Genomic DNA, 56,678 nt, shown 5'->3' on the forward strand with positions numbered 1-56,678 from the left:
GGCCGCTCGCTGCTGGGCTTTGACGTGGTCGTCCTGCTGGCCAGCCTGTCCTACCTGAACCTGGAGCGGATGATGTACACCCTGCTGGCCAGCTACGTGTTCTCGCGCATCGTCGACTTCGTCTTGGAAGGCGCGTACGCCGCCAAGGGGGTCCTGGTCGTCTCCGATGCGGCCGAGCCCATCGCCAACCAGATCATGAGCGAGCTGGAGCGCGGGGCCACCTACCTCAAGGCGGAAGGCGGCTTTGCCCGCGACCAAAAGCGCGTGGTTTACGCCGTGGTCGCCACCACCGAGATCGCCGCGGTCAAACGGATCATCAACGACATCGACCCGCAGGCGTTCATCACCATTTTGGACGTGCACGAGGCCCTGGGCGAAGGCTTCACCTACAAGCGCAAACCCAAGCGGCTGTTTTTCAGCTGACCGGTCACTCCGCCTGCGCCTGGGCCACGGGGCCTGACCGTCCCCCTGACGCCGCCAAGTCTCGGTCCGACCAGAAGGTGAGTAAGACAAATTACCCCTAGTCGCGTTCCACAAAGCAACGCCCAGACACGCAAACGCCCCAGCACCGCGATTCGAAGTACGAATCGTGATGCTGGGACGCTTGCGTTTTGGGCTAAAACCGCTTTGTGACTCAGCCTCTTTTGGTTACTCGTTGTCGGCCGTCAGCTCGTCCAGGCGGTCCTGCATGTCGGCGTCGTCCGGCGCCAGCTTTAGGTAGCGCGTCAAGGCCGCCTTCAGCTCGGCCGTGGCACCGGTGGACTGGAAGAAGTCGATGATGTCGCGCAGGAAGGCCGGCGAGTCCTGCAGCGCGTTGAAGGCCAGCAGGTAGTTCTCCCGGGCCTTGGCGACCTCATCGAGGCGGTCGTAGCTCTTGGCGAGGTTCCAGTAGATCTGCGGGTCGACCTCGTCGGACTTGTCCAGCGCCGCCAAGAAGGCCACGTTTTCCTCGTCCTTGTGCTGCGCCAGAAGCAGGTTGCTCCAAGACAGCGCGACGGCCTGGTTCTCCGGGTCGATCGCCCGCGCCTTTTTCAGATAGGTCTCGGCGAGGTCAAACGCCTCTTCCTTGATTGCCAGGCTGGCGCCGAGGGCAAACAGTTCGGCGTTCGTCGCGTCCTGCGCGATGCCTTTTTGCACGGTGGTCAGCGCCGCCGCATCGTCGCCGGCCTGCTGCTGGGCTAAGGCCAGCGGCAGATAGGCGTTCGCGTAGGTGGGATCGCCGTCGATCAGGCCGCTCAGCGTGGTGATGGCGTCCTGGGGCTGATCCAGCTGGCGATACAGGCTGCCCAGTTGCAGCTGGCTGGCCTGATCCAAGGCGGCCTGGCCGACGTCTTCGTAGACGGCCACCGCGTCCTCGTACTGCCCCAGATGCGCCAGGGTGGCCGCGTAACGCGCTTTAACGTTGACGTGGGCCAACTCGTCGACGCCGCTGTTAATGAGCTGTGCGTACGCGAGACTGGCCTGATCGTCGCGGCCCCAGGCGAAGTACAACTCGCCGAGGGCAAACGTGACCACCGGCTCATCCGGCACCAGGCGCTGCGCTTCCAGCAGCTTTTGCTCGGCGACCTCGTACAGGCCCTGCGTCTGATACACGTCGGCCTCCGCAAGCAGCGCCTGCGGGTAAGCATCCGAGTCCGGCTGCACCTTCGCCAGGAGGTTCAGCGCCTCATCGGTGTCACCGTCGCCCACGGCAATGTCCGCCAGCGCGGTCTTAAGCTCGTCTTCGTCCGGGTACTTGCCCATCAGCTCCTGGTAGAGCCGCTTGGCCTGCCCCGTGAAGCCGAGGGCGTACAGCTCCCCGGCAAGGTTGAATTTTGTCTCATCATCATCGTGTTTCAATACGGATTGGAAGAGGTTGCGTGACTCTTCCATGTGCCCCTGTTCAAGGGCTGCGAGCATCTGCTCAGAATAGCTCATGACTACCTCCTGAAAAAACGGGCTCGAACAATTGTGTCCGAACCCGTTTTGATAAACCTATCATTGCTCCAAGGAGACTACTTAACAGCGTCCTTGAGTGCCTTACCAGGCTTGAATGCAGGTACTTTTGATGCAGGGATCTTGATCTCTGCGCCAGTTTGCGGGTTGCGGCCCTTACGAGCAGCGCGTTCGCGCACTTCGAAGTTACCAAAGCCGATCAGTTGAACCTTCTCGCCTTTAGCCAGGGAAGCCTGGATAGAGCTAAATACTGCATCTACAGCTGCCGTTGCATCCTTCTTTGTCAAGCCGGTTGAAGTAGCAACATTTTCGATCAATTCTGCTTTGTTTGCCATGATCTATTCACCTCCGTATAGATTTGGGTAATTCACCCAAATTTACCCAAACTTGGTTTCCAAGAATGAGGAAACAATGATAAACCGGTATCACTATTTCAAGTTTCAAGATAACACACAAACCCCGTCGTAGCAAGGTTTTTTGGCATCTCAGCCAATAAATCATCGCCCGTATGAAAAATCAGGCATGAAAAACGGCGACCGGCTCGAACCCCACTATTTCCGCTTTCTTGCGATCAAATGGATCGGCGTGCCGTCAAAGTCGAACGTTTTCCGCAGCTGATTAATGAGAAAACGCTCATAAGAAAAGTGAAGCAGGTCCGGATCGTTGACAAACACCACGAATGTCGGCGGTTTAACGGCCACTTGGGTCATGTAGTAGATCCGCAGGCGCTTCCCGTTGATCGTCGGCGTCGGCGTCACCGCCAGGGCGTCCAGCAGGACATCGTTGAGTACAGCGCTCTGAATCCGGCGATTCTGGTTTTCTGAAACCAGCTGGATCATGCCGGGCAGGTTCGTCAGGCGTTGGTGCGTCTTGGCTGAGACGAAAACGATGGGGGCGTAGTCCAGGTACTGGAACTCGTCGCGGACGTGCTGCTCAAATTCCTGCATCGTGTGGTTATCCTTCTCCGTCAGCGTGTCCCACTTGTTGACGACGATGATGATCCCCCGGCCGGCCTCGTGCGCATACCCGGCCACCTTTTTATCCTGCTCGCGGATTCCAGACTCGGCATCCAGCACCACCAGGACCACGTCGGAGCGGTCGATGGCTCGCAGCGCCCGCATCACGGCGTACTTCTCCGTGCTTTCGTAGACCTTGCCGCGCTTGCGGATCCCGGCTGTGTCGATCATGGTGAACTCCTGCCCATCATGCTCGAACTTGGTGTCGATCGCGTCACGCGTCGTGCCCTCGATGGGGCTGACAATCACGCGCTCTTCACCCAGGATCGCATTGACCAGCGAGGACTTGCCAACGTTGGGCCGGCCGATAAAGGAGAACTTGATCGAGTCGTCCTCCACGTCGCTGCCCGCGTCCGGGAACGCGGCAAAGACGGCGTCAAGCACGTCGCCCAGCCCCATCCCGTGACTGCCTGAGATGGGATACGGCTCCCCAAACCCTAAGCTATAAAAATCGTAAATGTCGTTGCGCCGCTCAGGGTTATCGACCTTGTTGACGGCCAGCACGACCGGCTTGTCCGCCTTGTAGAGGATCTGCGCGACCCGTTCGTCAGCGTCCGTCACCCCGGCTTCGACACTGGTCAGAAACAGGATCACATCCGCCTCATCAATGGCGATTTCCGCCTGGTCAGAGATCTGCTGCAAAAACGGCTCGTCGCCGATGTCGATCCCGCCGGTGTCGATCAAGGCAAACTCTTTGTTGAGCCATTCGGCCTTGCCGTAGATGCGATCCCGGGTGACCCCGGGGGTGTCCTCGACGATTGAGACGCGCTCGCCGATCATCCGGTTAAAGATGGTCGACTTGCCGACGTTTGGCCGGCCAACAATTGCTAATGTGGGGAGTACCATATTTTATCTTCCCTTTCTCACTGGGCCCCTTCAGGAAATGGGGTCCGCTCGTTGAACGCAGTGGTGGTGCAGAAATATTGGGGCGGATGCGGGCAAGGTGCGAGACCTGGCGATCTTAGGCCGATGATTAGCCTAGGCGGTGGCTTTGCCTGCGCAGCAGGTGAAGCCGCAGCCGTAGCTAATCACTCGGCCGTTGCCAGGTCAAGCCCGATTAAGCAAGGTGCACGGCCCCCTTCGCACCTTGCTTTGCACCTTGCAATAAAAAACCGAGGCATCGCTGCCCCGGCCTGACACTTGAAATGCTTATTTGTTGTCGTCGTCCGTGTTGCTCAGGTTCTTCAGCGCGTCGCCGAGCAGTTCGCTCATGGAGAAACCAGAGTCATCCTGCTGGTATTCTGCCGGGATCTGAGTGTGCTCACTGCGGCCGCCGCGCCGGCCACCACGGTCGCCGCCACGCGAACCACCGCGGTTGTTGTTACCGCCGTTGTTGCTGCGGGGCCGGTCTTCGTGCTCGCCTTCAGGGGCTTCAGTCAGCGCCTTGATGGACAAAGCCAGACGGTGCTGGTCTGGGTCAACGGAAAGGACCTTGACCTGGATCTCTTGGCCTTCGCTCAGCACTTCCTGAGGAGTCGCAATGTGTTCATGCGAGATCTGGGAAATGTGAACCAAGCCTTCAACACCAGGGAAGACCTCAACAAACGCACCGAAGCTGGTCAGACGCTTGACGGTCCCAGTCAGCACAGAGCCGGCTGGTGCCTTTGATTCAATGTCGTCCCATGGCTGCGGGAGCGTTGCCTTGATGGACAGGCTGATGCGGTTGCGATCAGGATCAACGGCCAAAACCTTGACCTTGATGTCTTGCCCAACCTTCAGGACGTCGCTTGGCTTGTCAACGTGATCGAAACTGATTTCGGACACGTGGACCAGACCATCAACACCGCCAAGGTCAACGAACGCACCGAAGTTGGTGAGCCGGGCAACCTTGCCTTCAACCGTGTCGCCAGGCTGGATCTTCGCAAAAATCTCCTTGCGGGCTTCGGCCTTGCCGGCTTCAACGATTGCACGGTGAGAAAGGATCAAGCGGTTTTCGCTCGGCTCGATCTCGATGATTTTGAATTCCAGTTCCTGACCCTTGTACTGGGACAGGTCTTCAACGAAGTGGTCGGAAACCATGCTTGCTGGGACGAACCCACGCACGCCAGCGTTAACGACCAGGCCGCCCTTAACAACGGAAGTGACTGGCGCGGTGATGGTCTCACCGGCGTCGGCCTTGGCTTGGATGTCTTTCCAAACCTTCTGTGCTTCAAGGCGACGCTTGGAAAGCAGGTACTGCCCGTTTTCCTTGTCCTTACCGATCGTGGAGATCACGACCAGGTCGATCTTATCGCCGACTTTGGCAACCGAGTTGATGTCATCGATTGGCTGAGTGGATAACTCTTTAAGAGGAACGACACCCTCAACGCCGGTGCCCTCGATCCCTACAACCAGTTGCTTGTCTTCGACTGCTAATACTTCACCTTTTACGGTGTCACCGATGTGAACAGTTTCAACGCTCTTCAGCGCGTCCGCCATCGTTTCGGTGTTTTCGCTTGATTCATTCTTTTCACTCATGCCAAAAAATCCTCCTATACGACTGTCATACTTAGTCTATTGTACCCGATGTCGCCTAAAATACCAACATTTAGTTTTGCGCTTTTGACCGTTTTTTGTTGACAAGGTCAATAATGGTCTGAACCTCTTCGTCAATGGTCATATTGCTTGAGTCGATCTCGATCGCATCAGGCGCTTTCCGCAGCGGTGACACGGCCCGCGTCGAGTCTTTCTGATCACGCGCCGCGATCTCTTGTTCCAAGGTCGCAACCGGCGTCATGATCCCCTTCTCGACGTTTTCCTTGTGCCGGCGCTGCGCTCTGGTGGCCACCGACGCGACCATGAAGATCTTCAGCTCCGCGTTCGGCAGAACGGTGGTCCCGATGTCGCGGCCGTCCATCACGATGTCGTGATCGGCCGCGATCTGGCGCTGGCGCCGCACCATTTCCGCCCGCACGGCCGGCAGTGCCGAGACCTGCGACACGTTGTTGGTGGTTTCCTCCTGGCGAATGGCCAAGGTCACGTCCTCACCGGCCATGAACACCAGCTGACCTGCGGGACTCGGCTTGAACGTGATGTCCAGGTCCTTGAGGTGGGCCATAATGGCGGCCTCATCCCCGTAGTCCAACCCCAGCCGCGCGGCCATCACCGTCGCCGTCCGGTACATCGCCCCGGTGTCACAATAGATAAAGCCCAACTTAGTCGCAACCAGCTTGGCGATGGTACTCTTGCCCGAACCAGCTGGGCCATCAATGGCGATCTGCATAAACTCAAACTCCCCCTCAAGGGCATACGCCCGTTACTGCCCACCATTATACAGAAAAAAAGAGCCGGGATCCTCCCGCCTCATTGAAAACTTATTTAACCCGGACAGATTGCCCCGGCGTCAGTGTGCCGCGGCCGTTCCACTGGTAGAACTGCGTCAGCGAAATGCCGTGGTTCAGCGCGATCCGGTAGGCGTTGTCGCCCTGCTTCACCACGTAAGAAGTCCCAGTGGTGCTGGAAGAAGCGCTGCTGGTCGAACTTGAGCTCGCCGCACTAGAAGAAGTGCTTGCGCTGCTGCTTTGACTGCTGCTGGTCTCAGCACTGCTTGAAGACGACTCGCTGCTGGTCGTGCTGCTTGCCGATTTGCTGCTTGAGGCCCGCTTCTTCTTGGGCTTGCTACTGCTGGTTGAGCTGGATTTCTTGCTGCTGGCCACCGTGATTTTATTGTCATTATTATTGCTTGAGTTATTCGAGATGGCGTTATAGGCAACCGGCACGATAATGAACAAGGCGATCAGCACCCACAGCACGTATTGAAGAACCTTGGTACCATGAGACTTCTTGCGCGTCGCGACCCGCGACAGGTTGCCTTCGTCGTCGCGATCATCCTCAAACTGCTTGTTCCACGGCTGATCCTGATCCGTGGTATCAGGCTTTTTGTGATCGGTTTTCTTATTCATTGGGACGGTCCTCCTTGCATACTACAGTCATTGTATCATAATTGCTCTCGCCGAATTTTAATTACTTGTTAAAAAGCTGGGCAAAAATTGCGCGCCAAGCGTCCGCCTGGCGGGGCCGCACCGGGGCCGCCGGCGCAAGCTGCGCCAGCACGGCCGACGTCACCGCCCCGCAGCAAAAAGCGGTGTGGGCCGCCCCGGTGGAGTCGAAGTGGCGAAGCAGCGCGGTGCGCTTGCACTCGCCGGTCGCGGCCAACGCGGCGATGGCCTGAAAGCTGGCCTGCTTCTCCCCGCGCCGCGCCGCCAGCTGCCGCTCGACCTGGGCCTGGCTGAAACCGGCCTGAATGTAGGCCTCGATCAGCGCCACCTGCGGATCGGTAAAGTCCTTGTATGCGCTGGGGTGCTTGAAGATCGTCAAGATCAGCTGCGCGTCGGGCAGGCTCGCTGCGAACTGGCTAGCCCGGTTCAAGTCCTCGGGCGCCAGCAGCACCAGCGTGGCCGAATTTTCGCCGTCGCGCCCCGCACGGCCGATCCCCTGGGAGTACGCCTCCAGCGATTCGGGCAGGTGCAGGTACAGCACGAGCCGCACGTCGGGCTTATCGATGCCCATGCCAAACGCGCTGGTCGCACAGATCACGGCCACTTGGTCGGCCATGAACTGGCGCTGGATCAGATCCCGCTGCAGCGCGTCGAGCCCGGCGTGGTAATACGCCGCCGCGACCCCCTGCGCCTGCAGCAGGCCGGCGTACCGCTCCGCCTCTTTTTTGCGGTCGAAGTACAGGATCTTCGGCCCCTGGATCTGCTGCACCAGGGCCAGGGCGCGGGCTTCCTTCTGCTTCGCGCCTGCGACCGTTTCAAACCCGAGAAACAGGTTCGGGCGGTCAACGCTGGTGATCAGCCGCTTGGGGTGCAGCAGGCGCAGGCCCGTGATGATGTCCTGCTGCACCTTCAGCGGCGCGGTGGCCGTCAGCGCCAGGGTCGCGCGCGGCTGCAGCGCCGCGCGAAACTCCCCCAGCCGCAGGTAGGCCGGCCGAAAATCCGGGCCCCACTGCGAAATGCAGTGGGCCTCGTCGACCACAAACAGGCTGACGGCCAGCGACCGCAGCTGGGCGATGACGTCGGGCCGGCCCAGCGTCTCCGGGGCGAGAAACAAGAAACGCTGCGCGGCCAGGCTGCCCAGCACCTGGCTGAACTCCGCCGGGGTCAACCGGCTGGACAAGGCGACCACCCGCTTTTCCCCGCTAGCCTGAAGCCGCGCCACCTGGTCCTCCATCAGCGCCAGCAGGGGCTCAACGACCACCACCAGGCCCGACACCAGCCGGCCAGGCAGCTGGTAGCAGAGCGTTTTGCCACTGCCGGTGGGAAGCACCCCCAGCACGTCTGTCCCTTCGAGCACGGCCTCAATGATGGCCTGCTGCCCGGGGCGAAACGCCTTGAACCCAAACTCCGTGCGTAACACCGCCTTCAGATCAGGCATGCGGCCACCTCCCTTGCAGATTCAGAATTTGAAACAAGCGTACATGAAAAAACTCGGCCCCGGGCAGTGCCGCCAGCAGCTTCTGGTAGTCCTGCTCTTGGCCATTAACGCCCGCAAAGGCCGCCAGGAGCGCCGGCGAATAAAGCGCGGCCACCGGCGGCTGCCATCCGAAGATCGTCGCTGCCAGCAAATGCTCGTTGACTGTGCTGGCCTTTAAGCGCAGCTGGCTGGCCACCTGCGCGCGCGTCTGGCCCTGCTCGATCAGCTGACAGGCGCGGTAGTTGCTAGGCGAAAGCAGCTGGACGCGGCCGCCCCAGAGGCTGGTCAGTGCCGGCCATTCCGGGTGCGCCGCGATCAGCGTCACCAATTGCGCAAGGTCATCGAGTTTCTGCAGCTGCCCTGCCAGATCAAGGGGCTGCGCCGACCCAACAAAGTCATGCCCGATCAGCCGGCTGGCCAACCGGTCCGCCGCGGGCGCCGGCAGCGCGGCAAACGCCGCGGTGAGCTCGCCGGGAAAATCGGCGCGCGCAGCCTGGCGGTACCACCGCCGAATGGCCTGCTGGACCCCCCAGTCGCGCACCGCCGGCCGGTAACGGGCCTCGTGGTAAGACGCCTCGGACACCGCCTGCACCGCCAGCAGGAACCGCTGCTCAAAGCCGGCCAGCCCCATCCACGGCTGGTAGTGAACCGGCAAGGGGACCTTGACGGCCGCGCGTGCTTGCGCCGCCGGGTCGGCGAGCACCAGGCCCTTGTCCGCTTGCCGCAGCGCGCCGGCCTGAATCAGCTGGGCGACCGCCGCTTGAAAATCCTCACGGGCCAGCGTAGGGTAAAGTTGCAGCCACTGGAGCTGACCGTGCTGAAGCGCGGCAAATAAAACGGACAAGGTTTTCTTGCCGTTTAGCAGCATGTAGACGGCCGTTTCCCGCCGCGGCTGATCATCAAATAATTGCACCACAAAATCTGTAAGCATCTTTTCCCTCGGAAGTGAGTCTATGAAACCAGTATACGCGCATGTCGACCAGGCTGCCTGCATCGCTTGCGGGCTCTGCCAGATGCTGGCCCCCAAGCTGTTTGATTACGACAGCGAAGGCATCGCCAGCTACACCCCGGATCACAACGCCGGCACCACGCCGGTCGACCCGGCAGACCTGATCGACCTCAAGATCGCCTTTCGCCGCTGCCCCACCGGCGCGATTCAGCACAGTGAGCACCCCTTTAACGAACAATAGATGCCCCCGTCTACCGCCGTGCCGGCTTTTATTGGTGCGACGCCGGTTGCCCCTTATGCGGGCTTGGAGTTTCATCACGCTGGGTCCGCCCTGCCCGCGGCCTCGGATACTGAAAAGGGATTAGTAAAGGAGTGTCATAATGAAAGTCATCACAGTTGAGGAACATTTTGAATCCGCCAAGGTCACGCAGGCCATGGCCGCCGCAGCCGGTCAGCAAAACCGGCCCAACGTCAGTCCAGAGATGGCGCACTACATGCAAACCACCTTGCCAACGCCCGCCATCATGCAGGACGTGGCCAAGGACCGGTTGGACTTTATGGACCGCTACGGCATTGACGTGCAAGTCTTGTCTTACGGGAATGCCCAGCCGCAAAACCTGGACCCCAAGGACGCCGTAGGACTGAGTCAGCTGGCCAACGATGAGCTGGCTAATGCCGTCCACACTGCGCCTGACCGCTTCGCCGGCCTGGCGACCCTGCCCGTCGGTGATCCCGCCGCTGCGGCCACGGAACTGCACCGCGCCGTCGAACAGCTCGGGCTCAAGGGCGTGCTGCTAAAAGGAAATTACGCTGGCAAGTTCTTTGATGACCCGTTCTTCTTCCCGATTTTTCAGGCTGCGGCCGACTTGGCCGTGCCGGTGTACTTCCACCCGTCATTCGTGCCGCCGGTCATCACGCAGCATTATTTTGAAAGCGACCACTGGTCCGAAGTCGTAGCGGGGATTTTTGGCAGTGCCGGCTATGGCTGGCACATGGATGTCGGCATTCAGGTCATGCGGATGATCCTGTCGGGGATTTTCGACAAGCTGCCGAACCTTAAGCTGGTCTCCGGTCACTGGGGCGAGCTGGTGCCGATGTTCTTGGAACGGCTGGACGACGAGCTGGACGCATACGCCGGTCTGAAGCGGCATTTTTCCGCCTACTATCGTGACAACGCCTATGTCACGCCCAGCGGCATTTTGAGTCAGCCGCAGCTCAACTTCCTGCTCGAGGAAGTCGGTGCCGAACACATTCTGTATTCGATCGACTACCCGTACAAGCAACCGGAAAGCGCCGGCACCTTCCTGACGGAGGCTAAACTTACGGCCAGCCAGCGTGAAGCCATCGCGCATGGCAACGCCGAGCAGTTATTCCACCTTTAACCGCTGACCCACTAAAAAAAGCCATCACCTCGCGGGATGATGGCTTTACTTTTGCCGTATTCACTACTGCAAGTGCGTGGCGCCCTGCCGTGCCCGCTGCTTTTCCAGCCACGGCATGAGGGCCTTGGCGATCGCGAAGAAGACCACCGACACGACCGCCCCCTTGATCAGGTTGAATGGCACGACCCCGATCAAAACGTACCGCACCGTGGACATCCCCAAATTGAAGTTCATCACGGCCAGGTACATCGGCATGATGGCCAGCCAGTTGAGCAGGCTCATGATGACGGTCAGGCTCAAGGTCCCCAGCGCGAGGCCGGACACCTCGCGGCCAAGGCCGCTCTTAGGCTTCATGGCCATCACGACCGGCAGCATGAACCCGACCGACGCAATGAACGCCGCCAGATCGCCGATGAGATTGACGATCCCGCCACCGGTCAAGACGAAGTGGAGCAGCGAGCGGACAAACGCGACCATGATGCCGCCTCCCGGACCGTAAAGCAACCCGCCAAGCAGCACGAGCAGGTCAGAGAGGTCAAGCTTCAGAAACGGAAACATCGGCAGGATCGGAAACGCCAAGTACATCATCAAGACGAACCCGACCGCCGAAAGCAACGCGATCCCAACTAAACGGTGAACCTTAGAACCAGACATGAATATCCCTCCATGTGGTTGCTTCAGAGAGGCTGCGCCAAGGCGCCAAAAAGGCCTATTTACCCCAGGGTAAATAGGCCTTAGCTTGAATGTGGATTCAAAATAAGCCCCATCTTCTTTATCTAGACTATACTATCGGTCTCGGAATCGCACCGAGTCGGCCGCGCACATGCGCGGGTCGCGGACTGTTACCGCCGGTCGGGAATTTCACCCTGCCCCTGAAGACGAACCAGTATTTAATTTTTAGTACTTACAAATTATAACCACAGGCGGGGCTGGCTGTCAACCTTTTTGTGCAAGCGCTTCAAGTGCCTGCAATTCCTCGCGTTTCAGCGGCCGGTAGTCCCCCGGCTGCAGCCCTGTCAACGTCAGCGGGCCGTACTGCTCCCGCGCGAGCTTGATCACGGGATAGCCGATGGTCTTGAACATCTTCTTGACCTGGTGGTTGATCCCCTGGTGAATGGTCAGCTGGATGATGGCGGTGTTTTTGGCCTTGTCCGCACTGATCTGCTTGAACCGCGCCGGCGCCAGCTTCTTGCGGTCGACGACCAGGCCATCCTTCAGCGGCATCAGCTTGTCGCGCGTAGGAATGCCTTGCACCTTGACCACGTACTTCTTTTCGACCTTGTAGGACGGGTGCATCAGCATATTGGCAAAATCGCCGTCGTTGGTCATGATGAGCAGCCCGGACGCGTCCCAGTCCAGTCGGCCGACCGGGTAAATGCGCTCCTTGACGTCCTCAAAAAAGTCCATGACGGTGCGCCGGCCCTTGTCGTCGGTGACGGCGGAGATCACGCCGCGGGGCTTGTAGAACAGGAAATACTTCTTCTGCTCCTCCTGGTTCAGCGGGACGCCGTCGACTTCGATCGCGTCCTGGGGGGTCACTTTGACCCCCATCGCCGAAACGACTGCCCCGTTCACGGTAACGTGCCCGGCGGCGATCAGCTCTTCCGCGTGGCGACGCGAGGCGATCCCCGCGTTGGCAATGGCCTTTTGCAGGCGTTCCTCAGTTGGTTTATTTGACATGGTGAATTCCTTCCTCTGACTTCTCGTCAGTGGTGACAGGTGGTTCCGGGGTTGGCGTTGGCGCATCAGCCGCTGACTGCGGCGCACCGGGAGCGCTATCCGCCAGCGTGTGGCGGAAATCGGTGAATAAATCGACCTCGGCCGGATCGGCGTGAGTCTCATCTAGCGGCGGCAGGTCATCTAGCGTGTGCAGGCCGAAGTAATCAAGGAAAAACGGCGTGGTCGCGTACAGGATCGGGCGGCCCGGCGCGTCCTTGCGCCCGGCTTCCTTGATCAGCTGGCGCGACGCCAGGGTGGTCAAAGCGCCGGCGCTTTGCACCCCCCGCACCTCGTCGATCTCCAGGCGCGTGATCGGCTGCTGGTACGCGATAATGGCCAGGACCTCAAGCGCCGCGTTGGACAGGCCCGCATGCGGGGGCCCAGCAAAGTACTGCTTCAGCGCCGCGGCGTATTCCGGCTTGGTCAGCAGAAAGTAGCGGTCGTCGGCGCTTTGCACCATCAACCCGCGGCTGCTGTCATCGGCGAGGCCTTGGGCAAAGATGGCCAGCTGCTGCCGCATGGCGGCCGGCGAGATATTCAGCAGCTGGGCGAAGTCGTTCAGGGCGACGCCGGCCTCGCCAGCGGTATACAAAATGGCCTCGATCACGGGCTGCATCAGGCGGCCTCCTTTTTCATCACGGTGATGGGCGCGAACGGACTGGATTGCTCGCAGATGATCTGGTCGGCCTTCATCAGCGTCAACAGCGCCAGGAAGGTCGTCACGACGCCGTCCACGGTCTGAACGGCGACCAGGGTCTCAAACCGGCAGGTCCCCACCTTGCTCAGCTGGGCCAAGACCTCGGTGATCCGCTTCTCGACTGAGATGGGTTCGCCCTCGATGTGCGCGATGGTTTGCTTGGTCGCCAGCTGCCGGGCCACCACGGCCGCCATGGCCTTGGTGATGTCGTGCAGCTTGACCGAGCCCGGCCGCATCGGCACCTGCACTTCGGCGCCGGGCAGCGATTCGGGCTTGGCGTAGGACTGCGAGCGCGCCGTTTCGCGCTCGCGCAGCTGCGCGGCCGCCTCCTGATAGACCTGGTAGGTCAGCAGCTGGGCGACCAGGCCCGCGCGCGGATCCGTGTAGTCGTCGGGCGCCGTCTCTGGGTCGGGCTCGGGCTGAGGCAGCAGCATCTTGCTTTTCATCGCCATCAGACTGGCGGCCATAACAAAATAATCACCAGCCACGTCCAGCCGGGCCGTCTGCATGTCATGCAGGTAAGCCAGGTATTGGCTAGTGATCTCAGCAATCGGAATGTCGTAGATGTCAACTTCATTGGTCCGAATCAGGTGCCAGAGCAGGTCAAGCGGTCCCGAGAAGTCATTCAGCACTAAGGTCAGTGCCATCGAGTGCCTCTTTTCTGGCCTTCTGGAACGACGCGATCAAGGACGCGTTGTCCATCGTGCCCATCAACTTTTTATCAGGATACTGCGCGCACAGGTCGCGCAGCACCGTAAATTTGGTCTCATCGCTGCGCACTGCCGGGGAAAGCGACAGGTGCCGCACCATCACGTAGTCCTGGCCCAGCTCCACGCCGACGACCCCTTCGAAATCTTCACCCGGGGCTTCGCGGTACAGAAACAAGGCGTGACTGTTGTCTGCCGTGTACAGGGTCAGTTCAGTTCGCAGATGATCAATGTCCTTCAGATCGGGAATAAAAGACAAGAACCCCATCGCGATCTTGGCATAATCATTCTTATACTTGGTTAGCATAATAGCCTCCACAGATTAACTCCACTCTGAGGGATACTTTACCATATCTTAAGGGTGGCGACAAATACCAACCGGCTCGCGGCTTTGTACTCAGCCGCGGGGATGAGTCTGGTGGTAGACTGTCATGATCTTCTTATTGGACAGGTGCGTGTAGATCTGGGTGGTCGAGATGTCGGCGTGCCCGAGCAGCTCCTGCACCACGCGCAGATCCGCGCCGTTTTCCAGCAGGTTCGTGGCAAAACTGTGCCGCAGGGTGTGCGGGGTGACGTCTTTCTCGATGCCAAGCGCCGCGATGTAGGCCTTGAGGTTCTTCCAAATGCCTTGGCGCGTCAGCTGGTGCCCGTGAAAGTTCACGAACACCACCGCCGGGTCGCCTTTTTTGACCAGGCGCGGGCGGCTGTCGTGCAGGTACTGGTTGACCCAGTCGACGGCTTGCGGCGACACCGGCACGATGCGCTGCTTGTCGCCCTTCCCGGTCACCGAAAGCAGGTTCAAGCTGAGGTGCATCTGATCCCGGCGCAGGTTGACCAGCTCCGAGACCCGCAGCCCAGTGGCGTACATCAGCTCAAAAATGGCGCGGTCGCGCAGGCCCAGGGGCTTGGTCACGTCCGGCGCCGCCATCAGCGCGTCGATCTCCGGGCCGCTCAGCGTGGCCGGCAGGTGCTGGGCGGGCTTAGGCGAATCCACCAGGGTCATCGGGTCGGCCTTGACGTGCTCTTCGCGCAGCAGGTACCGGTAGAATTTGCGCATGGCCGAGATCATCCGACTTTGCGAGGTCGCGGCCTTCACCGCCGCCTGGGTGGCCAAAAAGGCCTGGATCGACGCCAGGTCCTCGGGGTAGCCGTCGCCTTGCTGCGCATTGACCCAGGCGGTGAACTCGACCAGGTCCTGGCGGTAGCTGGCCTGAGTGGTTTTGGCCAGGCCGCGTTCAACGTCCAGGTAATGGACGAAGTCGCCAATCAAGTCCGCCCGTGCCTGCTCACTTTTGGTCGACACGGCGGGTCACCCCATTTTCTTCAACCACTAAGCGGGCCTTGAGCAGGTGGCCCAAAGCGCGCTTAAAGGCCCCCTTGCTGATGCCAAAGGCGATCTTGATCGCCTCTGGGTCGCTCTTGTCCGTGTAAGGGATCGACTTTGCGGGGTCGTGATCGATCACGGCGAGGATCATCGCCGCGTCGTCGCCGATCTCCTCAAACGCCCGCGGGCGCAGCGACAGGTTCAACGTGCCGTCGTCGCGCACCCCGATCACGCGGCCGTGAACGACCTGGCCCAGCCGCGGCTCCTGGTCGCGCTCGCTGGGATGGATGAAGCCCAGGTAGTAGTCATCCGTGATCACGTGCGTTCCCGACAGCCGCAGCGCGTAAACGGTCGCTGTGACGTCGGCGTTCATCATCGCAGGCTTGGCCTGGTTGGCCACTGCCTGGAACATGTTCATGTCGGCCAGCTTGGCCCAGAGGCGGTGCTGCTTGTCGATGTGCATCGAGACCATCAGGCGGTCGCCCTTGGCCGGCCAAAGCTTCGTCAGCTCCGGCAGGTCGTCCAAAGACAGGACCAGGTCCTTATCGGGCAGCCCAATATTAATGAAGACACCGAGGTCCTTGCGCACGTCGACCACGGTGCCGAACGCGTACCGGTCGTAGCCGACCTCAGGGAGCTTGGTGGTGAAGCGGTCCGCCCCGCCTTTGTTCTCGTACGCGAAGCCGTGCAGCACGTCGCCCACGGCCGGTTGGGTCGCAAACTCCGCGGCGTCAACGCTCATCGTCACGCCTTGGTACTGCACGAACACCTGGGTCTCGTTTTGGTCTGAGACTGTAGCGTCAACAATTTGCCCGTTAAAATTCATTTTATTCTCCTTTAATGCGTTGGCATTAGGTTAAACACGCTCAAGATCACATAGGTCATGCCACTGGCGATCACCGGGCCGGCTGCGATGCCCTTGAGGAACACCACGCCCAGGATCGTCCCGAACACCAGCGCGACGGTCATCTCCGGGTTGCCGGCAAGCAGGCCGACCCCTTTGGACGACAGCACCGCCACGAGCACGCCCATGGCAATAGCGATCCAGCCGGCCGGCGTCTTCATCACGTTCAGGAGGTCAGAAGCGGTGATGTCCCCGGTCGCGATCGGTACCATGATGGCCGCTGAGATGATCGTGACGCCCCAATTGATGCCCTGCGCTTGTACGGTTTTTAGCAGCGGATTCAAGAATGGGATCAGCTTGAGCAGCATCACGGCCCCGACGCCGATCATCAGGGCCTTGTTTTTCGAAAGTGCGGCGATGCCGAACACCGCGCCCAAAAATAGCCAGCTTTCCATGTTTACCTCCGGCGGTTCAGTCTAGATAACACTTTACACGCTTCGCTTAGAGATGTCACTAGTTGACATAACGATAACCAAAACTTTATTGAGGCCAACCGCGCCCCAGGAACAATGGTTGACCAAAAGGCGCTGCTACGTGCGTAAGCCGCGCCAATCGCCCCGACCGCCGCCAAATGGTTCGGCTAATCTGTTCTGCCGTGCCGCTCACGCCACCACTGAAGCAGCGCGGCGGCCCCCATTAAAATGAAACCCCAGGGCAAAAGCACGAACACCGCATCACCGCGTGCGGTCAAGGCTGCTCATCCCACTAGGTTAACGAACACTGCACACCCTACACAAAAAGGCCGCTCCCAGCAACGGGAACGGCCTAATTGGATTCAATGACGGAAAAGCTTACAGCGTGTTTGTTGCACCCTTGTAAACAATGCCGCGACGGGAATCAACGGTGACGATCTGACCATCAGTGATGGCCTTCAGGGCACCTTCAGCACCAACAACGACTGGGATCCCCATGGCGATGCCGACAACGGCCGCGTGAGAAGTCAAGCCGCCATTTTCAACGACCAGAGCGGCCGCCTTTTCGATGGCTGGCAGGTAGTCCTTGTCGGTCGTCTTAACGACCAGGACGTCACCCTTTTGCATCTTGGCTGCGGCTTCTTCAGCGGAAGTAGCCAGAACAGCCTTACCAACGGTGGCTTCGTCGCCAACACCAGAACCTTGGACCAGCTTGGAGCCGATCAGTTGGATCTTCATCACGTTGGTCGTGCCAGATTCGCCAACCGGCACACCGGCGGTGATCAGGATCAGGTCGCCTTCTTCAGCGAAGCCCAATTCCTGCGCCTTCTTGGTGGCCAAGTCGAACATCTCGTCAGTGTTGGCAGGCTTGTCAACAACGACTGGGAAGACGCCGCGGTTGATGGTCAAGCCGCGCTGAGTCTTCTCATCGAAGGTCAGGGCAAGAATGTCAGCATCTGGGCGGTACTTGGAGATCATGCGGGCGGTGTAGCCAGATTCGGTGGCCGCAACGATGGTCTTCACGCCAAGCTTCTTGGCGGTACGGGCAACGGCAACACCAACAGATTCGGTGACGGACGCATTGTCGTAGTCACGTTCTGGGTAGCCGCCTTCCTTGGTGATCTGCTCTTCGATGTAAGCGTCGATCTTCGCCATTGCGGCAACAGATTCAACAGGGTATTCACCGTTAGCGGATTCGCCAGAAAGCATGGTGGCATCGGTGCCGTCGAACACAGCGTTGGCCACGTCGTTAACTTCGGCACGGGTCGGACGTGGGTTCTCCTGCATGGAGTCCAGCATCTGGGTCGCAGTGATGACCGGCTTGCCGGCATCGTTGCACTTGCGGATCAGGGTCTTCTGAACGATCGGCACGTGTTCGAATGGGATCTCGACACCCATGTCACCACGCGCAACCATCAGGCCGTCGGAAACCTTCAGGATGTCATCGAAGTTGTCGATGCCTTCCTGAGATTCGATCTTCGGGTAGATCTGAACGTTCAGCGCGTTCTTCTCTTCGAGCAGTTCGCGAATGTCCATGACGTCCTGCGGCTTGCGGACGAAGGAAGCAGCAATGAAGTTGATCCCGTTGTCCAGGCCGAAGCGAATGTCATCGGCATCCTTTTGGGTGATCCCTGGCAGGTTGATCGAAACGCCAGGAGCGTTAACGCCTTTACGGCCGCCCAGCACACCATCGTTTTGAACGGTGCAGACCAGTTCGCGGTTCTTTTCGTCCTTTTCGGTGATCAGCATGTCGATCAAGCCATCGTCAAACAGCACGTGGCCACCAACATGGGTATCGTCGTAAAGACCGTCGTAGGTAACAGCGACTTTTTCTTTGGTCCCTTCGAGCGAAGCATCCATTGAAATGCGAACAACATCGCCGGTCTTGAACTCGATCTTCCCGTTCGGGGTACCCTGAACGGTCGTCCGAATCTCGGCACCCTTGGTGTCAAGCATGATCCCGACAGTCTTGCCGGTGATCTTTTCCGCTTCGTGGACCATGTTCATGCGGGCCAAGTGTTCTTCGTGGTCCCCATGAGAGAAGTTAAACCGGAATACATTAGCGCCAGACTGGATCAGCTTAACGATAAGGTCCGTTGTGTTGCTGGCCGGGCCGAGCGTGCTAACGATCTTGGTTTTTTTCATATGTAAAATCGCTCCTTTAGACATTTTTTAACCCGCCGTGATGGCGAAATTAACTAAGTTAGATACATCGAATACTGACTGCGTGAACAGCCTTCTAGTAAGCGAGGTCCTCAACGAGCTTGTGCAGCTCGAGCTGACTCTCGTGTTTGGAATTGAACAGGTCGGTCATCGCGTGGTTGACCAGCTTGTTGTTCTGGATCCCAACGGCCAGGCCGCCTTTGCCCTGCATCAGCAGTTCAACGGCGTAAGCCCCCATCTCGGAGGCCAAAACGCGGTCTTTGGCAGTCGGGTTGCCGCCGCGCTGAACGTGACCAAGCGTGGTCGCGCGCAGCTGGAAGTCGCCGTACTTCGAAAGCTTAGCGGCGAATTCATCGGCGTGCATGACGCCTTCGGCCAGCACGATGATCGCGTGCTTCTGCCCGCGCTGACGGGAAGACCGAAGCTTTTCAGCCACCTTCTCGATGTCGTAGTCGTGCTCTGGAATGATCACGTCTGCGGCGCCGCCGGCAACGGCCGCCCACATCGCGATGTCACCGCAGTTGCGGCCCATCACTTCAACCACGAAGGTCCGCTCGTGGCTGGCCGCCGTGTCGGTCAGCTTGTCGATGGCGTCCAGCGCGGTGTTGACCGCGGTGTCAAAGCCGATCGTGAAGTCGGTGTAAGGAATATCGTTGTCGATCGTGCCAGGCAGGCCGATCGCATTGTAACCGTGTTGTGTCAGCTTCAGGGCCCCGTGATAGGAGCCATCGCCGCCGATCACGACCAGCGCGTCGATGCCGAACTTGTTCAGCTGGGCGATGCCCTTAAGCTGCACTTCTTCCTCCGCGAATTCCGGGTAACGGGCAGAGTAAAGCATCGTCCCACCGCGCTTGATCACGTCATTAACGGCTGCGGCGTCGATCTGAAAGATATCACCGGCAACCAGCCCGGCAAAACCATAGTTGATGCCGAAGACTTCGAGGCCCTCGGTCAAGGCTTTGCGGGAGACTGCCCGGACAGCAGCATTCATGCCAGGTGCGTCGCCGCCACTGGTCATAATCCCAATGCGTTTCATCATTTCACCTCATGAATTTTCTTTTGGGGCCGGGCCCCAATCACTCGTTAAGCATATCACTTTTCAGAAAAGTTGTCGCCTGAACCCGGATAATTTTCTCATTTTTCACCACCGCGGTCCAGCCGCTGGTACACCACGTTTTTTTCGCCTGCCAAAGCGCCGATCGCGGCCAGGGTCACGGCGCCATCGTCGACCCAGTACCGTTGCTTCAAAATGATGCTTTCACGTGTCTTGCCATTGACCAGGATCACCGGGGTGCCGCCGTGATGCTGGCCGAGCAGCTGCAGCAGCGCGCGCTGGGCCGCCTTGTCTGCCGGGTCAGCCAGCCGCACAAAGAGCTTGCCCTGCGGCAGCTTGGCCAGCGCCTCATCGCCCAGCTCGATGCGGTTGGCGATCAGCTGGAGGCCATCGCGCTCCTCGACCTTACCTTCCACGATGATCACCTGGTCCTCGTGGTACTCGGCAATGGCCGGGTACAGGCTGGGAAACACCGTCACGCTGAGCTGACCGGCCCCGTCCTGGCCGTCGATGAAGGCCATTTCCTGGCCCTTTTTCGTGCGGATCCGCTTGATGCGCCGGATCACCAACGCCAGCGTCGCCTGGGTGCGGCCTTCCAGGTCCGCGGAGGTCACCAGCGGCCGAAACGGGCTGAGGGCCTCCACGTACCGGTCGACCGGGTGGCCGGAGAGATAGACGCCCAGCACGGCCGCCTCCTGATCCAGCTGCGCCGTGGCACTCAGCTTCGGCACCGTGATGGTCTTAGGCTGAAACGCCTCAAACAGCGTCACGTCGTTGCCCGCCAGCTTGACGGTCTCGATCAGCTCGCCGAGGTTCGCCTGCACCTGCGCGCGGTTGGCGTCAAACTGGTCGAAGGCCCCGGCTTCGATCAGCGCGGTGAAGTTCTCCGGCTTCAGCCACTTGGCGTCGATCCGCTGCAGCACATCCTGTAGGGATTTGAACGGTCCGGTTGCCCGCGCCGCCAGCAGCGCGTCCGCAAAGTCGCGGCGCATCCCCTTCAGGGATAGAAAGCCGAACCGCAGGGCACCGTTTTCGATGCGAAAGACCAGGCCGGAGCGGTTAATGTCCGGCCCCAGCACCTTGATTTTACGACTCTTCAGCTCCTGAACATACTGCCGCAACTTGGGGCCGTTGTTTAGACTCGCGTTCATCAGCGCCGCAAAGAAGGCGGTCGGGTAATGGACCTTAATGTAGGCCAGCCAGAAGGCAATCATCGAGTACGCGACCGCGTGGCTGCGGTTAAAGCCGTAGTTGGCAAAATGGTCGATGTAGTCGTACACCGTTTCGGCGGTCTGCCGGTCGAACCCCTTGGCCTGAGCCCCGGCGATAAACTTGGTTTGCTCGGCGGCCAGTACCGCTGCCTTCTTCTTACTCATGGCGCGCCGCAGCAGGTCCGCCTCGCCCAGGCTGAAGCCGCCCATGGCGCTGGCGACCTGCATGACCTGCTCTTGGTAGACCAAGACGCCGTACGTCGGCGCCAGGATGGGTTCCAGCGCCGCCGCCGGATAGGTGATCGGCTCTTCCCCGTGCTTGCGCTTGATGAAGGTATCGATCTGCTCCATCGGGCCCGGCCGGTACAACGCGTTGGTCGCGACCACGTCCTCAAACGCGGTCGGCTGCAGCCGCCTGAGCACCGAGCGAATGCCGGCGGATTCAAACTGGAACACGCCGTTGGTATCGCCGCGGGCAAACAGCTTTAAGGTGGCGGTGTCATCCAGCGGGATCTGCTTGGGGTCAAAGGACTTTTTGGTCTGATACGCAATGGCCGCCGTCGCCCGGGCCAAGATGCTCAAGTTGCGCAGCCCCAGAAAGTCGATCTTGAGCAGCCCGAGCCGCTCAACGTTGGTCATGGTCACCTGCGTCTGCGCAATGCCATCGCCGCCGTCCTGGACCGCGACGGTGTCGGTCAGCGGCTCCTGCGCCAGCACGATGCCCGCCGCGTGGGTCGAGTAGTGCCGCGGCAGCCCTTCCAGCGCCAGCGCCGTTTGGTAGAGCGCCCGGTTTTGGTCCGAGTCGCTGATCAGATTGCGCAGCGGCAGGGAATCCTTAAACGCCTGGGTCAAATCGATCTTAAACTGCGATGGGATCGCCTTGCTCCACTTATCGCTTTCAAACTGACTCAGGCCAAACACCCGGGCCACGTCGCGCACCGCCTGTTTGGCGCCGAACGTGCCAAAGGTGATGATCTGGGCCATGTGGGTCTGGCCGTAAAACTCGTGCACGTAGTTGATCAGCTCCTGGCGCCGGTCGTCCGGAATGTCGATATCAATATCCGGCATCTGCGCCCGCGCCGGGTTCAGGAAGCGTTCGAAAAGCAGATCGTACTTCAGCGGATCGACCTCGGTGATGGCTAAGGCGAACGCCACCAGCGAGCCGGCCGCAGAGCCGCGGCCCGGCCCCATCATGATCCCGACCTCGTGCGCGTGGTTCATGACGTCGTGCACCACCAGGAAGTAATCGGCAAAACCCATCTCGGCGATGACCTTGAGCTCGTAGTTCAACCGCTTTTGGTAAGCCGCTGGCACAGGCTGGCCGTCAAACCGCTTGGCCAGCCCCTGCTCGGCCAGCCGGCGCAGGTATGCCGGCGCCGGCACGTCGTCTGGCGTGGGAAAATGCGGCAGCTGAGGCTGCTTGAACTCGATCGTCACGTCGCAGCGCGCCACCAGCGCCGCCAGGTTGGCCAGGGCCGCCTCCTGCCCGGCCGCCTGAAACGGGGCCGCGGCATCCGCCGCCTTGGTCAGCCAGTTGGGCCCCGGATCCATCAGGGTCGGGTCGCGAAAGTTGAGCTGCGTCCCTTCCTTGATCGCGCCCATCACCTTTTGGGTGAACGCATCGGTGGGATTCAGGTAGCTGACGTCGCTCAGGGCGATCAGCGGCAGGTTCGCCTGCTGGGCGAACTGCGGCAGGGCCGTGTCTAACTCTTGCGGGGTCACGCCCAGCTGCAGACTGGCCGGTTGTTTCGCCGCCAGCGCCTGAAAGTAGCCCTCGGCGCGCTGGCCGCGGTCCTTGAAGGCCTGGCTCATCAGGTACGCGCCCGGCACGATCACCGCCAGGCCGCCGAAGTCCGGCAGCGTCGCCAGGGTAGGCTGCTGTTCGGCCGGCATCATGATCGCGCTGGACAGGCGCAGCAGCTGGTGATACCCGGCAGTGGTTTCCGCGACCACGAGAAACTCGCAGTCCGGCAGGCGCACCGTCATCCCCAAAAGCGGCTTGATCCCCGCTTGTTGGGCCTGCGAATAGAAGTCGACGATCCCGTAGACCACGTTGACGTCACTGAGCCCAATGGCACTGAACCCCCGGGCCTTGGCCGCGCCAATGATCTGCTCCAGCGTCAGCGGGCTTTGCAGCAGTGAGTACGCACTTTTGACTTGAATATGGGTAAACATTGTTTCACCTCGCTGTCCATTATACCCGAAACCGGTGCGGTTCCCGGTTGCATTTTGCCCGCGGCGTGATAAGATGAATTTCAGAAAAGAGGGATACCATGCGCTATCTTGCAACCTTAGTCTGGGGCGTGATCCTCGGCCAAGTCGTCGGCTTTCTGGCCAGCGCGCTGACCGGCGGCACCTATGACCCTAAGCTTTCAACGCTTGTCTCAGTGATCTTCGTGATCATCCTCTTCGTTCTCCCGCCGATCATGAAGCACTTCGATCCGACGACTGATGAGAAGAAAACCAACTAATTTCTGAAAAAAGGCTGAGACCCAAAGCGTTTTTAGCCCAAAACGCAAGCGTCCCGACATCACGATTCGTTCTTTGAATCGCGGTGTCGGGGCGTTTGTGTGTCTGGGCGTTGCTTTGTGGAACGCGACTAGGGTAATTTTGTCTCACTCACTTTTCGATGCAAAAACCGGGCCCGGCACGCTTGCCGGACCCGGTTTAACGGGATCGCTCCTACTTGGTGACGTAGATAAACAAGTCGTCCGCAGACGCCCCCACGTTGAACCTCACGCCATTGCTCTTGATCGTCTTGATCGTCGTGTTGCGCCCGTCTTGGTCCTTTAAGGCCTGCTGGAAGTCTTTGCCGACTTTTTTGGCGTCGGCCCCCACGGCGTTCGCCAGCAAGCCGAACATTTGACCAAACTCGGCCTGCTTCCGCTTGTCCTTGATGGTCTTGATCGGGGCGATCTGGGTCGCGGAGATCAGCTGACCGTCCTGCACGTTGACGCGGAGCTTGCCGCCCTCGGCAGCCAGGGCCTCTTTCAGGCCGGCAACGCTGCCCGGCAGCTGCTGGTCCTTCGTCTTCGCGGACGCCGTTTTCATTGCCGCTTGCAGCGCCTGCTGCTGGGCGACGAGTTTCTGCTGCTCAGCCGCTGGCAGGGCCGCAATTTCCTGCTTGGTCGGCTGCTTCTGGGTGGCCGCGGCCCGCAGCTGTTTTTGCACGCTTGCCGGCAGCGCCGTCGCCACGATGGCCTGATTGTACTTAGCCGCGATCTTTTTGTACTCGCCCAGGGACTTGGCAGCCTTCACCGTCACGCTGACGGTCTTGTTACCGTCCTTGATCGTGACGTCCTGCTGCTTGGTGCTCATCGGCACAGTGAACGTGAACTTACCGTCGTTAACGGTGGTCTTACCGGCTTTGGTGGCAGCCGTGTAGCTGACCGCCTTGCCGGTCGCGTCCCCTTTGACGATCGCCACCATCCCCGAATTACTGTAAGTGGTCTTGCTGGTGCTCAGTTTCGTGCCGCAACCGGCGAGCGTGAGCACGGCGGCGAGGCCAACGAAGAGCAATCCTGTTTTTTTCATGAAAATCCCTTCCCTTGTTTCAGTCTGTGCCCCAGATTAACGCGCGCCGGCGGAAAACGCAATGAAAATGTGACTAGGTGTCACATTTTTGGCAGAACCGTAAAGTTATGGTCCGCACGCGCTGAAATGACCGGATGAGCCTGCAGGTAGTCGGCGATCAGCTCCGTCATGTCCTTCTGATTCTCCCGGACGATCTTGCTCGGGTCAAACATGGCAAAGTTGCCCCCGCCCGCCGCGCGGTACGAGTTCGTCGTGACCTCGTAATATTGGTCTGAGGCCACCGGTGCGCCGTGATACAGCAGCCGAGTGACCCGCTGGCCCACCGGCTGAGAAATGTCCAGCGTGTAATCCAGGCCCTGGTACATGTCGTAGTTGTAATACTGCGGCTTGGGCTTGGCAAAGCGTTCCGTGACGACCAGCTGCCCCTCCTGCAGCGAGAAGAACTCGGCGCATTGCTCCAAGGCCGCCTTGATGTCGGCTCCGGACAGGCGCAGCACAGCCAAGGTGTTGGGATAAATGTAGTTGGTCACCACATCGCGCATCGTGATGGTCTGACCAAAGCCGGTGCCTTCGTTGTTGAACAAGGCGGTGCCGGCGATGTCCGTCCCGGTGGCCGCCATTTGCACCTTGTTGATGAATTCGATGTACGGGGTTTCGACCCGTCGTGCGGCCTGGGGATCTTGAATCGTCATGTCGCCCTGCACGCGGCCCAGCGGCGAATCCAGCCAGTCCTCCGTGTCATTTTGCGTCTGCTTAACGGCAGCCAGCACGCCGGCATCGGCTTTGGCCGCGCCGGTCGCCACCAGCTTGGCCGCCGCGCCAGCGACTTGCCAGCCCGCCTGGGTCTGCTTGAGGTCCAGGGTGATCACGCCGACGTCCGCGCCGCGGTAGCCTGGCTGGGTGGTCGGTACGCCGTTGACCAGCCCCGCCAGCTCGCGGTGCTGGTGTCCGGTGACCAGCGCGTCCACGCCCGGCAGCTGACTCAGCTGGTAGCCGACGTTTTCGCCGGTCAACGCCTCCGTCGGCTCACCGGTTTCCAGGTCACGCTCAAACCCGCCGTGGTAGGCGATGACGACCACATCCGCCAGTTCGTGCAGGCGCTCAAGCCACTGCTTGGCTGCAGCGACCGGGGATTCGAACGTCAGGTCATGAATGTGGCTCGGCCCTTCCCAGTGCGGAATGTAGCTGGTGGTCAGGCCGAGCACGGCGACCTTCACCCCGCCTTTTTCAAAAATCTGGTAAGGCTGGCCGAACGCCGGCGCGCCATGGTCCAGAATGTTGGCGCACAGCACCGGGTAGTTCAACGTGGCGATCGCTTTGCTGAGGTACTCGCGGCCGTAGTTGAACTCGTGATTGCCCACGATGCCAAGGTCGTAGCCCACCTGGTTATAGGCCGCCGTTTCCAGCCGTGGGTCCTGCTTGATGCTGGCCGCGTAGTACGCCAAGGGCGAGCCCTGCAGGTAATCGCCGTTTTCAATCGTCAGCACCGGCCCCGTTGCCTGCTGCCGCAGCGCGTCGATCACCGGCTTGGCCTTGCTCAATGAAAATGGCAGGTCAAGGCCGCGACGGACGTAGTTGGTCGGGGCGATGAAGCCGTGGGTGTCGCTGGTCGACAAAATAGTCAGTTGCACGATTATTTCTCCTTTTTCCCCGTCGGCTGCGGCGCCACCATCGTGATCATCGCCGACACCAGCATCTTCTGCAAAACGGCGTTGATGGCCAGCGAAACCATGGCACTTTGCACCTTGACCGTGTCTTCCTTGGTCACCTTGTTGATGATGACACCGCCAGCAAAGTTCGTATTGGCCTGCTGGATCGCGCCGGCAAAGCCCATGATGAACGCGTCAAACGCCTGCTCTTTTTCCCGCCCCTGCAGCTGATAGTCGATCCCGCCGGCGATCTCGTCCAAGGAAAAGACAGACTTGAGGATCGCGATGATCAGGATGTTGGCCACCTGCCCGCGGTGATACTTCTTCTTGGTGGGGGGCGTGATGACGCCCTTTTTCACGTAGTTGTTGACCATGGTGGCGGTCAGCTCCCCCAGGTCAAGCGGTGCGATCAGCTCGTTGACGTACTGCACGACCTGGTCCATGTACAAGTCAAACTGCGGCAGGTCTGCCCAGCGCGGCAGCTGCACCTGCTGCAGCCGCTCCAGGTACGCCGTATACACTTCATCTTCAGCCATAATGAGCCTCCTCAGGTTGGTTTCCTTAAGTATAGCACGAGAACTAGTGTTGGAAACCAGATAGTCAACTACCACCGAATGAATTCGGTGGCTTGTAGCTCGCGTGTCATCGACACAGTGGTCAAACACCTTCCAGGCTCCCACTTGCTGCGGCCACATCGTCGGGTAGTTGACAACGCCCGTCAGTTATCGGGTTTACCCGACAACCTCTTTTGTAAATCGTGGATGGTTGCTGCCAGACAGGTACTGCTGGCCCAGAGTCACGAGGTTCATGGCCGCGATTCGGTCGTCATTACTTTGGTAACCACAAGCTACACAACGATAAGTGTGGTGCTTATGATCACGCTGGGTCTTATCAATACGACCGCACTTAGGGCACCGTTGACTCGTGTATTGCGCAGAGACCGCAATGACTGTATGGCCGGCTAAAGTCGCCTTGTAGCGAAGCGCTTGTTCCAGCTCAAAGAAGGACCAGGAATGGAGCTCTCGTTGAGCCTGAGCTTGGCGACGAGACTGCTGACGAATGCCAGTCAGATTTTCAACCACAAACAAAGTCTTAGGGGACGCCTCTGAGACGAGTGTCTTCGATAAGCGATGATTAACATCGCTCATCCAGCGGTTCTCTCGGCCCGATAGGCGGTGTAAGCATCGTTTGGCAGATTTCGTGTTCTTCCGTTGTAGTTCCTGACGAGTGCGATGGTACTGGGCCCGCTTGCTCGCGATTGCCTTACCAGAGACAAAGGTAGTTTGCCCAGCGCGGTTATGGCTGACCAGCACAAAGCGCAAGCCGCGATCAATGCCGACAATATCCTTAACCTGCGTGCGGTCAACAGTTGCGACTTCTTTGGCCGCCGCGATGTGCAAGAAATAATGGCCACCCGTGCGCAGGACAGTCGCCGTCCCAAGTTGCCAGTCAGGCGTCAGGTATTGTTCAAAGCCATGCAAATATGGCGTGACGCGGAGTCGCTTTGCTAAAGTGTTGAGCGACAGCCGACCATCCTTAAGCCACGACCAGTCACGGTTACGGACCAATTTGAGTTGCGGCTTACGATATTGCAGCGGTCGCCTTAACCAAGTCAGGTCACGGGGACACCGTGTCCATTGTCCTGTATAACGATCTTTAAAGGCATATGGTTCTGACTTCATTTGGGTCTGCACAGTCTTATAATTGCCTATGACGTGGCGAATGGCGGACTGTGCCATTTGTGCTTTCAGCCCAATGTCTGCTCGCAGTCTGTGATAGAGAGCCTCGTGCAGGACATTTTGATCGAGGACAAATCCGTGGTCAAAAAGATACTGTGAAACTAACTGACAACCCACCGCAAATTGACGCATTGTTTCTTGTAATAACTGCGCTTCCTCTGCGGCAAGTAGGATACGCAACTTCAGGGTGACGGCTTGTTTCATGGCTATCCCTCCAGTTGAATTATAGCAAACACATGTTCGACAGTAAAGACATCATTTTAGTAAAGGAGAAGCAGGTACAGGACGGCATTCCTCCCCTGATTGGAAGCAGGGGTTTCCTGCTAAACACTAGTAATGAAGCGGATTCAGGGAAAGAGAGCGACCAGCAGGTGACGGGTGCGGCTGGGCCAGGTGAACAGGACCGCTTGGGCAGCCATGTGCGGCAAGAGCTTTGCACCTTGCTTAATCGGGCACCGGGGCGACAACGCCCGAGCGATTAGCTACGCTCCCACCCTCGTCGGCAAAATACGCCGACAATGGTGGAAGCTAGGCTAATCGTCGGGCTAAGTTCGTCGCCCCTCTGCACCTTCAAAAAAAGCCCCAGATCAAATGATCTGGGGCAAAGGGCCATTACGCCTTCGCGCTGGTATCCTTGTTAAGCACCTGAGCGCCCTTGTAGAAGCCCTTAGGTGAGACGTGATGAGAGACACGGTATTCGCCGGTCGCTGCGTCGAACTGCAAGTTCGGCACATTCAGCTTGATGTGACCGCGGCGCATACGCTTTTTGGTTTTTGAAGTCCTGCGTGCTGGAACTGCCATGAGCGGAAAACCCCTTTTGTTTTAGATTTCTTTTCTACTATACCGGACCCGGCGGAAATTGCAAGGCCAAGCGGCATTGATAGCCTGTTGCTATCACAGCATGACTAATCATACTAAAATATTCGCGTCAAGGCAAGACCTTTACAGCTAAAATTTACACCTGGCTGGGCGCGCCCTCACTTTCACGGCTGGAAAAGGTCAACGCCCCGTCCTTCACGTCGATCAACGCCGTCGCGTTCGGCAAGATCTTGCCAGCGATCAGCAGCTTGGCCAGCGGCGTTTCCACCGCGGTCGTGATCAACCGCTGCAGCGGCCGGGCGCCGTACGCCGGCTCATAGCCCTTGTTGGCCAGCCATTCCTCGGCCGCTGGGGTAACGTCTAGCGTGATGTTCTGATCGGCCAGGCGCTTGCCCAGCTGGCCCAGGTCCTTGACCGCAATTTTTTCGACGTCCTCCAGCCGCAGCGGGTTGAACATGATGATGTCGTCGATCCGGTTCAAGAACTCCGGCTTGAAGTGGGTGCGCACCTGCGCCATGACCTGATCTTTGGCGGCCTGCGTGATCTTCCCATTGTCCTCGACCCCGTCAAGCAGTGCCTCGGAGCCCAGGTTGGAGGTCATGATGATGATGGTGTTCTTGAAGTCGACGGTACGGCCCTGACTGTCGGTCAGGCGGCCGTCATCCAGCACCTGAAGCAAAATGTTGAACACGTCCGGGTGCGCCTTTTCGATTTCATCCAGCAACACGATGGTGTACGGGTTGCGCCGCACGGCCTCGGTCAGCTGACCGCCCTCCTCGTAGCCGACATAGCCTGGGGCCGCGCCGACCAGCCGGGAGACGGAGATCTTGTCCATGTACTCGGACATGTCGATGCGGACCATGTGCTTTTCGGAATCAAACAAGTTGTCCGCCAGCGACTTGGCCAGCTCGGTCTTGCCGACGCCGGTGGGGCCAAGGAACATGAAGCTGCCCAGCGGCCGGGACGGGTCCTGCATCCCCGCCCGGGAGCGCAGGACGGCGTCTGACACGGCGGCCACCGCCTCGTCCTGGCCGATCACCCGCTGGTGCAGGTGGTCCGGCAGGTGCAGCAGCTTCTGGCGGTCGCCTTCGACCAGCTTCGCCACCGGGATCCCGGTCTGCCGGGAGATGACAGCCGCAATTTCGTTTTCGGTGACAGATTCCTGCACCAGCCAAGCGTCCGGCCGGTCCGTCGCTTCAAGCGCCTTCAGTTCCTTTTCCAGCTGCGGGATGGTGCCGTGCTGCAGGCGGGCAGCGGTCTCCAAATCGTAGCGACTCTGCGCGTCTTCGAGCGCGTGCTTCGCCTTATCGATCTCTTCCTTCTTCTCGTTCAGCTGGTTGATGTCCTTCTTCTCGGCATCCCACTGGGCCTTGAGCTTGGTCGTTTGTTCCTTGGTGTTGGCCAGGTCCTCCTGGGCCTGGGTCAGGCGCTTCATGCTGGCGGGGTCGGTTTCCTTCTTCAGGGCCTGGATCTCGATCTCCAACTGCATCTGCTTGCGCTCCGCCACGTCCAGCTCGGTCGGGCGCGAGTTCATCTCGACGTTGATGTTAGCGCTGGCCTCATCGATCAGGTCGATCGCCTTGTCCGGCAGGAAGCGGTCGGTGATGTAGCGGTTCGACAGCGTGGCCGCGGCCACCAAGGCGGCGTCGTGAATGCGCACGCCGTGGAAGATCTCAAAGCGCTCCTTGAGGCCGCGCAGGATCGAGATGGTGTCTTCGACGGACGGCTCCTGGACCAGCACGCGCTGGAAGCGGCGTTCGAGCGCCTTATCCTTTTCGATGTTCTCGCGGTACTCATCCAGGGTCGTGGCGCCAATCAAGTGCAGCTCGCCGCGCGCCAGCATCGGCTTGAGGAGGTTGCCGGCGTCCATGGCGCCTTCCGCCTTCCCGGCGCCGACAATGGTGTGGATCTCGTCGATGAACAGCAGGATCTGACCCTCACTTTTTTTCACCTCGTTCAAAACGGCCTTGAAGCGCTCCTCAAAGTCGCCGCGGTACTTCGCGCCTGCCAGCAGACTGCCCATGTCCAAGGAAACAATGGTCTTATTCTTGAGGTTATCCGGCACGTCATTGCGCACGATGCGCTGCGCCAGGCCCTCGACGATCGCCGTCTTACCGACCCCCGGTTCGCCGATCAGCACGGGGTTGTTCTTGGTCTTCCGCGACAGGATCCGGATCACGTTGCGGATCTCCTCGTCCCGGCCGATGATGGGATCCATCTTGCCGGAGCGCGCTTCCTTGACCAGGTCCGTCCCGTACTTTTCCAGCGCCTTGTAGGTGTTCTCCGCGGTCTTGGAGGTGACCTTCTGGCCGCCGCGGGCCTTATCGACCACCTGGCGCAGTTTCTTGGCGGTCAGGCCCTTATCCGTCAGGTACTTGGTGATCACGTTGTACGGCTGGTCGAACAGCGCCAGCAGCACGTCCTCGGTGGCGATGTACTCGTCGCCTAAGGAGTCCTTGACCTTGTCCGCGTCTTGGAAGAGCTGGTACAGGTTCTGGCTCATGTTCTGGCCGTAGCTGCTGACGCCTTCCACCACCGGTTCCTGGTCAATGGCCTGGTCGATGGCCGCGTTCAGCCCGTTCAGATCGATCCCGGCGTCCTGAACCAGCTGGGCGCCCAGGTCGCCTTTTTGCACGAGGCTCTTGATCAGCTCCGGAATGTCGATGTCCTGGTGGCGCCGCACCTGCGCGATCTGCTGGGCGGCAGCGACCGCCTCCGTCACGGCTTGGGTTAAATTATCTGGATTCACGATGACCCTCCTTGGCCGCCTAATCGCGGCTTGAGCTAGCTTTCTTCTACTCATTCAGTGTACCAAATTGGGTTTGGTCAAAACAGGTCAAAAAGCAAATAAACCGCTTGCAGCCGCAAAAATCGGGCTAAAGGCCGAGCGGGTTTGCAAAGTCGGCCGAAGCGCTTACACTAAGACTATCAGACTGACAAGGAGTGCACCCATGGACAAACATTACATCATGGCGCTGGACGAAGGCACGACCTCCACCCGGGCGCTGATCATCGATCACGAAGGGCGAATCGTCGCCGACGCGCAGCAGGAGTTCCCGCAGTACTTCCCGCACCCCGGCTGGGTGGAGCACAACGCCAACGAGATCTGGAACGCCGTGCTCACCACGATCGCCGACGCCTTTTCCAAAAGCGGCATCCAGCCGCGGCAGATCGCCGGCATCGGCATCACCAATCAGCGCGAGACCACGGTGATCTGGGACAAGCAGACCGGCCTGCCGATCCACAACGCCATCGTCTGGCAGTCGCGGCAAACCACGGCCTTGGCGGAGCAGTTGCAGGCGGCCGGCTACGGGCAGCAGGTCCACGACAAAACCGGCCTGCTGATCGACCCGTACTTCTCGGCCACCAAGATCCGCTGGCTGCTGGATGCCGTCCCTGGCGCCCAGGCTCGCGCCGAGCGCGGCGAGCTGCTGTTCGGCACCATTGACACCTGGCTGGCCTGGAAGCTTTCCGGCGGCACGATCCACGTCACCGACTACACCAATGCAAGCCGGACCATGCTCTTCAACATTCACACGCTGCAGTGGGACGACGAGATCCTCAAGGCGCTGAACATCCCCCGCGCGCTGCTGCCTGAAGTCCGCAGCAACGCCGAGGTGTACGGCGAAACGGCGCCGTTTCACTTCTACGGCAGCCGCGTGCCCATCGCCGGGATGGCCGGCGATCAGCAGGCCGCGCTGTTCGGTCAGCTGGCGCTGCAGCCGGGCATGGTCAAGAACACGTACGGCACCGGCTCCTTCATCGTCATGAACACCGGCGAAACGCCGACCATGTCCGCACACAACCTGCTGACGACGATCGGCTACGGGCTAAACGGCCATGTCACGTACGCGCTGGAGGGCTCGGTCTTTGTCGCCGGCAGCGCCATCCAGTGGCTGCGGGACGCCATGGGGCTGGTGCACACCGCCCCCGAGTCCGAGACGGCCGCCCGCGCCTCGACCAGCCAAAACGAGGTCTACGTCGTCCCCGCTTTCACCGGGCTGGGGGCCCCGTATTGGGACCCGGACGCGCGCGGCGCGGTCTTTGGGCTGACGCGCGGCACCACCCGCAACGACTTCATCAAGGCCACGCTGCAGTCGTTGGCCTACCAAACCCGCGACGTGGTCGAAACGATGGCGCAGGACACCGGCATTGAACTGGCGACCCTGCGCGTTGACGGCGGGGCCGCCAACAACGACTACCTGATGCAGTTTCAGGCGGACCTGCTGCAGACGCCGCTGGAGCGGGCCGCGATCCTTGAAACGACCGGGCTGGGCGCCGCGTTTCTCGCCGGCCTGGCCGTCGGGTTCTGGCCAGATACCGATGCCCTGCAGCATATCTTCAAGGTCGGCACGCGCTTCACGCCAAAGATGGCAGCGGCCGAAAGCACCCGGCTTTACGCCGGCTGGCGGCAGGCGGTCGCCGCGACCATGGCCTTCAAACCACAGGCATGACAAAACGCTGGCCCCGTGATCTTGGATGATCACGGGGCCAGCGTTTTGTTAGTGCTGATTGGGCTGACTGTCAGCTGGCTGGGCCTTTGCCGCCTCAAGCTGCTGCTGCAAGTCCTTGACCTGCGTCTCCAGCTTCGCGGTGGCGTCCTTAACGGCCTGCGCTTTCACGGCTTCGGCACTGGCGGCGGTCTGTTTGGCCGCCTTCAGCTCCTTTTTACTCTGCGCCATGCTGGCGGTCGAAACCAGGAAGGTGATCAAGGCGCCGATCAGCACCGAGACCACGATCACGACGATCAGTGGCCAGGTGAACTGCGCGCCAAAGAAGTTCACGGCGACGCCTTGGCCGTTGAGGAGCGCGAACACGATCAACGCCAGCGCCAACACCAACCCCACGATCAAACGTTGTTGATTTTTCATGATGGGTCTCCCTACTTCTGATTGAACAGCCCGCCGGCCAGAAAGTCACCGACGTGTGGGAACAAGTCGTAAAACTTAGCGGCAGCCGTCATCACGGCCGGCGCGTTGATCTCGCGCACGGGGCGGTGGAAGCTGCGCACGATCCGGCAGGCCAGCTTTTGCGGGTCCAGCACGATCATGTTCACGCGCGCCAAGTAATCATTCGCCTGAGCGACGGTGAAAAAATCCGTGTTGATCGGGCCCGGGTTGACCGTTGTCACGTTCACGCCGAAGGGCCGCAGTTCCAGGCGCAACCCGTTGGAGTAGCCGACCACAGCGAACTTGGTCGCCGAGTAGACCGCCGACTTGGGGGTGGCCATCTTGCCGGCCATGGAGGCGATGTTGACGATGTGGCCGCGCCGCGCGTCGATCATCTCGCGGCCGATCAGCTGCGTCATGTACATCAGGCCCAAGACGTTGGTCCGGAACATTTTTTCCACGAGGGGCATCGGGGTGTCAACGGCGGCCTCAAAATGCCCGAAGCCGGCCGCGTTGACCAGCACATCGATGGGCCCAACGTCGCGCTTGATGCGCGCCACCACGGCCTCGATGGCGACGGGATCCGCCACGTCGCAGACAAACGCATACGCCGGCTGGCCAGACAAGGCCGTGGCTTCCGCCTGGGCCGCGATCAGCCGGTCCTTGCGCCGCGCCAGGAAGACCACCGTCGCGCCCTGCTTGGCCGCCTCCAGCCCAACTGCCCGGCCTAAGCCGCTGGAGCCGCCGGTCACGACTACCGTTTCGCCATCAAGTCTACTCATGATTGCCTCCTTTGGTGAATGGGATCACCACGTCCTCTAGATCATGCACCACTTTGGTCGCCGCGAAAACCTGCTGCGCACTTTTTTGCAGCAGGTTCGCGCCCTTGCCAATGTAGCGCGCCGAAATGTGCGTCAGGTACAGCCGCTTGGCGTGCGCCAAGGCCGCCAGCTTGGCGGCCTGCAGGTTCGTGGAGTGGTAGTACTGGTGGGCCAGCTTGGCCTCATCCGGCCCAAACGTCGCCTCGTGCACGATTGCGTCGGCGTCCTGGGCCAGACTCAGCTCGCTATCGGCCGCCCGGGTATCGCCAAAAATGGCCACGGTGCGGCCAGGCTGGGCCGCACCGATAAAGTCGCGGCCGCTAAACGTCCGGCCGTCCGGCAGGGTCACCTGCTCGCCCGCCTTGAGCTTCGCGTACACGGGCCCGGCCGGAATGCCGGCCTCGCGCACCTTCTCGACCATCAGCTCGCCTTCATGCGGCTTCTCCTCGACGCGGAAGCCGAAGCAGGTGATGCGGTGGTTGAGCGGGGCAAACGACACGCGGAACGTGTCGTCATCCAGGATCACCCCGGGCGTCTTCAAGATGACGAAATTGAGCTTGTACGGCAGGTGGGTGCCGGTGACGGCAAGGCTGGTCTTGACGAACCGGTCAATCCCTTCCGGACCATAGATCGTCAGCGGCTGCTCACCGCCCTGATTCGCGCGGCTCGTCAAAAACCCTGGCAGGCCGAAGATGTGATCGCCGTGCAGGTGGGTGATAAAAATTTTGGCCACCTTCCGCGGGCGGATGCTGGTTTGCAGGATCTGATGCTGGGTGCCTTCACCGCAGTCGAACAGCCACACCTCGTTGCGTTCGTCCAGCAGCTTGAGTGCGGTGCTTGAGACGTTGCGCGTCTTGGACGGCGAGCCCGCCCCGGTACCGAGAAATAAGAGTTCCATTCATTTTCATCCTAACTATCGTCACTTATGGCTTATTTTATCACACTGGTCGCGGCGCAAGAACGCGCAATCAAAACCGCGCCGTCCTCGCAAAACAGGGCCAAGCCCCGGCTCGACCCTGATCACTGATTCGCGTTGACTACCAGGCGCTTCGTCACGTACGCCGCGTAGTACTTATTACCGGTCGGATTCGGGTGCACCTGGTCGTCGTAGAACCAGTCGCGGTGACGATCCGAGTACCCGTGCCAATCGATCACGGTCAGGTTATTGAAGCGGCGTGTACCGGCCGCCAGCATTTTGTTGACGGTGTTTTGCCACGGCCGCGTCGGCACCTGCGCGTTGATCCAAAAGACGTGACGCTCGGGTCCGACCGCCTGCATCATCGCGTCCAGCTGCGCGTCGCTGAACGGCCCGTTGGTGCCCAGCTCAATCAGCACATTCTCCGCCAGCGCGCCCTGCGCGGCGTAGGAGCGCACCAGCTCGACCGAGGCGGCCATTTGGCGGGCCACTTTGCCGTCGATGAAGGCCTTGGGCATGAGCTGCTGCAGCGTCGGCTTGGCGTCAAGCAACACGGAATCGCCGATGGCCGTGACCGTGAGGGTCTGGGCCTTCTGCAGCTCGGCCTGGGAGATGCAGTACGCCTCGAACTCCCGGTTGACCGGGTGCGCGTACTGCGAACTGGCAGTGGCCTTGCTGGCACTGGCCGCCTGACTGGCCGACTGCGCCTTTTTGGTGGCCTTGGCCTTGCTGGCCGCGGCCGCTTTCTTCTGCGCGGCGATCTCCTTTTTCGCTTTCTGCAGCGCCGCCTTCTTCTGGGCGGCGGTTTCCTGGTTGGCCTTGAGGTGCTTTTCCTCAGCACTTTCGTGGGCCTTGGCCGCTGGGGCCTGAGCCAGGCCGACACTGCCCAGCACCAGGACCACCGCAAACGCCGCCACCAGGGTGCGGGCCAGTGCCGCCCCCCGGCCGCCGCGGACCCGCTGCCAAAAGGCGGCCAGGTCGGCGCGGCTGGCGTGGCCCAGGGGCTGCTCGATCAGCCGGTAGGACAGCTCGCTGATCACCAAAATGATGGTCACTTCGATCACCGGGTACAGGACCGGATGATTGGCGACGTCGCGAAAGGCATTTTCAAAGAAGATCATGACCGGAAACTGATAAATGTAGATCCCGTAGCTACGCGAGCCGATCCAGTGAAACAGCGGGTTGGCCAGCAGCCGGCCCCACCATGTTGCGGGGCTGGCCACCACCGCCACCAGCAGCATCGCCAGCAGACTAAAGCCAACCATGCCGCCCTCGTACAACGCGCTGCTTTGGTCGCCCAGGCGCAGCAGACTGGCGCCCATGGCCAGTACGGCCAGCGTGCCGGCCCCATCAAGCAGCCAGCGGCTTGGCCGCGGCAGGTCGGCGGCCAGTTTCTGGCTCGGCCAGATGAACGCCAGCGCGCTGCCCATCAGCAAGGCAAAAATGCGCGTATCCGTGCCGTAGTACAGGCGGCTGGGATCACCCCCGCCGAGCATCGTCAGCCGGTACAGCACCGCCATCCAGACGCCGCTGGCCAAAGCCAACGTCATCGTCGCCGCGAACCGCTTGCCCGCGCTTTTGAACAAGTGAACTAGAAGCAGGAACAGGAACGGCCAAAGCAGGTAGAACTGGCCTTCGATCGACAGCGTCCACAGGTGCACAAACGGCGACTCGTTATGGGCGAACCGCTCGAAGTACGACTGGCCATTGGCGATCTGCCACCAGTTATAAACCAGGGCCAAATTACTCAGCACGATCTTGTGCAGGTTGACCAGCAGATCGCGCGCAAACAACACGATGTACGCACTGGCCCCAAACAGCACCGTGACCAGCGCCGGATAAAGCCGCCGCACCCGCTTGATGAAAAAGGCCTTGAGGGCCAGCGTGCCGCTTTGGGCATACTGACGGCCAAAGCCATCCGTGATCAGATACCCCGAGATCACGAAGAACAAAAGGACTCCCAAGTAGCCGCCTTGAAACAGGTCCGGCCGCAGGTGGTAGAGGATGACCCCCACGACCCCCAAAGCCCTTAACCCGTCAAAGCCGCCGATGTAACGCCGTTTAGGCTGGGCTGATTCCATACTATCCCGCCTTAATCTTGTGCATGCCCGATTATTATTCCACAAACTCAAACGTGAAATCGTCGATCGCGACCAGGTCGCCGGTTTTGGCGCCGGCCTCCCGCAACGCGTCGTCGACCCCGATGCTGCGAAGCTGGCGGGCGAAGCGCAGGGCCCCGTCGTCGTGATCCAGGTTCGCCATCTTGAAGAGGCGCTCGACCTTCGACCCGCTCAGAATGAACGTGCCGTCGTCATCGCGGCTCACGGCCACTTCCGCCTCGGTCGCCTTTTCATGCGCCACGGCCTGCTCGGCGGTGGCTTTCGGCTCGAAGACCGGCGCCGACTTCAGCGCCTGGGCCGTGTCCTGCATCAGCTGGCTCACGCCCTTATGCGTGATGCTGGAAATGGCATAAATATTCGCCGCCGGCACGCCTTCCTTGAGCAGCGCCGCCTTGAACGCCTCAAAGCGCTCCTCGGCGCCGGGCATGTCCAGCTTGGTGGCAACGACCAGCTGCGGCCGCTTCAAAATATTGTCGTCGTAGGTGCCGAGTTCCTGCCTGATCTGGTGGTAATCATCCAGCGGCTCGCGGCCGTTTGCCGGATCCATCTCGACGAGGTGTAGGATGACGCGGGTGCGCTCCACGTGGCGCAGGAACTGGAAGCCCAGCCCGACCCCGTTGGATGCGCCTTCGATCAGCCCGGGCAGGTCCGCCATGACAAAGTCGGAACCGTCGTCCAGCTGCACCATCCCCAGGTTCGGGGTCAGCGTGGTGAACTGATAGGCGGCGATCTTCGGCTTGGCGGAGGTCACGACAGACAACAGGGTAGACTTGCCCACAGACGGGAAGCCGACCAGCCCGACGTCGGCCAGGACCTTCAGCTCCAAGGTCACGAACCGGTGCTGCCCGGGCTCACCGTTTTCAGCAATTTCCGGCGCCGTGTTTTTCGGTGAGACAAAGTGGACGTTGCCGCGCCCGCCGCGCCCGCCGCGCGCAACGACCAGCTCCTGGCCGTTGGCCGTCAGGTCGCCGATCACTTGGTGCGTGTCGGCGTCGTACACCGTGGTACCGGCAGGAACGGCCAAGCGAATGTCTTCGGCCTTGCGTCCGTACATCTGCTTTCCGAGGCCATTGCCCCCGGCCTTCGCGTGAAAATGGCGCTGGTAGCGAAAATCCATCAGCGTGCGCAGGCCAGGATCGACGTAGAGCACAATGCTGCCGCCGTGGCCGCCATCGCCGCCGGCCGGCCCACCAAAGGGCACAAACTTTTCGTGGCGAAACGCCACCATGCCGTCCCCGCCCTTGCCGGCTTCAACTTCTACTGTCACTTGATCGACAAACATGAGCTCCTCCTTGAATGATAAGTCTAAGTCACTAGCATACGGGTTTCGCCCCGTCAGTGCAAATCTCACTAGCCATTATACTAGATTCCAGGCGCGTCCGGGGGCCGTATATCAGTTATGCAAAAGAAAAGTTCAAGCAAAAGTGTTGCGCCAGGGAGAGGCCAGCACGGCGGGCCGGCCGCAGATGCGGCCGCCTGGCGGACAGGGTGACATGCGGAGCGGCTAATCATGCCGCTAAAACCGCCAGCACTGTGCACCTTGGCGTAATCGGGCTGCGGGCTGGCAACGCGGGAGTGGCTAACTACGCTCACGGCCTCGCCGCCAAAAAACGGCGGCAATGCCCTGAGCTAGGCTATCCATCCCGCTAAAACCGCCAGCCCTGCGCACCTTGCACCTAACTGGGCTACGGGTCGACAACGCCCGAGCGCTCAGCTACGCTCACGGCCTTGCCGCCAAAAAACGGCGGCAATGCCCTGAGCTAGGCTGATCGTCGGGCTAAGACCGTCGACCCTGCGCACCTTGGCGTAACTGGGCTGCGGGCTGGCAACGCGGGAGTGGCTAGCTACGCTCACGGCCTCGCCGCCAAAGTACAGCGGCAATTCCGTGAGCTAGGCTATCCATCCCGCTAAAACCGCCAGCCCTGCGCACCTTGCACCTAACTGGGCTACGGGTCGACAACGCCCGAGCGCTCAGCTACGCCATCGGCCTCGCCGCCAAAAAGCGGCGGCAATGCCGATGGCTAGGCTGATCGTCAGGCTAAGACCGTCGACCCTGCGCACCTTGGCCTAACTGGGCTACGACTTGGCAACGCGGAAGTGATTAGCTACGGCCGCGGCTTCACCTGCTGCGCAGGCAAAGCCGCAGCCTAGGCTAATCATTCCGCTAAACCCGCCAAGTCTTCGCATCTTACATCAAAAAATCGGTCCCGGGGAGGGCCGATTTTGGGTAGTTCCATAGCAATGAGTGGTCGGCCCCGTCCGAAGAGCCGGCCTGTCTTGACTGACAAATACAGGATAGCATCAGCCGCCAAAGACAACGGACATTTTCAAAAGTAAACCCGGTCATTTTTGTGAAACCGCTTGTACGCCTTGCGGTACGCGCTGGGGGTCAGGCCCTTCCAGCCCTTAAAATTACGCGCCAACGCGCGCTGGTTGGCAAACCCGACCGCCGTGGCCACATAGTCGATCGCCTTATTTGACGTCAATAGCAGCTCCCGCGCCTTCATCAGCCGGACCGTGCGCAGATAGCGAATGACCGACAGCTTGAGGTTCGCCTGAAACTGGGCGTTCAGCGTCGTGGTCGACACGTGCAGGCGCTGCGCCAGGCGCGCAGTCGTCAGCGGCTCGGCGTAGTCGCGGTCGATGATCCCCATGGCCGCGTCGACCAGCGGCGGATTGACCCGCACGGCCGGCGTTTGCAGCGGCGCGGTGAAGTGAGCGGCCAGCAGCGCAAGCACCCGGTAAAACGCGCTGAGCATGCGCAGCCGACTGATCTGATCTCCGGCGCGGCCGTGCTCCTGGGACATCGCCAGCATGGCGGTCCATAAGGCTTCGTAAGCCGGGCGCTGGGCCGGGTCCGCCGGCTGACCATGGAGCGTAAAGTGCCAGTTGACCGCGTCCGGCAGGACCTCGGTCAAAAATTCCGGATCGACGTTGAAGCCGTACTCCAGCCAGTCAGCGCGTTGCTCGGCGGAGGAGCTGTGGACGACGCGCGGATCGATCGCCCACATGCACCCGGGCGTGAACAGACTGGTCCGGCCATCCTCAACCACCTTCAGCGTGCCCCCGTGGATCAGGCAGTTGACTTCCAGCCCCTGGTGCCAGTGCGGGGCGACGGCCGCCATCCTCGCTGGCCGGCGCAGGTAATCACGAAACGGAAACGACGGGGTCATCTGCACGATCTCATGTTTGATTGCCGCCATCAAGCTCACCTCTTTTTACCTATGTTAAAACAGATTCCGCCAACTCGGTCAGCAGAATCTGTTCTCTCGTTAGGCTTTAACCATCCGAAAGCCGCTCCAAGGCTTCAGGTAGCTGAGCAGGAACAACTCGTCCGGGTGCAAGTGGCCGACCACATTGACCCGACCGTCGTTCGGCATGCCCTGCAACGCGATCTGGGTTTCGCCCTTGTACTGGCCGAACTTCTCGTTGTCGATGAGGACGTCGCCGCGCTTGATCGGCTCGGTGTGGTGCGCCGGGAAATCGCGGTCGCGGTACTTGACCCGCGTCATCGTGCTGCGCAGCAGGTACTCGGAGCGATCGCCGCGGTAGCTGTGGTCATTATCGAACAGCAGCTCAGCCTCAAGCGGCGAAATGTCGGCATCCGGCACCACCTTAAGGGCTGGGTACGCGGCGGTCCAGGCGTCGTGCGCCGCCTTGAGTTCAGCCTCGCTGGCGTACGCATTGCCGATGATCACATCGTTGATCGTGTCGAGCAGCACATAGTGTTTGACCTGCGTCTCGATCGGCAGGTGGCGGTGGTCTTCAAGCGTGCACACGCCATCCTGCGTCGGCCACGGGCCAAACGTTGCGGCCTGCGACGTGATGAAGGCGGCCGTGTTCAGGTCGTACTTCGTGTACATCGCCGTCGCCTGGTCGAAGAACGCCTGTCCCAGCCCCGAAAACTGGTGCGGGTAGAAATTGTGTGAGCCCAGCAGGTTCTCACGGTTGGGTGAATACGACATGATATTGTCGATGTAGTGCGTGCCTGACGACATGTTGACCTCGATCTTCAGGCCGTACGGGTTGCGCGTCATGCGCGCTTCCTCGGCACCCGTGAAGCCCAAGTCCAGCCGCACGCCCCACGCCCCAAGGTCCTTGAAGAACTTCAGGTTGTCGTAGGTCACGCCGAGCTGATCGAACAGGGCCGGGTTCATGTCGACCATCACTTCCATGCCCAGGCTGTTGGCGTGGTCGATCACCTTTTTAAAGCTGGCGACCACGCTGGCCGCGTCACCCTTGATCTCAAGCAGTGACGTGAACACCCGCTTGAAGCCATACTTAGCCGCCAGGTCCAGGTAGGCCGCGTCTTTTTCATAAGTGGAACGCTCCGGATAAACGGAGACGCCTAATTTTCCCATGAGTAAAATCCCCCTTTACGTCATTAGCCTACCATATTGGCCTACACCAATGAAAGGGCTTCCTGATGATTTGTGGGAACAATTTTGGATGTGACGGTTTATGAACGATTTTGCCAAACTTTTTGAATGTTTTTGACCGTTATATATTGATTTTGAATGATCCCGGCGTATAATGACTGCGAGAGGTGAGGAAAGTGCTTACAGAAGAGCGCCACCGGTACATTAAGGCCGCCTTGCGTCAGCAGGGCGTCGTCAAAGCCAAAGATCTCATGCAAGCCCTGGCCGCTTCGGAGTCCACGGTGCGCCGCGACCTTCAAGACTTAGAGGAACAAGGTGCGCTGAGACGGATCCACGGCGGCGCCGAGCGCCTCATCGACGCCGCGGTGGAACCCAGCGTGCGGGAAAAAGCCACCCGCGCCCTGATCGAAAAGCAGCGGATCGCCAAGGCGGCGGCCGCCATGATCCCCGCCCATGCGACTATTTTTCTGGATGCCGGCACCACCACGGCGCAGATGATCCCCCTGCTGGTGGGCCGCGACATCACCGTGGTGACCACCGGGGTCGACAACGCCAGTCAGCTGGCCGATTACAAGGTCCAAACGCGCATGCTGCCGGGAACCGTCAAGCCCGCCACGAAGGCGCTGATCGGAGCCACCACCGCCCACGCAATGGCGGCCTGTCACTTCGACCTGGCCTTTCTCGGCACAAACGGCGTGCACCTGAAGTACGGCCTCACCACCCCAGACGAAGAGGAGGCGGCGATCAAGCGCGCGGCGCTCAGCCAGGCGACCCAAACCGTCGTCCTGGCCGACCCCAGCAAGTTCGGTCAGGTCAGCTTCGCTAAGTTTGGCGACCTTGCCGCCGCAACGATCCTGACCACCCCGCTCGGGGAGCTTACTCAGTACTACGAAGATCAACCCACAATCAAGGAGGTCACAAATTGATTTATTCTGTCACCCTAAACCCATCGATCGACTATGTGGTCACGCTGGACCACCTCGCGCTTGGACTGGTCAACCGGCTCGACTCGGCGCTGACGCTGCCCGGTGGTAAAGGCATCAACGTGTCCCGGATCCTGAAGGCCCTGGGCCGGCAAAGCACTGCGCTGGGCTTCATGGGCGGCTTCACCGGCCGCTTCATCGAAGAACAGCTCCAGGCGCTGGCCCTCCCCTGCGCGTTCACGCCCGTTCAGCAGCCGACGCGGATCAACGTCAAGCTGCGCGCTGAAAGCGAAACGGAGCTGAACGCGGCGGGCCCGACCATCAGCGAGGCCGAGATCAGCGCGTTCAGAGCCAACTTGCAAAAGCGCCTGCAGCCCGGCGACGTGGTCGTCATGGCCGGCAGCTTGCCCAACGGCCTGCCCGAAAGTTTTTACCGCGACCTGATCCCCCTGATCCAAGGTGCCGGCGCCGAGTTTGTGATCGACACCACCGGCCAGGCCCTGCTCGACACACTGGCGGCCCACCCACTGGTCGTCAAGCCCAATCACCACGAGCTGGCCGAATTATTCGGGGACGCAGAATACCCGGACCTGCAGCAGGTGGTCGCAGCCGGTCGCAAGCTCCTGAAGCGCGGCGCGCAGCACGTGCTGGTCTCCATGGCCGGCAAGGGCGCACTGCTGGTGGAAGCCGACAAGGCCTACCACGGCAGCGCCGCCAAAGGCCAGGTGGTCAACTCAGTCGGCGCCGGCGATTCGATGCTGGCAGGCTTTACCGGCACCCTGGCAGAAACGAACGATCCACTGGAGGCCTTCAAGGTCGGCATCGCCTGCGGCAGTGCCACCGCCTTTTCCAAGGACCTGGCCGACCGTGCCAAGATCGATGAAGTGTATCACACCATTACAATAGAGGAAGTGTAACAATGGATATTCGTGACTTATTGCTCAAAAACGTCATGATCATGGACCTCAAGGCCACCGATCAGCGCGGTGTCATCGATGAAATGGTCGCCAAGTACAAGGCGGAAGGCATCATTGACGACGAGACCCTGTACAAGGAAGACATTCTCAAGCGCGAGGCGGAGTCCACGACCGGCATCGGCGACGGCATCGCCATGCCCCACGCCAAGGACAAGGCCGTGCAGCGCGCCACCGTCCTGTTCGCCAAAAGCGAAGCCGGCGTCGAGTACCACGCCTTGGATGGCCAGCCGGTCCACCTGTTCTTCATGATCGCCGCCCCAGAAGGCGCCAATAACACGCACCTGCAGGCCCTGGCCGCACTGTCGTCCCTGCTGATCAACCCAGACCTCGTCGCCGCTCTGAAAAAGGCGCAGACGCCGGACGAAGTGCTCCAGCTGTTCGGCGCCGCTCAGGAGGCAAAGGACGTCAAGGACAAGGAAGACGACGCCAAGGCCGCCCAGCAGGACGCCGCGCGCCAGGCTGCTGCCGAAAGCCCGGCACCGGCCGCCAAGAAGCCGTTCATCGTCGCCGTCACCGCCTGCCCCACCGGCATTGCCCACACTTACATGGCTGAAGCCGCCCTCAAGGAGCAGGCCGAGAAGATGGGCGTCGACATCAAGGTCGAAACCAACGGCTCCGAAGGCGTCAAGCACAAGCTGACCGCCGCCGACATTGACGCCGCAGTCGGCGTCATCATCGCTGCGGATAAAAAGGTCGACATGCCGCGGTTTGCCGGCAAGCACCTGATCAACCGCCCGGTCATTGACGGCATCAAGAAACCCGAAGAACTGATCCAGGACACCCTCGCTGGCAAAGGCCCCATTTTCCACGCCGCCGGTGAGCAAACCGAGACCAGTGCCGCCGCGCCCGAGGAAAAGAAGACCCTGTGGAGCCGGATCTACGCTGACTTGATGAACGGGGTGTCCAACATGCTGCCGTTCGTGGTCGGCGGCGGGATCATCATGGCGCTCTCCTTCATCTTTGAAAATGCGTTCGGCGCCAAGTCCCAGTGGTTCACGTTCACCAACAACCTCGGCAATTACGCCTTTTCCTTCCTGGTGCCGGTCCTGGCCGCGTACATCGCGGTGTCGATCGGTGACCGCCCGGCCCTGATGCCAGGGTTCGTGGGCGGCTACATGGCCACCGTCGCCGCTGCCTCCGTCGTCCACGCGCAAAACGCGGCTGGCTTCATCGGCGGCCTCGTCGCTGGGTTCGTCGCCGGCTGGATGATCATCGGCCTGAAGAAACTCTTCGCCGGGATGCCGCACTCACTGGACGGCCTGAAAACGATCCTGTTCTACCCCGTGATTGGCCTCGCGTTGATTGGTCTGATCATGTTCTTCATCGTCAACCCGATTTTCGCCTTCCTCAACGGTGCTTTGATCAATTGGCTTGAAGGCATGGGCACCGGCAACGCGGTTGTCGTCGGGGTGATCCTCGCCGGCATGATGAGCATCGACATGGGCGGCCCCTTCAACAAGGCGGCTTACACCTTTGCCATCGGTGTTTACCAGGCGTCAGGCTTTAAGGACGGCCGCTGGATGGCTGCCGTCATGATCGGGGGCATGATCCCGCCTTTGGCCATCGCCATCGCCGCGACCTTCTTCCCGCAAAAGTTCACCAAGACGGAGCACTCCTCTGCGATGTCTAACTACGTGCTCGGCCTGACTTTCATTACCGAAGGCGCGATCCCGTTTGCAGCCACTGACCCGCTGCACATCATCGGCAGCAGCGTCATCGGCTCGGCCATCGCCGGCGGTCTGACCCAGCTGTTCCACGTCAACGTCCCGGCGCCTCACGGGGGCATCGTGGCGCTGGCTTTGACCAACCAGAAGCTCGGCTTCATTGTCTCGCTCATCGTCGGGACCCTGATCGCCGCGCTGATCCTCGGCTTCTGGCGCCCCAAGGCCAAGGAAAGCCTCTAAGCGGCAAGCTTGAACTAGAGGCTGAGACATAAAGCGGTTTTAGCCCAAAGCACAAGGGCGTCGCTTTACGGAACGCGACTAGCGCCATCACTGATCAGTGATGGCGCTTTTTGCTAGCAAAAAAGCGGGCAAGCCCCCCCTGCCGGCGCGGAGTCGTTTCGCTTGTTGCGCCCTGCTTTAGGCCCTAAACTGAAACCAGCAAAATAAGGAGGCGGATCATCCATGCAAGCATTTGGTTTTGAAGTCGAACACGGTGCCACCACCCTCACCGCCCGCACGCTCCCCGACTTGCGCCCCGCCGGCGATGAGGTGATCATCAACGTGCAGGCGGTCGGGCTCAACAACCGCGAGCGCATGCAGCGCCGCGGCACCTTCCCCGGTGATTTCAACGTCTTGGGGTCGGACGTTGCCGGCACCATCGCGGCGCTGGGCCACAGCGCCACCGACCTAACCCTCGGCCAGCGCGTCTTGGCCCGAACCACGGCCGGGGACGCCACCCAGGCGGCGCGGGCCCGGGAAGTCGTGCCGCTGCCGCGCAATCTCAGCTTTGAGCGCGCTGCCGCCATGATCACCCCGGCCGTCACCGCGTACCGGGCGGTGAACGTGTTCGCCACGCTGCAGCCCGGGCAGACGGTCGTGGTCAAGGGGGCCAGCGGCGGCGTGGGCCTGCTCATCCTGCAGCTGGCCAAAGCGCAGGGGGCGCGGGTGATCGGCGTGGCCAGCGCGGGCCGCCGGGAGCTCGTCCTCGCCGCGGGCGCCGCGGCCTTTGTGGCTTACGACACCGAGACGCCGGCCAAGACCCTGGCGGACTCAGCCGACATCGTTTTCAACGCCGCGCTGGATGGCGTCAACGGCGACGACGACGTCGCGATGGTGCGCACCGGCGGGCAGATTGTCAGCGTTGCCCACCAAGCGCCGCCCAGCAGCAAGGCGGTCCGCTTCACCCACATCCACCCTGGCGCCCGGCCGAGCGAGCACGACATCCTGAGTGAACTCGTCCCGCAGTTTGCCGACGGGCTGCTGGAAATGCCGATCGGGATCCTGCTGCCGTTTACGCAGGCGGGCTTTGCCGAAGCGCATGACCTCCTGCCGCAGCCGCACACCGGCCGCATCGTCGTGTCCACCGCTGCCAAATAGCCGCCCACCAATAATGGCCCACCACCTGGTGAGCCATTTTTTAATGTTGTGAGGTTAGGTTAAAGCGTTGCCCCAAGCACGCCCACCAACACCACGACCAGGGCCAACGCCCCCAGCGCGACTTTCACGCCGCCCACCGGCGTTGCCGCCACGCGGTCAAACGCCCGCGCATGCGCGGCCGCAAGCTGCCGGCGGCTCCCCGTCGCCGCCCACCGCACGATGCGGTGCGTATGATAATGGCGCTTGATCCCGAATCCCGCACTCATCATAATATCATCTTCCCTATTATTTCTAACCTTATTATAATCCCGATGCCATTATCATACACGCTTACATGGGAAAAGAAAAGCATCTTGAACTAATTCGGGGAACCGGGACGCGACCCTGGCACGCCTTGGACGAAAAAACGGCCACCACAAACCGGTGTCCGTTACAATCAGCGTCAGCAACCAAGTGATGCGAGCGTCTGCTGTGCTGACGAGTATTCTGACGATCCATTGGCCCGCGGCACTATACCCCGGCCTGCGTCATGAGCTGATCCATCAACCGGACCACATCCAGGGTCTCCTGAGCGAAGGCCTGCCCGGCCGTCGGCGTCGCCAGGGCCTGCTCAAAGTCCGCGATCTCGTATGCCATGGCCAGGGCCGTGCTGCCGGCGGTGATGGTTTCCGTGGTGCCATCGGGGGCCGTGATGGTGGCCTGCTCCGCTCGTAGAAAGTTCGGCACGTCAATGTAGCCGCCGTCCCCAGAGATGAAGGCATGCTGGGGCAGGTAGGCGCGAAAGGCCATGTTGGCATTGGCCAGGACCCCGTCATCGGTTTTCAGGGCAATGCTCCACATCTCATCCACCCCCGTCGGATACTTATGCATCACTGAGACGGGCTGGCCAAAGTGGCGGCTAAAGAAACGAATAAAGGACAGATCGTAGGTGCCAATGTCCAGCATCGCGCCGCCGCCCAGCGCTTTGGCGAAAAACCGGCTGTGCGGATCAGGGGCCGTAACGCCGCCGAGCTGGGCCTGGATCATTTTGACGTTGCCGATCCGCCCGGCCGCGATCAAGTCACGCAACTTGCGGTAAAGCGGCATGTGGTAAATCGTCATGGCCTCGGTCAGCAGCAGGTGCTTGCTGGCCGCCAGCTCGTACACGGCCTTCGTTTCCTCATAGTTGCGCCAGATCGCCTTTTCGCACAGCACGTGCTTGCCGGCGTCCAGGCACAGCTTGATGTCCTTGAGGTGCTGCGAGTTGACGGTGGCGATGTACACACAGTCGATTTGCGGGTCGGCCAACATTTCCTGGTACGACGCGTAGTGGTGGACCACCTGGAAATCCTTGGCAAACTGCGCCGCCTTCGCCGGGTCCCTGCTTGCGACCCCGTACACCGGCTGCGTCCGGTTCAATTGCGCTGCGAAGTCCCGGGCGATCTGCCCGAGACCCATAATGCCCCAATTCGTCATCTGATCATCCTCATTACATTCAAGATTAATTAATCAGCCTCATTATAGAACTCATTGGGAGAAGATACCGGCCACACAGCAGATCCGGGCTAGGATAATCGCCGAAAAAAGCCTACCGAAAAGCAGCCTTGGGGCTTGCCCCTGGACGGCTTACTGTGCCTGCAGGGAAATCTTGATCGCCTGCGCGACGTTCTTGGCGATGCCGAGCTTTTCGATGTCCTCGACGCTTGCCTCCTTGATGTGGTTGATGGTTTTGAACTGCCGCAGCAGCTTGGTGCGGGTCTTGGGGCCGACCCCTTGGATCATTTCCAGCTTGGACGCCAGCGAATTCTTATTGCGCAGCTGGCGGTGGAACGTGATGGCAAAGCGGTGCACCTCGTCTTGGATCCGCGTCAGCAGGTAAAAGCCCTGCGAATGCGGGTCCAGGTCGATGGGCTGGTCGAGGTCCCCGTACAGCAGCCGCGCGGTGCGGTGCTTGTCGTTTTTGACCATCCCGGCAACCGGGATGCTAAGGCTCAGCTCGTTTTCCAGCACGTCCTTGACCGCGTTCATTTCCAGCTCGCCGCCGTCCATGAGGATCAGGTCCGGCATGGATGCGTGCTCCTTCAGCAGCCGGGTGTACCGGCGCCGGATCACCTCGCGGGTGTTGGCCTCTTCGTCGGCGCTGTGATTGCCTTCTGCCTCGGCCAGCTTGTACTTGCGGTAGTTGCTCTTCGCCGGCGCGCCGTCGACGAACTGCACCATCGCCGAGACCGGATTGGTGCCCTGAATGTGGCTGTGGTCGAAGGCCTCGATGACGTGGCCGTACTGCAGGCCCAGCGCCTTGAAGATCTCCTCTTGGGCCCCAACTGTGGTGCGGTTGTCGAGCTCAAGCAGCCGGAACTTCTCGTCCAGCTTGATCTTGGCGTTCTTCTTGGCCAGATCCATCAGCGCGCGCTTCTCGCCGCGCTGCGGGGTGCGCACCGGCACGGCCAGCACCTGGGCCAGCACGTCGTTATCGAGGCCTTCCGGTACCAGGATCTCCTTGGGCAGCACGTTGTTTTTGCGGCTGTAGAACTGCATGATGAACGTCTCGAATTCCTCGCTGGCGGTGGTGGTGATCGCGAACAGCCGGGATTCGCGCTTCATCAGCCGCGCCTGGCGAATGAAGAAGATCTGCACCGACATCCAGCCCTTGTCCATGTAAAAGTTGAACACATCGCGCTGGGTCTTGTCGTTGGAAATGATCTTCTGCTTTTCGACCGTGGCCTCGATGTAGTGCAGCTGGTCGCGCAGCTCGGCGGCCCGCTCGAACTCGAGGTGCTTGGCCGCCTCTTCCATCTTGTGAGTCAGCTCCTGCTTGACCCGGCCGGTGTTCCCGTCCAGAAAGCTGCGGATCTTGGCGATCTGCTTGGCGTATTCTTCCTCCGGCACCGTCCGCCAGCACGCCCCCAGGCACTGGCCCATGTGGTAGTACAGGCACGGGCGGCCCTGGTAGCCGTTGCAGCGGCGCAGCGGGTAGACCTTTTCCAGAAAATGAATGGTCTCCTGCGCGGCGTACACGTTCGGGTACGGGCCGAAGTAGTAGGCGCCGTCCTTTTTGACGTCGCCGGTCAGCTCGATCTTCGGGTCCCGTTCGTTGGTGATCTTGATGTACGGGTAGCCCGTCCCTTTTTTCAGCTTGATGTTGTAGAACGGCTGCCACTTCTGGATCAGCGTGATCTCAAGCAGAAAGGCCTCCTTGTCGCTGGAGGTGACGATGTAGTCAAAGTCCGCGACTTCGGAGACCATCTTAGCGACCTTGCCGTCATGGCTGCTCTTGAAGTACGAGCGCACGCGGTTCTTCAGGTTCTTCGCCTTGCCGACGTAAATGATCTTGCCGTTGATGTCCTTCATCTGGTAGCTGCCTGGCAGATCCGGCAGCAGCGCCAGCTTGTGTTCAATGTGGGCGGACGCCATGCGCTCGCCTCCCTTCGTTAGACTTACTTATAAATTGTAAAGGTGATGCGGCCAAAATTCAACCCGGCCGCCGGGCGGACTGCTTGGACCGCGGCGCCATCAGGAACACGAGCACCACCGGCAGGATCGCGCCGATCGCCGCCAGGGCAAAAATGGCCCGGACCCCGCCGCCGACCAGCCCGTCGAGCCAGGCGAACACCAGCGGCGAGGCGAACTGACTGCCGAACATCAAGGCGTTAGTGACCGTCAGATTGCGGGCCCGCGCGGCCGGGGCCGACAAGTGGGCGATCCGCTCGTTGAGCGCCGGCATCCCCAGGCCCATGGCTACGCCGGCAAAGCCCAGCCCCACCAGCGTCAAGGGCCAGCTGCCACCGGTCATGGCCAGCATCCCCAGCAGCAGGCTGGCGAACGTGATCGCAAGTTTTTGCGCCAGCGACCACGGCAGCTTGCCGTACCCGATGCCGATCACCAGGCCGAGCCCGGAGACGCTGGCCAGCAGCCACCCGGCGGCGGCCGGGTTCGGCGTGTGCAACACCGACCCGATGTAAAAAGGCAGGTCGGTCGGGATCACAAAGTAGATGCCCGTCAGCAGGATCAACAACCCGAAGGTGAGCCTCAGCGCCCCACTGCGCCGACCCGCGGCCTGTGGGGCCTCCTCAACTGGGGTCTTGGCCGGCAGAAACCGCGTGATCAGCACCAGTGGCACCACGGCCAGGCCGTAAATGCCAAAGGCCCAGTGCCAGTTGCGCAGCGCCAGCCACCCAGCCAGCAGCGTGGCCGAGATGGTGCCCACGGCCGTCACCGCATTCGCCCACCCGAGGAGCTGGCGGCGAGTCGCGCCGTGAAAGTAGTCCGTGATCAAGCTGATGGCCGGGCCGGCGATCAAACTCAGGGCCACCCCGGCGAGCGCCCGCGCGAGGATCAGCAGCCCAAACGACAGCGGCAGCACCGGCACCAGCCCGCCGATCAGATACAGCACCAGGCCCACTTGGACGTGCTGCTTGCGCGTGCCGGGCAGCCGGTTCAAGATCGGCAGCAGCACCATGAAGACCAATGCGGGCACCGTGACCAGCGACTGGATCCACACCCGCGCGACCCCCGGGTAGCTCGCGGCGATGGCGGTCAACGCCGGCGACAAGGCCGCGCTGGTCATGATGGTGAAAAACGACAACGATAAGATCGTGATTTGCAGCATGGTCCCTCTCCTCCCTTAACGGCCACAGCGAAAAAGCGCCAGCAGTGTTTCCCCAGCTCCTCCAGCCTCAGTTTAAAGGCGAAGCGGCGCGCACGCGAGGATTTTGCTTGGCCAGCCGCGAAAGACCACCTGTGGCTGGCGCACCGCGTTCGTGGTAGAATGGAAGCACTCGTTGCAACAGAAAGGAGCGCCTCATGGCGAAACACAATAAGAAGCACTCCCGTCAGGATGACGCCGTGCGCAAGGCCCGAGCGGCCCGCCAGCACGAACAAGGCGTGCTGCGCCAAGACCTCGCCCACGACCACCCGGGCGTGAAGATCACCAGCAAGCATTAGGCCGCCCAGGCGGTCTTTTCTTTTGCCCGCACCTTCCGTATACTAATAAAGTTTGGGCGGAGGATATTATGAAAGAATTCATGGCACTGAATAACAACTTAAAGCTGCGGATGCTGACGGTGTTCCTGGCCGTGATGCTGTCCAGCTCGGTCGGACCGAACATGACCATCTACTACGCCAAGTACTTTGGCGCCGGCATCACCGGGGTGCTGCTGATCATCGTGTCCGCGCTGGGGTTCGTGGCCGGGCTTTACGGCGGCCACCTCGCCGATGTGCACGGCCGCAAGCCGATCATGGTCGCGGGGTCACTCCTCACGCTGGTTGGCTTCGCGCTGGCGGCGGCGATGAATTCGCCTCTGGGCCGTTACCCGATCCCGACCTTCTTCGGCTTCCTGATCGCCCAGGTCGGCGGCGCCATCACCAGCCCCGCTGAAGAAGCAATGGTGATCGATGTGTCGACCCCGGAGAATCGCCGGTACGTTTACGCGCTGATCTACTGGATCATCAACATTTCGGTGATGATCGGCGCGGCGCTGGGCGGCTGGTTCTTCCGCGACTACCTATTTGAACTGCTGGTCGGGATGATCGTCGTTACCATCATCAACCTGATCATCATCCAGTTCTTCATGACTGAAAGCTTCACGCCGGACCACACCGTCTCCGGGTCAGTCTGGCAGGCGGTGCGCGGGTACCTGGGCGTGCTGTCCGACCACCGTTACGACTGGTACCTGATCGGCATGGTCCTGGCCGGCATCGTGACCAGCCAGCTGGGCTACTACCTGGCCGTCCACCTCGGGGATGATTTTCAGACGGTGCGGCTGTTTGGCATCGAGATCTACGGGCAGCGCATGCTGTCCGGGGTGACCCTGATCAACACCGCGATCATCATTCCGTTCATGTCGCTGTTCACCAGCCTGACCAAGCGCTGGTCGCTGAAGCGCGCGTACAGCGTGGGGATGCTGCTGCAAACCATTGGCTTTGCCCTCGCCTGCCTGTTCTCGACGTTATGGCCGATCGTGGTTTGCGCCGTGATCTTGACCATCGGCGAGATGATCGTCGTCCCGCCGAGCCAGACACTGCGGGCGGACCTGATGGACCCGGAAAAAATCGGCACGTACTCTGGCGCCTTTTCGACCGTCAATCCCCTGGCCGGCATCCTCGCCGGCGCCTCGGTCACCATCTCGGCGTTCCTTGGCAGCTACGGCATGGCCGCGCTGTTCATGGTGCTGGGCATGCTCTCAATCGTCGTGGTCGTGCATGTCATCGGCATGAAGCCGACCCGGCCGACGCCGCCAATTGAATGATGATGGCGCCGCGGCTGACCCAAGCCGCGGTTTTTTGAATCCGGCCAGCAGGTGATTCTTGGTGACCCGGGTGAGCGCCGCCTGCCCGCTGCCAAAGGAAAGGGATCGCTGGGCGTTCGCGCTGACCTGAGCGGTGTCCCGCAAGGCACAATGCACTTACTATTCGTTTGTATCTTGGTTAATGAACGCGCATACTAAAACTAATTCAATCATCACCAAGAAAGGAATCTACACGATGCAAAAAACATTCAGTTTCGATCAAACATTAACTGTCAACCGGCTCGGCTATGGCACGATGCAATTGCCGGGCAAAGGCGTCTGGGGCCCTTCTGCAGACCCTGACAACGCCGCCGATGTCATTGAAACCGCCATTGACCACGGCGTGAATTTCATCGACACCGCCGATGCTTATGGGCCACTGTATGCCAACCTTTATCTGCGGGAAGCGCTCAAGCAGCGCCCCAACAGTCACGTGATGGTCGCCACCAAAGTCGGCTTCACTCGCCAAGGCCCTGACCAATGGATCCCGCTTGGTGCGCCGGCCTACTTGCGTCAACAAGTTGAATTAAACTTGCTGACGTTGGGCTTGGATCACATCGACTTGCTGCAGCTGCACCGCATCGACCCCAACTACCCACTGGCAGATCAAATCGGGGAACTGGCCAAGATGCAACAGGAAGGTAAGATCCGCCACATCGGGTTGAGCCAAGTGTCTGTTGCCGAAATTAAAGCCGCGCAGAAGATCGCCCCGATCGTATCGGTCCAAAACCGTTACAACCTGATCGACCGCAAAGACGAAGCCGTCTTGAACTACGCCGAGGCCAACCACTTGGCCTTTATTCCTTGGTTCCCGTTGGCCACCGGTAAACTGGCCCAAGGCGAGCAATTACAAGCCATCGCCAAGCGCTACGACGCAAGTCCTGCCCAAATCGCTTTGGCTTGGCTGCTGAAGCGCTCAGAGGTGATCTTACCGATTCCTGGCACCAGCTCAACCGAGCATGTCGTTGACAACATTGCCGCCCAAAACATCGACTTGAGCCAAGCAGACTTTGAAACCTTAGATCAATTAGGCCGTCAGCAACAATAAGCCGCCCACTCGCAATTACACTTTTGTAATTGCGAGTTTTTTTCTATTTGGCGCGCAGCGAACAGCACCCTAAAATGACAATCAAAGAAGATGCGGTCAAATCTGGGGAGGTTCACATCGGCCAACAATTAGCCCGCAATCATGACAATTAGGGCAAACAAAAGCCGCCCACCGGTTGGGAAACCTCTCCGGTGGGCGGCTTGCTGCAGCCAAACTTATTGGGCGAGCACTTTGCTCAGGAAATCCTGGGTCCGTGCTTCCTGCGGGTGGGTGAAAATGTCCTCAGGCTTGCCCTTTTCGGCAATGACCCCGGCGTCCATGAACCAGACCTCGTTGGCAACTTCACGCGCAAAGCCCATTTCGTGCGTCACGATGACCATCGTCATGCCGGATTTGGCCAAGTCCTCCATGACCTTCAGCACTTCGCCGACCATTTCTGGATCCAGGGCGGACGTCGGTTCATCAAACAGCATCACGTCCGGCTCCATGGCCAGAGCGCGGGCGATCGCCACCCGCTGCATCTGCCCGCCTGACAGGCTGCTTGGGAACGCATCAGCCTTGTCTTCCAGCCCGACCTGGGCCAGCAGCGCCTTGGCCTTTTCGGTGGCCGCGGCCGGATCTTGGGCCTTGACCTTCATCGGCGCCAGCTTGATGTTGTCCAGGACGGTCATGTTCGGGAACAGGTTGAACTGCTGGAACACCATGCCCATCTTTTCGCGGACTTTGTCGAGGTCCTTTTCGCTCAGGGTCATCAGGTCGGTGCCTTCGAACTTGACGGCGCCGCTCGTCGGCTTGTTCAGCAGGTTCAGGCTGCGCAGGAAGGTCGACTTACCACCACCAGACGCCCCGATGACAACGATAACGTCACCTTTGTTAATGGTTTCCGAAATGTCATTGAGGACGACCTGGTCCCCGAATTTTTTCACGAGATGCTCGATCTGAATCAATGGCTGAGAATCACTCATACAATCTACTCCCCTTCGCCGGCAGACGCCGAACTGATATCTTGAGACCAACTATACACGCTGATTAATCTTTATGCAATATATATACGAGAAAAATTCATTTTTTCCGCGCCGCCCGCAAACATGCTATACTAGCTTCAACGAAAGGGAGTGTCTACCCATGGGCTTAAAAGTAAACACCAAAACCGACTGGGGCGAAATGTTCGACAAGTTCGCCGTCATCCCGGACGAAGCCAAGGCGGCCGGCCCTGATCCCAAGGCTAAGGAAAACGCCGCTAAAGCCAAGCAGGCCAAAGAAAAGCAGAAGTAACTTTGCGGGTCGCCAGTGCGCGGCCTTTTTTCGTGCCAAGCCCCCGCTCCATTGGCCACAACCAAAAACGTGCTACAATCAGGGCGAATGGAGGGATCTTGATGGCAAAAGTATTCATCTCAGACCGCATCCCCGAGGCTGCGGCGGAGACCTTGACCAAAGCCGGCTTCACCGTGGATCAGTATCAAGGGGCCGGCCTGATCACGGAAACCGCCCTGGCCGCGGGCACCCAAGACGCCGATTTTCTGATCGCAACGCTCTCGACCCAGGTCACCAGGGCGGTGATCGAACGCGCCCCGCACCTCCGCCTGATCGCGAACTACGGCGCGGGTTTTAACAACATCGATGTCGCCGCCGCGACCGCTCGCCACATCCCGGTCACCAACACCCCGGCCGTCTCCACCACCGCGGTCGCCGAGGTGACCCTGGGCCTCATGCTCGCGCTGAGCCACCGCATCGTTGAAGGCGACAAGCTGATGCACGGCGCCGGGTTCGACGGCTGGCAGCCCCGCTTTTTCCTGGGCCACGAGCTGGCCGGCAAAACGCTGGGCATCGTCGGGGCCGGGCATATCGGTCAGGCAGTGGCCAAACGCGCCGCCGCCTTCGCCATGAAAATCTTATACACCCAGCACCACCAGCTGCCCGCCGCTACCGAGCAGGCGCTGGGGGCGACCTACGTCCCCTTCACGCAGTTGGTGGCCGAGTCCGACCTAATCACCCTGCACGCGCCGCAGACGGCAGAGAACTTCCACCAGTTCAACGCCGCGACCTTTAAAGCGATGAAACCCACCGCGCTTTTGATCAACGCGGCACGCGGGCCGATCATCGACGAGGCGGCCTTGGCCGACGCCTTGGCGGCCGGCGAGCTTGCCGGCGCCGCTTTGGATGTCTACGAGCACGAGCCGCAAGTCGAACCGCGCCTGACGACCATGAAGAATGTTATTCTCACGCCGCACATCGGCAATGCCACCGTCGAGGCGCGTGACGCGATGGCCATGATCTGTGCCAACAACGTGATCAAAGTCAGTCGCGGCGAACCCATCACGCCGGTCAATTAAGCGAGAGCAATAATCGGGCTAAGTGCGCAACGGCTGCGCACCTTGATAATCGGGCGCCGCCGTCGCAACGCCCGAGCATCTAGCTACGCCCGACGCCCCACCGCCCAAAAACGGCGGTGAGGCGTCAGGCTAGGCTAGCTGTCGGGCTAAGTGCGCGACGGCTGCGCACCTTGATAAGCAAAAATGGCGCCCAGCTGGACGCCATTTTGCTTTGTCTAGGCCAGGTAGGCGGTGTAAAAGAAGTACGCCGCCAGGCCAAAGGCGGCCAGCCCCACCGCGATGCGGATCGCGCGCTGCGGCACGCGGCGCACCACCATCGGGCCGATGTAGCCACCGATAAACATCCCGATGCCCAG

52 protein-coding genes and 1 riboswitch (2 of these 53 cut by a window edge) are annotated in these 56,678 nt (G+C 60.5%); of the genes, 14 read left to right on the top strand and 38 right to left on the bottom strand.

The features are described from left to right. A protein-coding gene (locus tag EKM85_RS01595; RefSeq protein WP_125584525.1) for a YitT family protein crosses the window boundary here: on the top strand, positions 1–423 show its end. The gene continues 456 nt to the left of window position 1, outside the view; only the last 423 of its 879 coding nucleotides appear in the window; the start codon falls outside the window, past its left edge; the stop codon is at positions 421–423. Between the two features lie 225 nt (positions 424–648). Here EKM85_RS01595 and EKM85_RS01600 read toward each other — a convergent pair whose 3' ends face one another. The 8 genes from EKM85_RS01600 to EKM85_RS01635 all read right to left on the bottom strand — a co-directional run bounded on the left by EKM85_RS01600 (position 649) and on the right by EKM85_RS01635 (position 9,276). Then, positions 649–1,917 (bottom strand): tetratricopeptide repeat protein, encoded by a 1,269-nt coding sequence (locus tag EKM85_RS01600; protein WP_125584526.1) that lies wholly within the window; start codon positions 1,915–1,917, stop codon positions 649–651. Between the two features lie 77 nt (positions 1,918–1,994). After that, the gene (locus tag EKM85_RS01605) at positions 1,995–2,270 is read right to left on the bottom strand and encodes an HU family DNA-binding protein (RefSeq protein ID WP_125584527.1); all 276 of its coding nucleotides are present in this window, start codon (positions 2,268–2,270) and stop codon (positions 1,995–1,997) included. A gap of 216 nt (positions 2,271–2,486) precedes the next feature. Continuing rightward, complete coding sequence (gene der / locus EKM85_RS01610; protein WP_125584528.1) at positions 2,487–3,797, bottom strand: ribosome biogenesis GTPase Der; 1,311 nt, start codon at positions 3,795–3,797, stop codon at positions 2,487–2,489. A gap of 303 nt (positions 3,798–4,100) precedes the next feature. Beyond that, on the bottom strand, positions 4,101–5,408 hold the full coding sequence (rpsA, locus tag EKM85_RS01615) for a 30S ribosomal protein S1 (RefSeq protein ID WP_125584529.1): 1,308 nt from the start codon (positions 5,406–5,408) through the stop codon (positions 4,101–4,103). Between the two features lie 70 nt (positions 5,409–5,478). Then, the gene (gene cmk, locus EKM85_RS01620) at positions 5,479–6,153 is read right to left on the bottom strand and encodes a (d)CMP kinase (protein ID WP_125584530.1); all 675 of its coding nucleotides are present in this window, start codon (positions 6,151–6,153) and stop codon (positions 5,479–5,481) included. A gap of 91 nt (positions 6,154–6,244) precedes the next feature. Next, positions 6,245–6,832, bottom strand: a complete 588-nt coding sequence (locus EKM85_RS01625; protein ID WP_125584531.1) for a LysM peptidoglycan-binding domain-containing protein — start codon at positions 6,830–6,832, stop codon at positions 6,245–6,247. A 61-nt stretch (positions 6,833–6,893) separates the two neighbouring features. Next, on the bottom strand, positions 6,894–8,306 hold the full coding sequence (locus EKM85_RS01630; protein ID WP_125584532.1) for a RecQ family ATP-dependent DNA helicase: 1,413 nt from the start codon (positions 8,304–8,306) through the stop codon (positions 6,894–6,896). Further along, positions 8,299–9,276, bottom strand: coding sequence for a hypothetical protein (locus tag EKM85_RS01635; protein ID WP_125584533.1), 978 nt, complete (start codon positions 9,274–9,276; stop codon positions 8,299–8,301). The genes EKM85_RS01630 and EKM85_RS01635 overlap by 8 nt, the downstream gene beginning before the upstream one ends. A gap of 22 nt (positions 9,277–9,298) precedes the next feature. Between EKM85_RS01635 and EKM85_RS01640 the strand changes: the two genes are divergently transcribed. Both EKM85_RS01640 and EKM85_RS01645 read left to right on the top strand, forming a co-directional pair. Beyond that, complete coding sequence (locus EKM85_RS01640) at positions 9,299–9,535, top strand: ferredoxin (protein ID WP_125584534.1); 237 nt, start codon at positions 9,299–9,301, stop codon at positions 9,533–9,535. 139 nt (positions 9,536–9,674) lie between these two features. Then, positions 9,675–10,676, top strand: coding sequence for an amidohydrolase family protein (locus tag EKM85_RS01645; protein ID WP_125584535.1), 1,002 nt, complete (start codon positions 9,675–9,677; stop codon positions 10,674–10,676). A 63-nt stretch (positions 10,677–10,739) separates the two neighbouring features. Here the strand turns inward: EKM85_RS01645 and EKM85_RS01650 are convergent, their stop codons facing one another. From EKM85_RS01650 to EKM85_RS01700, 11 genes are all read right to left on the bottom strand, one after another. Continuing rightward, positions 10,740–11,330: an ECF transporter S component gene (locus EKM85_RS01650; protein ID WP_125584536.1), complete on the bottom strand. Its 591-nt coding sequence runs from the start codon at positions 11,328–11,330 to the stop codon at positions 10,740–10,742. Between the two features lie 107 nt (positions 11,331–11,437). After that, positions 11,438–11,560, bottom strand: a riboswitch (FMN riboswitch). A 52-nt stretch (positions 11,561–11,612) separates the two neighbouring features. After that, positions 11,613–12,356 (bottom strand): pseudouridine synthase, encoded by a 744-nt coding sequence (locus EKM85_RS01655; protein WP_125584537.1) that lies wholly within the window; start codon positions 12,354–12,356, stop codon positions 11,613–11,615. Next, on the bottom strand, positions 12,346–13,011 hold the full coding sequence (gene scpB / locus EKM85_RS01660) for an SMC-Scp complex subunit ScpB (RefSeq protein ID WP_125584538.1): 666 nt from the start codon (positions 13,009–13,011) through the stop codon (positions 12,346–12,348). The genes EKM85_RS01655 and scpB overlap by 11 nt, the downstream gene beginning before the upstream one ends. Continuing rightward, on the bottom strand, positions 13,011–13,739 hold the full coding sequence (locus EKM85_RS01665; protein WP_125584539.1) for a segregation and condensation protein A: 729 nt from the start codon (positions 13,737–13,739) through the stop codon (positions 13,011–13,013). The genes scpB and EKM85_RS01665 overlap by 1 nt, the downstream gene beginning before the upstream one ends. Then, positions 13,714–14,106 (bottom strand): N-acetyltransferase, encoded by a 393-nt coding sequence (locus EKM85_RS01670; RefSeq protein WP_125584540.1) that lies wholly within the window; start codon positions 14,104–14,106, stop codon positions 13,714–13,716. The genes EKM85_RS01665 and EKM85_RS01670 overlap by 26 nt, the downstream gene beginning before the upstream one ends. A gap of 90 nt (positions 14,107–14,196) precedes the next feature. Further along, a complete protein-coding gene (gene xerD / locus EKM85_RS01675; RefSeq protein ID WP_125584541.1) occupies positions 14,197–15,102 on the bottom strand; it encodes a site-specific tyrosine recombinase XerD in 906 nt (301 codons plus the stop codon). Continuing rightward, positions 15,086–15,949 carry a CvfB family protein gene (locus tag EKM85_RS01680; protein WP_125584542.1) on the bottom strand — a complete coding sequence of 288 codons (864 nt, stop codon included), beginning with the start codon at positions 15,947–15,949 and terminating at the stop codon, positions 15,086–15,088. Before EKM85_RS01680 ends, xerD begins: the two co-directional genes overlap by 17 nt. Positions 15,950–15,960: 11 nt before the next feature. Next, on the bottom strand, positions 15,961–16,422 hold the full coding sequence (locus tag EKM85_RS01685; RefSeq protein WP_125584543.1) for a DUF441 domain-containing protein: 462 nt from the start codon (positions 16,420–16,422) through the stop codon (positions 15,961–15,963). Between the two features lie 396 nt (positions 16,423–16,818). After that, positions 16,819–18,585, bottom strand: coding sequence for a pyruvate kinase (pyk, locus tag EKM85_RS01690; RefSeq protein WP_125584544.1), 1,767 nt, complete (start codon positions 18,583–18,585; stop codon positions 16,819–16,821). A gap of 94 nt (positions 18,586–18,679) precedes the next feature. Further along, positions 18,680–19,639, bottom strand: coding sequence for a 6-phosphofructokinase (pfkA, locus tag EKM85_RS01695; RefSeq protein WP_125584607.1), 960 nt, complete (start codon positions 19,637–19,639; stop codon positions 18,680–18,682). Positions 19,640–19,737: 98 nt separating this feature from the next. After that, positions 19,738–23,043 carry a DNA polymerase III subunit alpha gene (locus EKM85_RS01700; RefSeq protein WP_125584545.1) on the bottom strand — a complete coding sequence of 1,102 codons (3,306 nt, stop codon included), beginning with the start codon at positions 23,041–23,043 and terminating at the stop codon, positions 19,738–19,740. Between the two features lie 98 nt (positions 23,044–23,141). On the opposite strand from EKM85_RS01700, the gene EKM85_RS01705 reads away from it, so the two are divergent. Then, positions 23,142–23,339 carry a YjzD family protein gene (locus EKM85_RS01705; protein ID WP_125584546.1) on the top strand — a complete coding sequence of 66 codons (198 nt, stop codon included), beginning with the start codon at positions 23,142–23,144 and terminating at the stop codon, positions 23,337–23,339. Positions 23,340–23,550: 211 nt separating this feature from the next. Here EKM85_RS01705 and EKM85_RS01710 read toward each other — a convergent pair whose 3' ends face one another. The 6 genes from EKM85_RS01710 to clpB all read right to left on the bottom strand — a co-directional run bounded on the left by EKM85_RS01710 (position 23,551) and on the right by clpB (position 31,358). Next, positions 23,551–24,402 carry a hypothetical protein gene (locus EKM85_RS01710; protein WP_125584547.1) on the bottom strand — a complete coding sequence of 284 codons (852 nt, stop codon included), beginning with the start codon at positions 24,400–24,402 and terminating at the stop codon, positions 23,551–23,553. An 80-nt stretch (positions 24,403–24,482) separates the two neighbouring features. Next, positions 24,483–26,033 (bottom strand): bifunctional metallophosphatase/5'-nucleotidase, encoded by a 1,551-nt coding sequence (locus tag EKM85_RS01715; RefSeq protein WP_125584548.1) that lies wholly within the window; start codon positions 26,031–26,033, stop codon positions 24,483–24,485. A 2-nt stretch (positions 26,034–26,035) separates the two neighbouring features. Continuing rightward, the gene (locus tag EKM85_RS01720) at positions 26,036–26,587 is read right to left on the bottom strand and encodes a DUF1836 domain-containing protein (RefSeq protein WP_125584549.1); all 552 of its coding nucleotides are present in this window, start codon (positions 26,585–26,587) and stop codon (positions 26,036–26,038) included. A 195-nt stretch (positions 26,588–26,782) separates the two neighbouring features. Next, entirely contained in the window at positions 26,783–27,994 is a 1,212-nt protein-coding gene (locus EKM85_RS01725; RefSeq protein ID WP_125584550.1) for an RNA-guided endonuclease TnpB family protein, read from the bottom strand. Between the two features lie 408 nt (positions 27,995–28,402). Beyond that, positions 28,403–28,591, bottom strand: coding sequence for a 50S ribosomal protein L32 (rpmF, locus tag EKM85_RS01730; protein WP_125584551.1), 189 nt, complete (start codon positions 28,589–28,591; stop codon positions 28,403–28,405). Between the two features lie 154 nt (positions 28,592–28,745). Beyond that, positions 28,746–31,358, bottom strand: a complete 2,613-nt coding sequence (clpB, locus tag EKM85_RS01735) for an ATP-dependent chaperone ClpB (RefSeq protein WP_125584552.1) — start codon at positions 31,356–31,358, stop codon at positions 28,746–28,748. A 202-nt stretch (positions 31,359–31,560) separates the two neighbouring features. On the opposite strand from clpB, the gene glpK reads away from it, so the two are divergent. Next, on the top strand, positions 31,561–33,063 hold the full coding sequence (gene glpK / locus EKM85_RS01740) for a glycerol kinase GlpK (protein WP_125584553.1): 1,503 nt from the start codon (positions 31,561–31,563) through the stop codon (positions 33,061–33,063). Positions 33,064–33,111: 48 nt separating this feature from the next. Here the strand turns inward: glpK and EKM85_RS11635 are convergent, their stop codons facing one another. From EKM85_RS11635 to EKM85_RS01775, 7 genes are all read right to left on the bottom strand, one after another. After that, a complete protein-coding gene (locus EKM85_RS11635) occupies positions 33,112–33,480 on the bottom strand; it encodes a LapA family protein (protein ID WP_125584554.1) in 369 nt (122 codons plus the stop codon). A gap of 11 nt (positions 33,481–33,491) precedes the next feature. Next, the gene (locus EKM85_RS01750; RefSeq protein WP_125584555.1) at positions 33,492–34,280 is read right to left on the bottom strand and encodes an SDR family NAD(P)-dependent oxidoreductase; all 789 of its coding nucleotides are present in this window, start codon (positions 34,278–34,280) and stop codon (positions 33,492–33,494) included. Beyond that, positions 34,273–35,217: a ribonuclease Z gene (rnz, locus tag EKM85_RS01755; RefSeq protein ID WP_125584556.1), complete on the bottom strand. Its 945-nt coding sequence runs from the start codon at positions 35,215–35,217 to the stop codon at positions 34,273–34,275. The genes EKM85_RS01750 and rnz overlap by 8 nt, the downstream gene beginning before the upstream one ends. Positions 35,218–35,339: 122 nt before the next feature. After that, complete coding sequence (locus EKM85_RS01760; protein ID WP_125584557.1) at positions 35,340–37,316, bottom strand: acyltransferase family protein; 1,977 nt, start codon at positions 37,314–37,316, stop codon at positions 35,340–35,342. A 34-nt stretch (positions 37,317–37,350) separates the two neighbouring features. Then, positions 37,351–38,637, bottom strand: coding sequence for a GTPase ObgE (obgE, locus tag EKM85_RS01765; protein WP_125584558.1), 1,287 nt, complete (start codon positions 38,635–38,637; stop codon positions 37,351–37,353). A gap of 1,045 nt (positions 38,638–39,682) precedes the next feature. After that, the gene (locus EKM85_RS01770; RefSeq protein ID WP_125584559.1) at positions 39,683–40,558 is read right to left on the bottom strand and encodes an AraC family transcriptional regulator; all 876 of its coding nucleotides are present in this window, start codon (positions 40,556–40,558) and stop codon (positions 39,683–39,685) included. A 69-nt stretch (positions 40,559–40,627) separates the two neighbouring features. Beyond that, on the bottom strand, positions 40,628–41,716 hold the full coding sequence (locus EKM85_RS01775) for a DUF871 domain-containing protein (protein ID WP_125584560.1): 1,089 nt from the start codon (positions 41,714–41,716) through the stop codon (positions 40,628–40,630). A 194-nt stretch (positions 41,717–41,910) separates the two neighbouring features. Between EKM85_RS01775 and EKM85_RS01780 the strand changes: the two genes are divergently transcribed. The 4 genes from EKM85_RS01780 (at position 41,911) to EKM85_RS01795 (ending at position 46,675) form a co-directional block, all read left to right on the top strand. After that, positions 41,911–42,660 carry a DeoR/GlpR family DNA-binding transcription regulator gene (locus EKM85_RS01780; protein ID WP_125584561.1) on the top strand — a complete coding sequence of 250 codons (750 nt, stop codon included), beginning with the start codon at positions 41,911–41,913 and terminating at the stop codon, positions 42,658–42,660. Continuing rightward, positions 42,657–43,574, top strand: coding sequence for a 1-phosphofructokinase (gene pfkB / locus EKM85_RS01785; RefSeq protein WP_125584562.1), 918 nt, complete (start codon positions 42,657–42,659; stop codon positions 43,572–43,574). The genes EKM85_RS01780 and pfkB overlap by 4 nt, the downstream gene beginning before the upstream one ends. 2 nt (positions 43,575–43,576) lie before the next feature. Continuing rightward, positions 43,577–45,538, top strand: a complete 1,962-nt coding sequence (locus EKM85_RS01790) for a PTS fructose transporter subunit IIABC (protein WP_125584563.1) — start codon at positions 43,577–43,579, stop codon at positions 45,536–45,538. A gap of 222 nt (positions 45,539–45,760) precedes the next feature. Further along, a complete protein-coding gene (locus tag EKM85_RS01795; protein ID WP_125584564.1) occupies positions 45,761–46,675 on the top strand; it encodes a quinone oxidoreductase family protein in 915 nt (304 codons plus the stop codon). A 59-nt stretch (positions 46,676–46,734) separates the two neighbouring features. On the opposite strand, the gene EKM85_RS01800 is transcribed toward EKM85_RS01795, so the two are convergent. The 4 genes from EKM85_RS01800 to EKM85_RS01815 form a co-directional block, all read right to left on the bottom strand. Then, positions 46,735–46,944, bottom strand: coding sequence for a hypothetical protein (locus EKM85_RS01800; protein WP_125584565.1), 210 nt, complete (start codon positions 46,942–46,944; stop codon positions 46,735–46,737). 241 nt (positions 46,945–47,185) lie between these two features. Beyond that, entirely contained in the window at positions 47,186–48,130 is a 945-nt protein-coding gene (locus tag EKM85_RS01805; protein ID WP_125584566.1) for a Gfo/Idh/MocA family protein, read from the bottom strand. A 150-nt stretch (positions 48,131–48,280) separates the two neighbouring features. Beyond that, positions 48,281–50,068: an excinuclease ABC subunit UvrC gene (gene uvrC / locus EKM85_RS01810; protein ID WP_125584567.1), complete on the bottom strand. Its 1,788-nt coding sequence runs from the start codon at positions 50,066–50,068 to the stop codon at positions 48,281–48,283. Positions 50,069–50,126: 58 nt separating this feature from the next. Then, positions 50,127–51,263 carry an MFS transporter gene (locus tag EKM85_RS01815; protein ID WP_125584568.1) on the bottom strand — a complete coding sequence of 379 codons (1,137 nt, stop codon included), beginning with the start codon at positions 51,261–51,263 and terminating at the stop codon, positions 50,127–50,129. A gap of 194 nt (positions 51,264–51,457) precedes the next feature. Between EKM85_RS01815 and EKM85_RS11415 the strand changes: the two genes are divergently transcribed. From EKM85_RS11415 to EKM85_RS01825, 3 genes are all read left to right on the top strand, one after another. Beyond that, entirely contained in the window at positions 51,458–51,598 is a 141-nt protein-coding gene (locus EKM85_RS11415; protein WP_164510632.1) for a hypothetical protein, read from the top strand. Positions 51,599–51,666: 68 nt separating this feature from the next. Then, positions 51,667–52,902 carry an MDR family MFS transporter gene (locus EKM85_RS01820; RefSeq protein ID WP_125584569.1) on the top strand — a complete coding sequence of 412 codons (1,236 nt, stop codon included), beginning with the start codon at positions 51,667–51,669 and terminating at the stop codon, positions 52,900–52,902. Between the two features lie 235 nt (positions 52,903–53,137). Then, positions 53,138–53,989, top strand: a complete 852-nt coding sequence (locus EKM85_RS01825) for an aldo/keto reductase (protein WP_125584570.1) — start codon at positions 53,138–53,140, stop codon at positions 53,987–53,989. Between the two features lie 215 nt (positions 53,990–54,204). Here the strand turns inward: EKM85_RS01825 and EKM85_RS01830 are convergent, their stop codons facing one another. Further along, positions 54,205–54,954 (bottom strand): amino acid ABC transporter ATP-binding protein, encoded by a 750-nt coding sequence (locus EKM85_RS01830; RefSeq protein ID WP_125584571.1) that lies wholly within the window; start codon positions 54,952–54,954, stop codon positions 54,205–54,207. A 160-nt stretch (positions 54,955–55,114) separates the two neighbouring features. Here EKM85_RS01830 and EKM85_RS11420 point away from each other — a divergent pair, with 160 nt between their 5' ends. Together EKM85_RS11420 and EKM85_RS01835 are read left to right on the top strand one after the other, a co-directional pair. After that, a complete protein-coding gene (locus EKM85_RS11420) occupies positions 55,115–55,264 on the top strand; it encodes an SPJ_0845 family protein (protein WP_164510633.1) in 150 nt (49 codons plus the stop codon). A 101-nt stretch (positions 55,265–55,365) separates the two neighbouring features. Next, the gene (locus EKM85_RS01835) at positions 55,366–56,322 is read left to right on the top strand and encodes an NAD(P)-dependent oxidoreductase (RefSeq protein WP_125584572.1); all 957 of its coding nucleotides are present in this window, start codon (positions 55,366–55,368) and stop codon (positions 56,320–56,322) included. A 215-nt stretch (positions 56,323–56,537) separates the two neighbouring features. Here the strand turns inward: EKM85_RS01835 and EKM85_RS01840 are convergent, their stop codons facing one another. Then, a protein-coding gene (locus EKM85_RS01840; RefSeq protein WP_125584573.1) for a sulfite exporter TauE/SafE family protein crosses the window boundary here: on the bottom strand, positions 56,538–56,678 show its 3' portion. It continues 630 nt past the right edge of the window; only the last 141 of its 771 coding nucleotides appear in the window; its start codon lies beyond the right edge, outside the window; the stop codon is at positions 56,538–56,540.

The organism is Lacticaseibacillus jixianensis (assembly GCF_003946485.1).
Lineage (GTDB): Bacteria > Bacillota > Bacilli > Lactobacillales > Lactobacillaceae > Lacticaseibacillus > Lacticaseibacillus jixianensis.

Excerpts from the sequence above, each read along its gene's own strand:
- EKM85_RS01750 (WP_125584555.1), bottom strand. The coding sequence starts at position 34,280 with ATGAGTAGACTTGATGGCGAAACGGTAGTCGTGACCGGCGGCTCCAGC.
- EKM85_RS11635 (WP_125584554.1), bottom strand. The coding sequence starts at position 33,480 with ATGAAAAATCAACAACGTTTGATCGTGGGGTTGGTGTTGGCGCTGGCG.
- EKM85_RS01775 (WP_125584560.1), bottom strand. The coding sequence starts at position 41,716 with ATGGGAAAATTAGGCGTCTCCGTTTATCCGGAGCGTTCCACTTATGAA.
- EKM85_RS11420 (WP_164510633.1), top strand. The coding sequence starts at position 55,115 with ATGGGCTTAAAAGTAAACACCAAAACCGACTGGGGCGAAATGTTCGAC.
- EKM85_RS01685 (WP_125584543.1), bottom strand. The coding sequence starts at position 16,422 with ATGGAAAGCTGGCTATTTTTGGGCGCGGTGTTCGGCATCGCCGCACTT.
- EKM85_RS01655 (WP_125584537.1), bottom strand. The coding sequence starts at position 12,356 with ATGTCAAATAAACCAACTGAGGAACGCCTGCAAAAGGCCATTGCCAAC.
- EKM85_RS01760 (WP_125584557.1), bottom strand. The coding sequence starts at position 37,316 with ATGGAATCAGCCCAGCCTAAACGGCGTTACATCGGCGGCTTTGACGGG.
- rnz (WP_125584556.1), bottom strand. The coding sequence starts at position 35,217 with ATGGAACTCTTATTTCTCGGTACCGGGGCGGGCTCGCCGTCCAAGACG.
- EKM85_RS01815 (WP_125584568.1), bottom strand. The coding sequence starts at position 51,263 with ATGCTGCAAATCACGATCTTATCGTTGTCGTTTTTCACCATCATGACC.
- EKM85_RS01645 (WP_125584535.1), top strand. The coding sequence starts at position 9,675 with ATGAAAGTCATCACAGTTGAGGAACATTTTGAATCCGCCAAGGTCACG.
- EKM85_RS01665 (WP_125584539.1), bottom strand. The coding sequence starts at position 13,739 with ATGGCACTGACCTTAGTGCTGAATGACTTCTCGGGACCGCTTGACCTG.
- EKM85_RS01635 (WP_125584533.1), bottom strand. The coding sequence starts at position 9,276 with ATGCTTACAGATTTTGTGGTGCAATTATTTGATGATCAGCCGCGGCGG.
- EKM85_RS01825 (WP_125584570.1), top strand. The coding sequence starts at position 53,138 with ATGCAAAAAACATTCAGTTTCGATCAAACATTAACTGTCAACCGGCTC.
- cmk (WP_125584530.1), bottom strand. The coding sequence starts at position 6,153 with ATGCAGATCGCCATTGATGGCCCAGCTGGTTCGGGCAAGAGTACCATC.
- obgE (WP_125584558.1), bottom strand. The coding sequence starts at position 38,637 with ATGTTTGTCGATCAAGTGACAGTAGAAGTTGAAGCCGGCAAGGGCGGG.
- EKM85_RS01770 (WP_125584559.1), bottom strand. The coding sequence starts at position 40,558 with ATGGCGGCAATCAAACATGAGATCGTGCAGATGACCCCGTCGTTTCCG.
- EKM85_RS01680 (WP_125584542.1), bottom strand. The coding sequence starts at position 15,949 with ATGAATTTTAACGGGCAAATTGTTGACGCTACAGTCTCAGACCAAAAC.
- rpsA (WP_125584529.1), bottom strand. The coding sequence starts at position 5,408 with ATGAGTGAAAAGAATGAATCAAGCGAAAACACCGAAACGATGGCGGAC.
- pfkA (WP_125584607.1), bottom strand. The coding sequence starts at position 19,639 with ATGAAACGCATTGGGATTATGACCAGTGGCGGCGACGCACCTGGCATG.
- EKM85_RS01625 (WP_125584531.1), bottom strand. The coding sequence starts at position 6,832 with ATGAATAAGAAAACCGATCACAAAAAGCCTGATACCACGGATCAGGAT.
- EKM85_RS01700 (WP_125584545.1), bottom strand. The coding sequence starts at position 23,043 with ATGTTTACCCATATTCAAGTCAAAAGTGCGTACTCACTGCTGCAAAGC.
- EKM85_RS11415 (WP_164510632.1), top strand. The coding sequence starts at position 51,458 with ATGGCGAAACACAATAAGAAGCACTCCCGTCAGGATGACGCCGTGCGC.
- EKM85_RS01790 (WP_125584563.1), top strand. The coding sequence starts at position 43,577 with ATGGATATTCGTGACTTATTGCTCAAAAACGTCATGATCATGGACCTC.
- EKM85_RS01800 (WP_125584565.1), bottom strand. The coding sequence starts at position 46,944 with ATGATGAGTGCGGGATTCGGGATCAAGCGCCATTATCATACGCACCGC.
- EKM85_RS01795 (WP_125584564.1), top strand. The coding sequence starts at position 45,761 with ATGCAAGCATTTGGTTTTGAAGTCGAACACGGTGCCACCACCCTCACC.
- EKM85_RS01725 (WP_125584550.1), bottom strand. The coding sequence starts at position 27,994 with ATGAAACAAGCCGTCACCCTGAAGTTGCGTATCCTACTTGCCGCAGAG.
- EKM85_RS01650 (WP_125584536.1), bottom strand. The coding sequence starts at position 11,330 with ATGTCTGGTTCTAAGGTTCACCGTTTAGTTGGGATCGCGTTGCTTTCG.
- uvrC (WP_125584567.1), bottom strand. The coding sequence starts at position 50,068 with ATGGCGTCCGCCCACATTGAACACAAGCTGGCGCTGCTGCCGGATCTG.
- EKM85_RS01600 (WP_125584526.1), bottom strand. The coding sequence starts at position 1,917 with ATGAGCTATTCTGAGCAGATGCTCGCAGCCCTTGAACAGGGGCACATG.
- EKM85_RS01640 (WP_125584534.1), top strand. The coding sequence starts at position 9,299 with ATGAAACCAGTATACGCGCATGTCGACCAGGCTGCCTGCATCGCTTGC.
- EKM85_RS01805 (WP_125584566.1), bottom strand. The coding sequence starts at position 48,130 with ATGACGAATTGGGGCATTATGGGTCTCGGGCAGATCGCCCGGGACTTC.
- EKM85_RS01720 (WP_125584549.1), bottom strand. The coding sequence starts at position 26,587 with ATGGCTGAAGATGAAGTGTATACGGCGTACCTGGAGCGGCTGCAGCAG.
- EKM85_RS01605 (WP_125584527.1), bottom strand. The coding sequence starts at position 2,270 with ATGGCAAACAAAGCAGAATTGATCGAAAATGTTGCTACTTCAACCGGC.
- EKM85_RS01830 (WP_125584571.1), bottom strand. The coding sequence starts at position 54,954 with ATGAGTGATTCTCAGCCATTGATTCAGATCGAGCATCTCGTGAAAAAA.
- scpB (WP_125584538.1), bottom strand. The coding sequence starts at position 13,011 with ATGCAGCCCGTGATCGAGGCCATTTTGTATACCGCTGGCGAGGCCGGC.
- EKM85_RS01705 (WP_125584546.1), top strand. The coding sequence starts at position 23,142 with ATGCGCTATCTTGCAACCTTAGTCTGGGGCGTGATCCTCGGCCAAGTC.
- der (WP_125584528.1), bottom strand. The coding sequence starts at position 3,797 with ATGGTACTCCCCACATTAGCAATTGTTGGCCGGCCAAACGTCGGCAAG.
- EKM85_RS01710 (WP_125584547.1), bottom strand. The coding sequence starts at position 24,402 with ATGAAAAAAACAGGATTGCTCTTCGTTGGCCTCGCCGCCGTGCTCACG.
- EKM85_RS01835 (WP_125584572.1), top strand. The coding sequence starts at position 55,366 with ATGGCAAAAGTATTCATCTCAGACCGCATCCCCGAGGCTGCGGCGGAG.
- pyk (WP_125584544.1), bottom strand. The coding sequence starts at position 18,585 with ATGAAAAAAACCAAGATCGTTAGCACGCTCGGCCCGGCCAGCAACACA.
- glpK (WP_125584553.1), top strand. The coding sequence starts at position 31,561 with ATGGACAAACATTACATCATGGCGCTGGACGAAGGCACGACCTCCACC.
- EKM85_RS01630 (WP_125584532.1), bottom strand. The coding sequence starts at position 8,306 with ATGCCTGATCTGAAGGCGGTGTTACGCACGGAGTTTGGGTTCAAGGCG.
- EKM85_RS01820 (WP_125584569.1), top strand. The coding sequence starts at position 51,667 with ATGAAAGAATTCATGGCACTGAATAACAACTTAAAGCTGCGGATGCTG.
- rpmF (WP_125584551.1), bottom strand. The coding sequence starts at position 28,591 with ATGGCAGTTCCAGCACGCAGGACTTCAAAAACCAAAAAGCGTATGCGC.
- EKM85_RS01670 (WP_125584540.1), bottom strand. The coding sequence starts at position 14,106 with ATGCTAACCAAGTATAAGAATGATTATGCCAAGATCGCGATGGGGTTC.